This is a genomic window from Micromonospora sp. NPDC051006 (assembly GCF_044456245.1).
Lineage (GTDB): Bacteria > Actinomycetota > Actinomycetes > Mycobacteriales > Micromonosporaceae > Micromonospora.
Genome location: NZ_JBITFP010000007.1, coordinates 169513 through 225635, shown reverse-complemented (window position 1 = coordinate 225635; position 56123 = coordinate 169513). Strand labels below are relative to the sequence as shown.

Annotated in this window: 56 protein-coding genes (2 of these 56 only partly in view); 34 read left to right on the top strand and 22 right to left on the bottom strand. The window is 73.6% G+C overall.

The features are described 5' to 3' along the window. Positions 1 to 465: the 5' portion of a class I SAM-dependent methyltransferase gene (locus ACIBBA_RS14985; RefSeq protein ID WP_396697417.1), read on the bottom strand. 345 nt of this gene lie to the left of the window's left edge; 465 of the gene's 810 nt are visible here — the first part of the coding sequence; it begins with the start codon at positions 463 to 465; its stop codon lies beyond the left edge, outside the window. 49 nt (positions 466 to 514) lie between these two features. Here ACIBBA_RS14985 and ACIBBA_RS14980 point away from each other — a divergent pair, with 49 nt between their 5' ends. The 3 genes from ACIBBA_RS14980 to ACIBBA_RS14970 all read left to right on the top strand — a co-directional run bounded on the left by ACIBBA_RS14980 (position 515) and on the right by ACIBBA_RS14970 (position 2396). Beyond that, positions 515 to 721: a hypothetical protein gene (locus ACIBBA_RS14980; RefSeq protein ID WP_396697415.1), complete on the top strand. Its 207-nt coding sequence runs from the start codon at positions 515 to 517 to the stop codon at positions 719 to 721. A 154-nt stretch (positions 722 to 875) separates the two neighbouring features. Continuing rightward, on the top strand, positions 876 to 1619 hold the full coding sequence (locus tag ACIBBA_RS14975; RefSeq protein WP_396697413.1) for a neutral zinc metallopeptidase: 744 nt from the start codon (positions 876 to 878) through the stop codon (positions 1617 to 1619). 123 nt (positions 1620 to 1742) lie between these two features. Next, positions 1743 to 2396 carry an HAD family hydrolase gene (locus tag ACIBBA_RS14970; RefSeq protein WP_396697492.1) on the top strand — a complete coding sequence of 218 codons (654 nt, stop codon included), beginning with the start codon at positions 1743 to 1745 and terminating at the stop codon, positions 2394 to 2396. 51 nt (positions 2397 to 2447) lie between these two features. On the opposite strand, the gene ACIBBA_RS14965 is transcribed toward ACIBBA_RS14970, so the two are convergent. The 5 genes from ACIBBA_RS14965 to ACIBBA_RS14945 form a co-directional block, all read right to left on the bottom strand. Continuing rightward, complete coding sequence (locus ACIBBA_RS14965; protein ID WP_396697411.1) at positions 2448 to 5003, bottom strand: ABC transporter permease; 2556 nt, start codon at positions 5001 to 5003, stop codon at positions 2448 to 2450. Continuing rightward, positions 5003 to 5770 carry an ABC transporter ATP-binding protein gene (locus ACIBBA_RS14960; protein ID WP_396697409.1) on the bottom strand — a complete coding sequence of 256 codons (768 nt, stop codon included), beginning with the start codon at positions 5768 to 5770 and terminating at the stop codon, positions 5003 to 5005. Before ACIBBA_RS14960 ends, ACIBBA_RS14965 begins: the two co-directional genes overlap by 1 nt. 354 nt (positions 5771 to 6124) lie before the next feature. Then, complete coding sequence (locus ACIBBA_RS14955; RefSeq protein ID WP_396697407.1) at positions 6125 to 6805, bottom strand: response regulator; 681 nt, start codon at positions 6803 to 6805, stop codon at positions 6125 to 6127. Between the two features lie 25 nt (positions 6806 to 6830). Further along, the gene (locus ACIBBA_RS14950) at positions 6831 to 8024 is read right to left on the bottom strand and encodes a sensor histidine kinase (RefSeq protein WP_396697405.1); all 1194 of its coding nucleotides are present in this window, start codon (positions 8022 to 8024) and stop codon (positions 6831 to 6833) included. A gap of 76 nt (positions 8025 to 8100) precedes the next feature. Then, entirely contained in the window at positions 8101 to 9015 is a 915-nt protein-coding gene (locus ACIBBA_RS14945; RefSeq protein ID WP_396697403.1) for a RecB family exonuclease, read from the bottom strand. Positions 9016 to 9164: 149 nt separating this feature from the next. Here ACIBBA_RS14945 and ACIBBA_RS14940 point away from each other — a divergent pair, with 149 nt between their 5' ends. The 3 genes from ACIBBA_RS14940 (at position 9165) to ACIBBA_RS14930 (ending at position 11923) form a co-directional block, all read left to right on the top strand. After that, the gene (locus tag ACIBBA_RS14940; protein WP_396697491.1) at positions 9165 to 10256 is read left to right on the top strand and encodes a M50 family metallopeptidase; all 1092 of its coding nucleotides are present in this window, start codon (positions 9165 to 9167) and stop codon (positions 10254 to 10256) included. Then, positions 10253 to 11266, top strand: coding sequence for a tRNA (adenine-N1)-methyltransferase (locus ACIBBA_RS14935; RefSeq protein WP_396697401.1), 1014 nt, complete (start codon positions 10253 to 10255; stop codon positions 11264 to 11266). Before ACIBBA_RS14940 ends, ACIBBA_RS14935 begins: the two co-directional genes overlap by 4 nt. An 84-nt stretch (positions 11267 to 11350) precedes the next feature. Further along, positions 11351 to 11923: a hypothetical protein gene (locus ACIBBA_RS14930; protein WP_357058360.1), complete on the top strand. Its 573-nt coding sequence runs from the start codon at positions 11351 to 11353 to the stop codon at positions 11921 to 11923. A 67-nt stretch (positions 11924 to 11990) separates the two neighbouring features. Here ACIBBA_RS14930 and ACIBBA_RS14925 read toward each other — a convergent pair whose 3' ends face one another. Next, positions 11991 to 12287, bottom strand: coding sequence for a ferredoxin (locus ACIBBA_RS14925; protein WP_396697489.1), 297 nt, complete (start codon positions 12285 to 12287; stop codon positions 11991 to 11993). Between the two features lie 178 nt (positions 12288 to 12465). Here ACIBBA_RS14925 and arc point away from each other — a divergent pair, with 178 nt between their 5' ends. The 7 genes from arc (at position 12466) to prcA (ending at position 20577) form a co-directional block, all read left to right on the top strand. Further along, positions 12466 to 14247, top strand: coding sequence for a proteasome ATPase (gene arc / locus ACIBBA_RS14920; RefSeq protein ID WP_350874307.1), 1782 nt, complete (start codon positions 12466 to 12468; stop codon positions 14245 to 14247). Between the two features lie 256 nt (positions 14248 to 14503). After that, complete coding sequence (locus tag ACIBBA_RS14915) at positions 14504 to 16393, top strand: hypothetical protein (RefSeq protein WP_396697399.1); 1890 nt, start codon at positions 14504 to 14506, stop codon at positions 16391 to 16393. Between the two features lie 123 nt (positions 16394 to 16516). Then, positions 16517 to 18034, top strand: a complete 1518-nt coding sequence (dop, locus tag ACIBBA_RS14910) for a depupylase/deamidase Dop (RefSeq protein ID WP_396697397.1) — start codon at positions 16517 to 16519, stop codon at positions 18032 to 18034. A 105-nt stretch (positions 18035 to 18139) separates the two neighbouring features. Continuing rightward, on the top strand, positions 18140 to 18355 hold the full coding sequence (locus ACIBBA_RS14905) for a ubiquitin-like protein Pup (RefSeq protein WP_067366797.1): 216 nt from the start codon (positions 18140 to 18142) through the stop codon (positions 18353 to 18355). Further along, a complete protein-coding gene (locus tag ACIBBA_RS14900) occupies positions 18333 to 18935 on the top strand; it encodes an endonuclease VII domain-containing protein (protein ID WP_396697394.1) in 603 nt (200 codons plus the stop codon). The genes ACIBBA_RS14905 and ACIBBA_RS14900 overlap by 23 nt, the downstream gene beginning before the upstream one ends. Continuing rightward, complete coding sequence (gene prcB, locus ACIBBA_RS14895; protein ID WP_396697392.1) at positions 18854 to 19693, top strand: proteasome subunit beta; 840 nt, start codon at positions 18854 to 18856, stop codon at positions 19691 to 19693. The genes ACIBBA_RS14900 and prcB overlap by 82 nt, the downstream gene beginning before the upstream one ends. A gap of 56 nt (positions 19694 to 19749) precedes the next feature. Continuing rightward, complete coding sequence (gene prcA / locus ACIBBA_RS14890; protein WP_396697390.1) at positions 19750 to 20577, top strand: proteasome subunit alpha; 828 nt, start codon at positions 19750 to 19752, stop codon at positions 20575 to 20577. Between the two features lie 414 nt (positions 20578 to 20991). On the opposite strand, the gene ACIBBA_RS14885 is transcribed toward prcA, so the two are convergent. From ACIBBA_RS14885 to rfbB, 6 genes are read right to left on the bottom strand one after another with little or no spacing between them, the layout of a single operon-like run. After that, on the bottom strand, positions 20992 to 22020 hold the full coding sequence (locus tag ACIBBA_RS14885; protein ID WP_396697388.1) for a glycosyltransferase family 2 protein: 1029 nt from the start codon (positions 22018 to 22020) through the stop codon (positions 20992 to 20994). Continuing rightward, a complete protein-coding gene (locus tag ACIBBA_RS14880) occupies positions 22017 to 23324 on the bottom strand; it encodes a polysaccharide biosynthesis protein (RefSeq protein WP_396697386.1) in 1308 nt (435 codons plus the stop codon). The genes ACIBBA_RS14885 and ACIBBA_RS14880 overlap by 4 nt, the downstream gene beginning before the upstream one ends. Next, a complete protein-coding gene (locus tag ACIBBA_RS14875; RefSeq protein WP_350874314.1) occupies positions 23321 to 24022 on the bottom strand; it encodes a glycosyltransferase family 2 protein in 702 nt (233 codons plus the stop codon). Before ACIBBA_RS14875 ends, ACIBBA_RS14880 begins: the two co-directional genes overlap by 4 nt. Next, positions 24015 to 24386, bottom strand: coding sequence for a DUF2304 domain-containing protein (locus ACIBBA_RS14870; protein WP_357058375.1), 372 nt, complete (start codon positions 24384 to 24386; stop codon positions 24015 to 24017). The genes ACIBBA_RS14875 and ACIBBA_RS14870 overlap by 8 nt, the downstream gene beginning before the upstream one ends. After that, entirely contained in the window at positions 24383 to 25264 is an 882-nt protein-coding gene (rfbD, locus tag ACIBBA_RS14865; RefSeq protein WP_396697487.1) for a dTDP-4-dehydrorhamnose reductase, read from the bottom strand. Before rfbD ends, ACIBBA_RS14870 begins: the two co-directional genes overlap by 4 nt. After that, positions 25261 to 26262: a dTDP-glucose 4,6-dehydratase gene (gene rfbB / locus ACIBBA_RS14860; RefSeq protein WP_396697384.1), complete on the bottom strand. Its 1002-nt coding sequence runs from the start codon at positions 26260 to 26262 to the stop codon at positions 25261 to 25263. Before rfbB ends, rfbD begins: the two co-directional genes overlap by 4 nt. Positions 26263 to 26350: 88 nt before the next feature. Between rfbB and rfbA the strand changes: the two genes are divergently transcribed. The 5 genes from rfbA (at position 26351) to ACIBBA_RS14835 (ending at position 30912) form a co-directional block, all read left to right on the top strand. Next, positions 26351 to 27238: a glucose-1-phosphate thymidylyltransferase RfbA gene (rfbA, locus tag ACIBBA_RS14855; protein ID WP_350874318.1), complete on the top strand. Its 888-nt coding sequence runs from the start codon at positions 26351 to 26353 to the stop codon at positions 27236 to 27238. Next, positions 27235 to 27858 (top strand): dTDP-4-dehydrorhamnose 3,5-epimerase, encoded by a 624-nt coding sequence (gene rfbC, locus ACIBBA_RS14850; protein ID WP_357058381.1) that lies wholly within the window; start codon positions 27235 to 27237, stop codon positions 27856 to 27858. The genes rfbA and rfbC overlap by 4 nt, the downstream gene beginning before the upstream one ends. A 68-nt stretch (positions 27859 to 27926) precedes the next feature. After that, on the top strand, positions 27927 to 29285 hold the full coding sequence (gene pafA, locus ACIBBA_RS14845) for a Pup--protein ligase (RefSeq protein ID WP_350874320.1): 1359 nt from the start codon (positions 27927 to 27929) through the stop codon (positions 29283 to 29285). A 69-nt stretch (positions 29286 to 29354) separates the two neighbouring features. Next, positions 29355 to 29549 (top strand): hypothetical protein, encoded by a 195-nt coding sequence (locus ACIBBA_RS14840; protein WP_350874321.1) that lies wholly within the window; start codon positions 29355 to 29357, stop codon positions 29547 to 29549. A gap of 220 nt (positions 29550 to 29769) precedes the next feature. After that, positions 29770 to 30912 carry an oxalate decarboxylase family bicupin gene (locus ACIBBA_RS14835; RefSeq protein WP_396697380.1) on the top strand — a complete coding sequence of 381 codons (1143 nt, stop codon included), beginning with the start codon at positions 29770 to 29772 and terminating at the stop codon, positions 30910 to 30912. A 15-nt stretch (positions 30913 to 30927) separates the two neighbouring features. Here the strand turns inward: ACIBBA_RS14835 and ACIBBA_RS14830 are convergent, their stop codons facing one another. Both ACIBBA_RS14830 and ACIBBA_RS14825 read right to left on the bottom strand, forming a co-directional pair. Further along, positions 30928 to 32019, bottom strand: a complete 1092-nt coding sequence (locus ACIBBA_RS14830) for a DUF3866 family protein (protein WP_396697378.1) — start codon at positions 32017 to 32019, stop codon at positions 30928 to 30930. 59 nt (positions 32020 to 32078) lie between these two features. Further along, positions 32079 to 33080: a cation diffusion facilitator family transporter gene (locus ACIBBA_RS14825; protein ID WP_396697376.1), complete on the bottom strand. Its 1002-nt coding sequence runs from the start codon at positions 33078 to 33080 to the stop codon at positions 32079 to 32081. 144 nt (positions 33081 to 33224) lie between these two features. Here ACIBBA_RS14825 and ACIBBA_RS14820 point away from each other — a divergent pair, with 144 nt between their 5' ends. From ACIBBA_RS14820 to ACIBBA_RS14795, 6 genes are all read left to right on the top strand, one after another. Continuing rightward, the gene (locus ACIBBA_RS14820) at positions 33225 to 34223 is read left to right on the top strand and encodes a helix-turn-helix transcriptional regulator (protein WP_396697374.1); all 999 of its coding nucleotides are present in this window, start codon (positions 33225 to 33227) and stop codon (positions 34221 to 34223) included. Continuing rightward, positions 34220 to 35272, top strand: coding sequence for a helix-turn-helix transcriptional regulator (locus ACIBBA_RS14815; RefSeq protein WP_396697372.1), 1053 nt, complete (start codon positions 34220 to 34222; stop codon positions 35270 to 35272). The genes ACIBBA_RS14820 and ACIBBA_RS14815 overlap by 4 nt, the downstream gene beginning before the upstream one ends. Before the next feature lie 10 nt (positions 35273 to 35282). After that, a complete protein-coding gene (locus ACIBBA_RS14810) occupies positions 35283 to 35531 on the top strand; it encodes a hypothetical protein (protein WP_396697370.1) in 249 nt (82 codons plus the stop codon). Between the two features lie 240 nt (positions 35532 to 35771). Next, positions 35772 to 36068 (top strand): Sec-independent protein translocase subunit TatA, encoded by a 297-nt coding sequence (tatA, locus tag ACIBBA_RS14805; RefSeq protein ID WP_350874330.1) that lies wholly within the window; start codon positions 35772 to 35774, stop codon positions 36066 to 36068. A gap of 18 nt (positions 36069 to 36086) precedes the next feature. After that, complete coding sequence (gene tatC / locus ACIBBA_RS14800) at positions 36087 to 37043, top strand: twin-arginine translocase subunit TatC (RefSeq protein ID WP_396697367.1); 957 nt, start codon at positions 36087 to 36089, stop codon at positions 37041 to 37043. A 105-nt stretch (positions 37044 to 37148) separates the two neighbouring features. Next, positions 37149 to 38075, top strand: a complete 927-nt coding sequence (locus ACIBBA_RS14795; RefSeq protein WP_396697364.1) for a diacylglycerol kinase family protein — start codon at positions 37149 to 37151, stop codon at positions 38073 to 38075. Here the strand turns inward: ACIBBA_RS14795 and ACIBBA_RS14790 are convergent. Further along, complete coding sequence (locus tag ACIBBA_RS14790; RefSeq protein ID WP_396697361.1) at positions 38038 to 38949, bottom strand: EamA family transporter; 912 nt, start codon at positions 38947 to 38949, stop codon at positions 38038 to 38040. The two genes, ACIBBA_RS14795 and ACIBBA_RS14790, sit on opposite strands and share 38 nt — an antisense overlap. A 69-nt stretch (positions 38950 to 39018) precedes the next feature. Between ACIBBA_RS14790 and ACIBBA_RS14785 the strand changes: the two genes are divergently transcribed. Next, positions 39019 to 39873, top strand: coding sequence for a LysR family transcriptional regulator (locus tag ACIBBA_RS14785; protein ID WP_396697359.1), 855 nt, complete (start codon positions 39019 to 39021; stop codon positions 39871 to 39873). Between the two features lie 20 nt (positions 39874 to 39893). Here ACIBBA_RS14785 and ACIBBA_RS14780 read toward each other — a convergent pair whose 3' ends face one another. Continuing rightward, the gene (locus tag ACIBBA_RS14780) at positions 39894 to 40664 is read right to left on the bottom strand and encodes an HAD family hydrolase (protein WP_396697356.1); all 771 of its coding nucleotides are present in this window, start codon (positions 40662 to 40664) and stop codon (positions 39894 to 39896) included. An 86-nt stretch (positions 40665 to 40750) separates the two neighbouring features. Here ACIBBA_RS14780 and ACIBBA_RS14775 point away from each other — a divergent pair, with 86 nt between their 5' ends. Continuing rightward, positions 40751 to 43552, top strand: a complete 2802-nt coding sequence (locus tag ACIBBA_RS14775) for a DEAD/DEAH box helicase (RefSeq protein ID WP_396697354.1) — start codon at positions 40751 to 40753, stop codon at positions 43550 to 43552. A gap of 319 nt (positions 43553 to 43871) precedes the next feature. On the opposite strand, the gene ACIBBA_RS14770 is transcribed toward ACIBBA_RS14775, so the two are convergent. Further along, the gene (locus ACIBBA_RS14770) at positions 43872 to 44792 is read right to left on the bottom strand and encodes a 5'-3' exonuclease H3TH domain-containing protein (protein WP_396697352.1); all 921 of its coding nucleotides are present in this window, start codon (positions 44790 to 44792) and stop codon (positions 43872 to 43874) included. 169 nt (positions 44793 to 44961) lie between these two features. On the opposite strand from ACIBBA_RS14770, the gene ACIBBA_RS14765 reads away from it, so the two are divergent. Continuing rightward, on the top strand, positions 44962 to 46053 hold the full coding sequence (locus ACIBBA_RS14765) for a DUF4037 domain-containing protein (protein WP_396697350.1): 1092 nt from the start codon (positions 44962 to 44964) through the stop codon (positions 46051 to 46053). Positions 46054 to 46060: 7 nt separating this feature from the next. Here ACIBBA_RS14765 and ACIBBA_RS14760 read toward each other — a convergent pair whose 3' ends face one another. Then, entirely contained in the window at positions 46061 to 47323 is a 1263-nt protein-coding gene (locus ACIBBA_RS14760) for an MFS transporter (protein WP_396697348.1), read from the bottom strand. Between the two features lie 86 nt (positions 47324 to 47409). Between ACIBBA_RS14760 and ACIBBA_RS14755 the strand changes: the two genes are divergently transcribed. Then, complete coding sequence (locus ACIBBA_RS14755) at positions 47410 to 48318, top strand: winged helix-turn-helix transcriptional regulator (protein WP_396697346.1); 909 nt, start codon at positions 47410 to 47412, stop codon at positions 48316 to 48318. A 145-nt stretch (positions 48319 to 48463) separates the two neighbouring features. Beyond that, the gene (locus ACIBBA_RS14750; protein WP_396697344.1) at positions 48464 to 49939 is read left to right on the top strand and encodes a hypothetical protein; all 1476 of its coding nucleotides are present in this window, start codon (positions 48464 to 48466) and stop codon (positions 49937 to 49939) included. A 115-nt stretch (positions 49940 to 50054) separates the two neighbouring features. Here ACIBBA_RS14750 and ACIBBA_RS14745 read toward each other — a convergent pair whose 3' ends face one another. Then, positions 50055 to 51434 carry a glycosyl hydrolase family 18 protein gene (locus ACIBBA_RS14745; protein WP_396697342.1) on the bottom strand — a complete coding sequence of 460 codons (1380 nt, stop codon included), beginning with the start codon at positions 51432 to 51434 and terminating at the stop codon, positions 50055 to 50057. A gap of 231 nt (positions 51435 to 51665) precedes the next feature. Between ACIBBA_RS14745 and ACIBBA_RS14740 the strand changes: the two genes are divergently transcribed. The 3 genes from ACIBBA_RS14740 (at position 51666) to ACIBBA_RS14730 (ending at position 54534) form a co-directional block, all read left to right on the top strand. Beyond that, the gene (locus tag ACIBBA_RS14740; protein ID WP_396697340.1) at positions 51666 to 52781 is read left to right on the top strand and encodes a M24 family metallopeptidase; all 1116 of its coding nucleotides are present in this window, start codon (positions 51666 to 51668) and stop codon (positions 52779 to 52781) included. Next, positions 52778 to 53920 (top strand): acyl-CoA dehydrogenase family protein, encoded by a 1143-nt coding sequence (locus ACIBBA_RS14735; protein WP_396697338.1) that lies wholly within the window; start codon positions 52778 to 52780, stop codon positions 53918 to 53920. Before ACIBBA_RS14740 ends, ACIBBA_RS14735 begins: the two co-directional genes overlap by 4 nt. Before the next feature lie 110 nt (positions 53921 to 54030). Then, positions 54031 to 54534 (top strand): Lrp/AsnC family transcriptional regulator, encoded by a 504-nt coding sequence (locus ACIBBA_RS14730; protein WP_350874348.1) that lies wholly within the window; start codon positions 54031 to 54033, stop codon positions 54532 to 54534. Here the strand turns inward: ACIBBA_RS14730 and ACIBBA_RS14725 are convergent. Beyond that, complete coding sequence (locus ACIBBA_RS14725) at positions 54467 to 55075, bottom strand: histidine phosphatase family protein (RefSeq protein ID WP_396697336.1); 609 nt, start codon at positions 55073 to 55075, stop codon at positions 54467 to 54469. The genes ACIBBA_RS14730 and ACIBBA_RS14725 overlap by 68 nt on opposite strands. A 167-nt stretch (positions 55076 to 55242) precedes the next feature. Here ACIBBA_RS14725 and ACIBBA_RS14720 point away from each other — a divergent pair, with 167 nt between their 5' ends. Further along, complete coding sequence (locus ACIBBA_RS14720; protein WP_396697334.1) at positions 55243 to 55437, top strand: CsbD family protein; 195 nt, start codon at positions 55243 to 55245, stop codon at positions 55435 to 55437. Between the two features lie 205 nt (positions 55438 to 55642). After that, positions 55643 to 55984: a YnfA family protein gene (locus tag ACIBBA_RS14715; protein WP_396697332.1), complete on the top strand. Its 342-nt coding sequence runs from the start codon at positions 55643 to 55645 to the stop codon at positions 55982 to 55984. A gap of 109 nt (positions 55985 to 56093) precedes the next feature. Here ACIBBA_RS14715 and ACIBBA_RS14710 read toward each other — a convergent pair whose 3' ends face one another. Then, positions 56094 to 56123, bottom strand: the end of a protein-coding gene (locus tag ACIBBA_RS14710; protein WP_396697330.1) for a KamA family radical SAM protein. The gene runs 1377 nt beyond the window's last position; 30 of the gene's 1407 nt are visible here — the last part of the coding sequence; the start codon falls outside the window, past its right edge — the gene reads right to left on this strand; its stop codon occupies positions 56094 to 56096.

Below are 56123 nucleotides of genomic sequence, written 5' to 3'. Positions count from 1 at the left end.
GACCTGCCCCCAGAGCCGTTGCAGCGGCGGCTGCGGATGCGGCCAGACGGTGAACGCCACGAGCCCGCCCGGGCGTACCACCCGGCGCAGCTGCCGCACGGCGGCGGCCGGGTCGCCGACGTGGTTGAGCACGAAGTTCGCCACGGCCGCGTCGAAGGTGCCCGCGGGGAAGGGCAGGTGCGGCAGCGCGGCCCGGACGAAGCGCGCGCCGGAGGCGGAGCGCCGGGCCGAGGCGATCATGCTCTCCTCGGCGTCGACCGCGGTCACCGTCGCGCCCCGTCCGGCGGCGAGCCCCGCGACGGTGCCCGGCCCGGTGCCGACATCCAGCAGCCGGGTGCCGGCCCGCGCCCCGGCCGCGTCCAGCAGCGCGTCCGCCGGGTGGGCGCAGAGCCGCCCGAAACTGCGGGCGTACGCCTCGGCGCGGCCGACCCAGCGGTGGCGCTCGTGATCGTCGAAGCTGCTCATGGACGGCGAGCGTAGCGGCCGACGTGCTCGGCCCGCTTACCGTCGAGGCATGACCTCGTGGGTGGTACTCGGCACCATCGCACTGATCGCACTGATCATGGCCGGTTGCTTCGGCTACGTCGCCTGGCGGGATCGTCGCCGGGTCAGCTCGCCCGACGACGACGCGGCCGCCCGGGACGCCCAGCACTGGCACGAGACCGGAGGGCACTCGTCGCGCGAGGGGGCCTGGCTGCGCAACATCCGCGACCATCAATGAGGTCTGCGGCGCGGCCGGACTCCGCCCGGCGGGTGGGTCAATCCGGTCGTCGCCCTGTTGAACCGGCCGGGTTCGCCGGCCGTAGAGCACTCCGCATGCCGGACTGAGCGTCGGGGTACTGGCTGCGGCAGACACGGACGCCGGGGAGGCCACTGTGGGGACACGCCCAACACGTCATTCGCGCGGCCTGCTGGCCGGCTTCCTGGTCGCGCTGGTCGCCTCGGCCGGCTGCTTCGTCGGTGGTGTGTCCGACCCGCAGGGCCAGGAGCCGGGCGGTGCGGCCTCGGCAGGGCCGCCGGACCCGTCGGCCACCCGGGCCGACGGCACCACCAGTGTCGAGGAGTTCACCCAGGACGTCGCCGGCGCGCAGGCGGTGGCCGAACGCTACTGGACGGCCCAGTTCCGGACCTCGGGGGAGCGGTTCCAGCCGATCCGGCGGATCACCGCCTACCAGCGGGAGGGGCAGGTGTCCTGCGGCGGGCAACCGCTGCCGCGCAACAACGCCGTCTACTGCTCGCAGGGCGACTTCATCGCCTACGACGTGAACTGGTCCGTCGCCGCGTTCCGGCAGATCGGTGACGCGTTCGTCTTCTACCTGCTCGGCCACGAGTACGCGCACGGCGTCCAGGTGCGCCTGGGCATCCGCTACGACTTCACCATCCAGCAGGAGCTGCAGGCCGACTGCATGGCCGGCGCCTACCTCGGCGACTCGGTGCGCGCGAAGGCCCTCACCCTGGCCGAGGGCGACCTGGAGGAGTTCCGGGAGGGGCTGGCCGCGGTCGGCGACGACCCCGACCAGCCGTGGTTCGCCGAGGGCTCGCACGGCACCGCCGAGCAACGGACCGACTCCTTCTTCCGCGGCTACGAGCAGTCACTGAAGGCCTGTGGCCTGAGCTGAGCGGGTTTGGTGTTCGTCACCTCGGCCGATGCCGGCCCGACCTGCCCAACCGGGCCCTGAGAGGATCCGGGCATGTCGGTCACCACGCTTGAGGAAACGCTGAGCAGCCCGCACCCCGCCGCCGTGCTCTTCGACATGGACGGCACTCTGGTCGACAGCGAGAAGCTGTGGGACGTCGCGCTGCAGGAGTTGGCCGAGGAGTACGGCGGAACGCTCTCCGAGGCCGCCCGCCGGGCGATCATCGGCACCAGCATGGCCGCGTCGATGCAGATCGTGCACGACGACCTCGGTCAGCCCGAGCGGGATCCGGAGGCCAGCGCCGCGTGGATCAACGCGCGGATCCTGGAGCTGTTCCGCACCGGGCTGCGGTGGCGTCCCGGCGCGCTGGCGCTGTTGACGGCGGTCCGCGCGGCCGGCATCCCGACCGCCCTGGTCACCTCCAGCGGCCGGCCGCTGGTCGAGGTGGCCCTGGACACCCTCGGCCGGGACAGCTTCGACGCGGTGGTCTGCGGCGACGAGGTCGACGCGGCCAAACCGCACCCCGAGCCCTACCTGACCGCCGCCCGGTTGCTGGACGTGCCGATCGAGCGGTGCGTGGCGATCGAGGACTCCGCCACCGGCGTGGCGAGCGCGCTGGCCGCCGGCGCGGCCGTGCTGGCCGTACCCGCCGAGGTGCCGCTGCCCGCCACCGAGGGCGTCCACCAGTTGGCGAGCCTGACCGGCGTGGACCTGGAGCTGCTCGCCGCGCTGCTGGGGCAGCGACCCGCCCGGCGTTGACGCAACGAGGGGCCCCCGCCGACCGGCGGGGGCCCTTCGTCGTTGGACGGGTCAGTCGTGGGCGATGGCGCCCAGGACGTTGATCCGGGCGGCCCGGATCGCGGGGAGGACCGCCGCGACCACGCCGACGATCGCGGCGAGGCCGAGGAAGATCCCCATCTGCGACCAGGGCAGGATCAGGTCGGTGATCCCCTCGTCCTTGAGCGCCTCGACCACCGCGGCGCCGAGGCCGGTGCCGACGGCGACGCCGAGCAGCGCGCCGAACACCGAGATCACCACCGCCTCGACGGTGATCATGCGCATGGTCTGCGCTCGGCGCAGCCCGATCGCCCGCAGCAGGCCCAGCTCCCGGGTGCGCTCCAGCACCGACAGCGCCAGCGTGTTCACGATGCCCAGCACCGCGATCACGATGGCCAGCGCCAGCAGGATCTGGATCATCGTGAGCAGCCCGTCGAGCTGACCGGTCTGCTGATCGATGAACGCGTCCCGGTCGGCCACCGACACCTCGGGGGAGTCCGCGAGCAGCGACTCCACCTGCGGCTGCACGGACGAGACCGAGGTGCCCGGGGCCAGCTGCACGAAGCCCTGGATCGGCTGCGGGACGGTGAACTCCCGGGCCGCGTCGGCCGGCAGCGTCACCGGGTTCAGCAGCTGGGAGCTTTCGTAGATGCCGGTGACGGTGTACGTGCGCGGCTCACCCCGCTGCGCCTGCACGCTCGCCGTGGAACCGACCGACAGATTGCGCGACGTCGCGGTGTCGGAGCTGACCAGCATCTGCCCCGGCGCCAGGCGGCTGATGTCTCCCGCGGTGGCCTTCGCGGCGAAGATCTGCTGCAGCGCGGCCGGGTCGCTGCTCGCGCCCGCCCAGGTACTCTCACCGTTGATCTTCACCATGTCGCCGTACTCGCCGTCGACCAGCTGGACCCCGGGGATCGCCGCCGCCTTCTCCAGCACCGACGGGTCGAAGCTCGGCGGACGCGGCCCGCCCTGCACCCCGGCGATGACCAGCTCGGCCTTGATGTTGTCCTGGGCCAGCGCGCTGATGCTGCCCTTCGCCGAATCCAGGATCACCGTCACGCCGGTGACCAGCGCGATGCCGACCATCAGCGCGGCGGCGGTGATCGCGGTGCGGCGCGGGTTGCGCCCGGAGTTGAGCCGGCCCAGCTTGCCCGGCACCGACCAGGCGAAGATCGCGCCGAGCAGGCTCACCACCGGCCGGCTGATCAGCGGAGTCAGCAGCGCCACCCCGATGAAGGCGAAGAGCACCCCGCCGAGGATGGTGGGCAGGGTCTGCCCGCCGGCGTTACCGCTGAGCCCGAGGAAGAGCAGCACCGCGCCGACCGCGGTGACCAGCGCGCCGGCGACCGTGACCTTCGTCAGCGGCCGGTCCGGGGTGGCCACGTCCTGCATCGCCGCGATCGGCGGGATCCGGGACGCCCGCAGCGCGGGCAGCAGCGCCGCCACCACGGTGATCACCGTGCCGACGCTGAACGCGCCGATCACCGCGGCGGCCGGCACACCGAGCCCGGCCAGTGTGAGCCCGCCGGCCAGGTTGCCGAAGACCCACGCCAGCAGCGCGCCGATGCCGATGCCCGCGGCCAGGCCGAGCACCGAGGCGATGAGGCCGACCGCGATCGCCTCCAGCACCACCGAGCCGATGACCTGGCGGCGGCTCGCGCCGATGGCCCGCATCAGCGCCAGTTCCCGGGTGCGCTGCGCCACGATGATCGAGAAGGTGTTGAGGATCAGGAACGTCCCCACCAGCAGCGCCACCGCGGCGAAGCCGAGCAGGATCCGGTTGAAGAACTGCAGGCCCTCCTTCAGGCCGGCGGCCTGGTCGGCGGCGACCTGCTCACCGGTCTTGACGTCGAAATCCGCGCCGAGGGCGCCGGCGACGTCGTCGCGCAACGCCTCCGGGGTCACCCCGCCGGCGGCGGTGACGGTGATGCTGCTGAACGTGTCCGGGGTGCCGAGCATCAGCTTCTGCGCCACCGGGGTGGTGAACATGACCTCGTTCACCCCGCCGATCGAGTCCCGGTCACCGCTGTAGCCGAAGAGGCCGACCAGCGTGAAGTCCCGCCGCTTCGACTCGAACGCGGTGAGCACCCCGACCCGCTCGCCGACCTTGACCTTGGCCGCCTGGGCCAGCCCCGCGTTGATGACGATCTCGTCGTCGGCCTGCGGAGCGCGGCCCTCGCGCAGCCGGAGCAGCTCACTCTCGCCGGTCCAGTTCTCGCCCAACTGGGGCGGGCCGAACGAGGTGACGACCTTGCCGTTGCTGCCGATCAGCCGCGCGCCGTCGGCGTTGACGATGCCGACCGCGTCGGCCACCCCGGGCACCTGCTTCACCCGGTCGACGGTGGCGGCGGGCAGCGGCGCCGCCACCTGCTCGCCCTCCATCTCGTTGACCGCCACCTTCGGCTTCCCCGCGACGTTCACGTCGATCTCGGAGAAGCCGTCGGCGAAGACCGCGTCGAACGACCGGCCGAGGGTGTCGGTGAGCACGAACGCGCCGGAAACGAACATCACCCCGAGCACGACCGCCAGCCCGGAGAGGATCAGCCGGAGCTTGCGGGCCAGCAGGCTCTTCAGTGTCGCCCGGAACATCAGCCGCTCACCTCGGCCGGCGCGTCCAGCTTCTTCATGGTGTCCAGCACGGTGTCGGCGGTCGGCTCGATCAGCTCCGAGACGATCTGCCCGTCGGCGAGGAAGACCACCCGGTCGGCGTACGCGGCGGCGGTCGGGTCGTGGGTGACCATGACGATGGTCTGGCCGTGCTCGCGTACCGAGTTGCGCAGGAAGTTGAGCACCTCCGCGCCGGAGCGCGAGTCCAGGTTGCCGGTCGGCTCGTCGGCGAAGATCACCTCGGGTCGGGAGACCAGCGCGCGGGCACAGGCGACCCGCTGCTGCTGGCCGCCGGAGAGCTGCGCCGGGCGGTGGTCAAGCCGGTCCCGCAGGCCGACCGTGTCGATCACCGTGTCGTACCAGGCCGGGTCGGGTTTGCGCCCGGCGATCGACATCGGCAGCAGGATGTTCTCCTTGGCGGTCAGGGTGGGCAGCAGGTTGAACTGCTGGAAGATGAAGCCCACCTTGTCCCGGCGCAGCTTGGTCAGCCCGGCGTCACCGAGGCCGGTGACCGTGGTGTCGCCGATCGCCACCGCCCCCCGGGTCACCGTGTCCAAGCCGGCCAGGCAGTGCATCAGCGTCGACTTGCCGGAGCCCGACGGGCCCATGATCGCGGTGAACCGGCCCCGCTCGAACTCCGCGCTGACCCCCCGCAGCGCGATCACCTGAGCCTCGCCGCTGCCGTACACCTTCCACACGTCGTTCGCCCGGGCCGCGGCCTGCGCCTGGTGGCCTACCGTCGCGGTCACGTCATCTACCTCTTCCGTCTGCTCGGAATCCACGCCACCCCCGCTGGTCCGGCGTGGCCGTCCCCATCATCTGTGCTGCCCGGCCCGGTTCCGTCCGACTCCGGGCGGAGCCGGTGCGGATTTCCGCGCTGCGGGTGCCCCCCATCCCGGCTCAGGGTTGACCCTGATCCGCGCCGGGCGCGCCGCCCGCCCGTACGGGCGGGACGGCATCGGGCCCGACGCTAGGAGCTGACGCCACGTGAGGGTCAACCGCGTCTGGCCGTCTCCGGTCACGGTAGGTGACCGCGACAACCGGGCCATCGCACCGACGGGGGATCTTCGGGTACGCCGCAGGAGGTAGTCGACGCCGTGCCGCTACGCCCCGGGACGGACCAGCCCCGTCTCGTACGCCAGCACCACCGCCTGGACCCGGTCGCGCAGGCTCAACTTGGTCAGCACATGCCCGACGTGGGTCTTGATCGTGGTCTCGCTCACCGACAGCGCGGCGGCGATCTCGGCGTTGGAGAGCCCTCGGGCCACCTGGACCAGCACCTCCCGCTCCCGTTCGGTGAGCGCGCTCAGTGACCGCGGCGGTGCCGCGGCCGGATCGGGCAGCACGTCGGCGAAGCGGACCAGCAGTCGCTTCAGGATGCGCGGGGCCACCACCGCCTCGCCGGCGGCCACGGTACGGATCGCGGTGACCAGGTCCTCGGCCGGCACGTCCTTGGCCAGGAAGCCGCTGGCGCCGGCGCGCAACGCGCCCACCACGTACTCGTCGAGGTCGAAGGTGGTCAGGATCAGCACCCGCACCGGCAGCCGGGCGTCGACGATGGCCCGGGTGGCGGCCACCCCGTCCATCCGGGGCATCCGGATGTCCATCAGCACCACGTCGGGCAGCAGCCGGCGGGACAGGTCCACCGCCTCCACCCCGTCACCGGCCTCGGCGACGATGTCCAGGTCGTCCTCCGCCCCCAGCACCATCCGGAACCCGGTGCGCAGCAGCGGCTGGTCGTCGGCGAGCAGGACGCGCACCGGCCGTGCCGCCTGATCGGTCATCTCGTCTCCCCGTCCTGCCGTCCGGTCACGCCGCGAGCGGCCCGGGCTGCTCCACCGGGATTCTCGCGTACACCCGGAAGCCGCCGCCGGCCCGCGCGCCGGTCCGCAGAACACCACCGTAGAGGCCGACCCGCTCCCGCATGCCCACCAGGCCGTGCCCGATCCGGTCGGGCTCCGGTCGCGGGCCGCGCCCGGTGTCGGTCACCTCCACCTCCAGCGCGTCCGTGCCATAGCTGAGGCGCACCTGGGCGCTCGCCGCCCCGGCGTGCTTCAACGCGTTGGTCAACGACTCCTGCACGATCCGGTAGACGGCCAGCGCCACCCCCTCCTCCAGCGGCCCGGGGGTGCCCTCGACGCGCAGCGTCACCGGCAGGCCGGCCTCGCGCACCTGCTCGGTCAGCGCGTCGATGCCGGCCAGCCCCGGCTGCGGGGCGAGCTCGGCGACCGGCTCGGCGTCGGTTCGCAGCACGTCCAGCAGCCGGCGCAGCTCCCGCAGGGCCGCCCGGCCGGTCTCCTCGATGGTGCCGATCACCTCGTCGGCGGCGTCCGGGTCGCGGCGCAGCACCCGGCGGGCCCCGGTGGCCAGCACCCCCATCACGCTCACGTGGTGGGCCACCACGTCGTGCAGCTCCCGGGCGATGCGGCGGCGCTCGTCGGCGACCGCCTGCTCGGCCAGCGACCGCTGCCGCTCCTCGGCCACCCGGGCCCGCTCCCGCAGCGCCCGGGTGGCCGCCCGGCGGGCGTTCACCACCCGACCCACCGCGAACGACAGCAGCCCCAGCAGCAGGTTGTTCAGCACCAGGTAGGCCGGTCCGACGGCGAGCGCGACGCTGGGCGGGGCGAGCACGTTGGCCACCATCGCCGGCACCCAGAGCAGCGCCGCGGCCAGCGCCGCCGCGCGGGCCGGCCGCCGCGCCGCCATCGTGTACGTCAGCACGGCCAGGGCCACGCCCTGGGCGGTCGTGCCGTCACCGGTCAGCGCCGGCAGCGCCAGGGTGGCCACCGCCGCTCCGACGGCCGGCCACGGCGCCACCCGCCGCAGCGCCACCGGGGCCGCGCAGAGCACGCTCCAGCCGAGGGTGGCCGGCAGCGGGCGCGGCCAGTATTCGCGCGGGGTGAGCAGGGTGAACAGCAGCTCCAACGCCACCAGGCCGACGGCGAGCAGCGCGTCGGCGGCCAGCGGATGCCGGCGCAGCAGCGCCCTCGGACCCTCGCTCATACCGCGACGCTAGTCGCCGCCCGGCGAGGTTGATCGTCGCCGATGGTGAGCCCGTCCTCCTACCTGGGAAGGAGGCTCACTCGTCGGCGCCGGGGGTGGCCGGGCGGGAGCGGGCGTCGCGCAGCGGGTCGGCGCCGCCCACGCCGGCCGGGAACGGCGGCGGGGTGCCGCCGAAGCTCGGGCAGTGCGCCTGGTGGCTGCACCAGTCGCAGAGCCGGCTCGGCCGGGGCCGGAAATCCTGCCGCTCGGTGGCCTGCTCGATCGCCCGCCACAGCGCGACCACCGTGCGTTCGAAGCGCAGCAGCTCGTCGGCGTCGGGGGTGTAGTCGAGGACCTCGGCGTCGCGCAGGTAGAGCAGCCGCAGCACCCGCGGCACCACCCCGCGGGTGCGCCAGAGCACCAGGGCGTAGAACTTCAGCTGGAACAGCGCGCGCGCCTCGAACGCCTCGCGCGGCGCGCCGCCGGTCTTGTAGTCGACCACCCGCAGCGCGCCGTCCGGCGCGACGTCGAGCCGGTCGAGGTAGCCCCGGATGAGCAACTCGTCGTCGACCACCGCGGAGATCAGTGCCTCCCGCTCGGCCGGCTCCAGCCGGCTCGGATCCTCCACCGCGAAGTAGCCCTCGAGCAGCGCCGCGGCGGAGCGGAGGAACTCGGCCGCCGCGGCCGGGTCGCCGTCGGCGAAGATCCCGGCCAGTTCCGGCTGCTCGGTGACCAACCGGTCCCACTGGGGGGCGACCAGGTCACCGGCGGCGGCGGGGGTGCGCCCGCCGGCCGGCAGGTCGAACAGCCGCTCGAGCACGGCGTGCACCAACGTGCCCCGGGCCTGCTCGACGGTGGGCCGCTCGGGCAGCCGGTCGATGCTGCGGAATCGGTAGAGCAGCGGGCAGGTCTTGAAATCCGCCGCCCGGGACGGCGACAGCGACGCCCGCACCGTCGCCGGCACCTGCGCCGGGGTCGCGGGCTGCTGGGTTGTCACCGGTTCCGCCGTCATGTCCGGAAGGTTAGGGCACCGGTGTGACACCGCCCGCGCCCCGCCGCCCGCGCGCCGTCCCAACCGCGGTCCGTAGCATCGACCCGATGGAGCAGACCTCCCGGCCGCGACGCCGGCCCGGCCGTAGCCCCGGCGTGACCGTGGGACGGCTGTTCGGGGTGCCGGTGCACCTCAACGGCTCGATGCTCCTGCTGGCCGTGCTGGTGGCCGTGCTCTACGCCGAATTCGCCCGCCACCAGCTCGCCCTGTCCCAGCTCAGCGGTTACCTGATCGGCATCGGGTTCGTCGTGTCGCTGCTCGGCTCGGTGCTGCTGCACGAGCTGGGCCACGCCCTCACCGCCCGTCGCTACGGCATCGGTGTGCGCGGGATCACCCTCGAACTGCTCGGCGGTTACACCGAGATGGACCGCGACGCCCCGTCGCCCCGGGTCGACCTGCTGGTCTCGCTGGCCGGGCCGGCGGTCTCCGCGGTGCTCGGCGCGGTGGCGGTCGCCGCGACCCTGGCCCTGCCCGACCGCACGGTCGCCAACCAGCTCGCCTTCCAGCTCGCGGTGAGCAACGTCATCGTCGCGATCTTTAACGTCCTGCCCGGGCTGCCGCTCGACGGCGGCCGGGCGCTGCGCGCGGTGGTCTGGGCGGTGACCCGGGACCGGCACCGGGGCACCGTGGTGGCCGGCTGGGTGGGCCGTGCGGTCGCCGTCGGCACCGCGGCGCTGGTCGCGCTGCTCACCCTCAACCGGCAGCTCGCCCCGCTGGCGCTGCCGCTGATGCTGCTGGTCGCGTTCACCCTGTGGCGCGGCGCCGGCCAGTCGATCCGGTACGCCCGGGTCAGCCGTCGGTTCCCGCTGATCGACCTGTCCCGGCTGGCCCGGCCGGTCTGCCCGGTGCCGACCGGCACCCCGCTGGCCGAGGCGCAGCGCCGCCACGCCGAGTCCGGCCCGCCCGGCGCCGCGCTGCTGGTCACCGACGGTGCCGGCCGGCCGGTCGCGCTGGTCGACCCGGCCGCCGCCGCCGCGGTGCCCGTCGAACGCCGGCCCTGGCTGGCGGTGGACGCGGTGTCCCGGTCGCTGGCCACCCTGCCGACCCTGCCGGTCGGGCTGGACGGGGAACGGGTGATGGAGAGCGTGCAGACCCACCCGGGCGCGCAGTACGTGGTGACCGCAGGCGAAGATGTCGTCGGCGTTCTGCACATCGCGGATCTCGCCCAGCTCCTCGAACCCGACCGGAAGATGAACAAGTGACCGCAACTCCCTCCGCCGTGCCGGCCGACGCGGGCGCACCCGCCCCCACCGACCGACCGGGTCTGACACCCGTGCACCGGGGCCCGTTCCGGGTCGGCGACCGGGTGCAGCTGACCGACCCGAAGGGGCGGATGCACACGGTCACCCTGGAGCCCGGCAAGGCGTTCCACACCCACCGCGGCATCCTCGAGCACGACACCCTGATCGGGCTGCCCGACGGCAGCGTGGTCACCACCACCGGCGGCGGGACGGCGTTCCTCGCCCTGCGTCCGCTGCTGTCGGACTACGTGCTCTCCATGCCGCGCGGCGCGCAGGTCATCTACCCGAAGGACTCGGCGCAGATCGTCGCGATGGGCGACATCTTTCCCGGCGCGAAGGTGCTCGAGGCCGGCGCCGGCTCCGGCGCGCTCAGCTGCTCGCTGCTGCGCGCGGTCGGCACCGAGGGGGAGCTGCACTCGTTCGAGCTGCGCGAGGACTTCGCCCAGATCGCCCGGCGCAACGTGGAGTCCTTCTTCGCCGGGCCGCACCCGGCCTGGCACCTGCACGTCGGTGACGTCGCCCAGTGCCGGGAGACCGGCTTCGACCGGATCATCCTCGACATGCTCACCCCCTGGGAGACCCTCGACATGGTCGAGCGGGCGCTGGTGCCCGGCGGGGTGTTCATCGGCTACGTGGCCACCACCCCACAGCTCTCCGAGCTGGTTGAGGCGCTGCGCGAGCGGGGCGGCTGGACCGAGCCGCGGGCCTGGGAGTCGCTGGTGCGCGACTGGCACGCCGAGGGCCTCGCCGTGCGTCCGGACCACCGGATGATCGCGCACACCGCGTTCCTGGTCTCCGCCCGCAAGCTCGCCCCCGGGGTCACCGCGCCGCCACGGCGGCGCAAGCCGAGCAAGGGCACCGAGGCCTACGTGCAGCGCCGCCAGGTGCTGCGCGAGGCGGAGGCCCGGCAGGCGGCTGCCGCGCAGGCGGCCGGGGCGCCGGCGGAGCCGACGGAGGTGGACACGCCGTGACGCGCACGGGCGCCCGGGCATGAGCGGACGGGTCATCCGCGCGGATCGGATCCACGACAGCCTCGACCGGAGGGAATCGACGGCATGAGCAGCCCGGGCTACGGCGGTGGCGACCTGCCCGCGGTCTTCCCGGACTGGTCGCCGTACCAGGATCTCGAGTCGGCCGCGCGGGCCTACCTGCGGGACCCGGACATCGCCCTGGAGGCGCTCGGCGGGGTGCTGCGCGGCGCCTCGGTGCTCGGCTTCACCCTGGAGCGCTTCGTCAACGAGGTCAACGGGGTCTGGCAGGAGGTCGTGGTCTGCGACGGCAGCCGGCTGGTGCTCTGGCACGGCGAGGACGTGCCGCCGGGGGAGGGGCCGCCGGGGTCGATGACCTCGTCGCTGCGGGTGGTGCCGGTCTCCACGGTCACCGAGGTGGGCTGCCGGCGTCGGCTCACCCGCGCCGACAGCGGCGCGGTCCGGGTCGACAGCATCGACGTCTACCTGCTGCTCACCTCGCTGGACGAGGCGCCGCCGGCGGAGGAGATGGCCGGTGCGCCGCGGCACGACGCGCTGCGCTTCGGCAAGACCCTGGACGACGGTGGCGCCGGGCAGATCGCCCGGTTGGAGGAGTTCGCCCGGCTGGTCGCCTCGGTGGTGGGCCGCCCGCTGCTCTGAGCGGTCGGTCGCCGTACGCCCGTGGGCGCCGGCCCCGCGGCGTCGCGCGCCGACCGGGTGGGGGAGCTCAGTCCTGCTCGGCGTCCGGGCCGGCGACCGCGGCGCCGTCGCTGGCGCGCACCACGTGGATGCACTCGCCCGGGCACTCCTTGGCGGAGTCGATGACTTCCAGACGCAGGTGCTCGGGCACGTCGACCCGGCTGCCGGGGGCCAGGCGCAGCTCGCCGTCGGGGCCCTTGACGTAGGCCAGGCCGTCGACGTCGAACTCGAAGACCTCCGGCGCGTACTGCACGCAGAGCCCGTCGCCGGTGCAGAGATCCTGGTCCACCCAGACCTGAAGCTGGTCCGTCGCGACCTCCGCCACCGGAGCACCCCCCATGTTCTCGCGTCCCACGCCCCGACGGTACCTGAATGCCCGGACCGGCCCCGTCGGCCACCCTTGGCGATCAAGGTTCGGTGACGAGGGCGTTGCGCGGGACCGAATCGCGCTCATAGCGGCTAGTGTTAGGGCAGAACGTTCAAGCCCCCCGGGGAGGTGGGACGTGGCACGCAGCGACGACGCGGACTCGCGCGCCGCACGGTGGGAGAAGGAGGCCCACGATCTCTCCACGCAGGTCGCGTTCCTGCAAGAGGAACTCGCTCTGGTGCGGCGCAAGTTGACCGAAAGCCCCCGACACGTACGGCAGCTCGAAGAGCGGCTGGCGGCCACCCAGGCACAGTTGGCGCGGCTGACCGAGAACAACGACCGGCTCGTGAGCACCCTCAAGGAGGCTCGCGCGCAGATCGTGACGCTCAAGGAGGAGATCGACCGCCTCGCACAGCCACCGAGTGGCTACGGCGTCTTCCTCGCGCGGCACGACGACGGCACGGTGGACGTCTTCACCGGTGGGCGCAAGCTCCGGGTGGCCGTCTCGCCCTCGCTGGACGTCGCCGAGCTGCAGCGCGGGCAGGAGGTGCTGCTCAACGACGCGCTCAACATCGTCGACGCGTTCGGCTACGAGCGGGTCGGGGAGGTGGTGATGCTCAAGGAGATCCTCGCGGGTCCCGACGGCAGCCCGGGCGACCGGGCGCTGGTCGTCTCGCACTCCGACGAGGAGCGGATCGTGCACCTGGCCGAGACCCTGATCGGCTCGCCGATCCGGGCCGGCGACTCGCTCATGATCGAGCCCCGCTCGGCCTACGCCTACGAGCGGATCCCGAAGAGCGAGGTCGAGGAGCTGGTCCTCGAGGAGGTGCCCGACGTCGACTACGGCGACATCGGTGGCCTGCACTCGCAGATCGAGCAGATCCGCGACGCGGTGGAACTGCCGTTCCTGCACGCCGACCTGTTCCGGGAGCACCAGCTCCGTCCGCCCAAGGGCATTCTGCTCTACGGCCCGCCCGGCTGCGGCAAGACGCTGATCGCCAAGGCGGTGGCCAACTCGCTGGCCAAGAAGATCGCCGAACGGCGGGGCGAGGAGAAGCACACCAGCTTCTTCCTCAACATCAAGGGCCCTGAGCTGCTCAACAAGTACGTCGGCGAGACCGAGCGGCACATCCGGTTGATCTTCCAGCGTGCCCGGGAGAAGGCCGGCGAGGGCACCCCCGTGATCGTCTTCTTCGACGAGATGGACTCGGTCTTCCGCACCCGCGGCTCCGGCGTCTCCTCCGACGTGGAGAACACCATCGTTCCGCAGCTGCTCAGCGAGATCGACGGCGTGGAGGGGCTGGAGAACGTCATCGTCATCGGCGCCTCCAACCGGGAAGACATGATCGACCCGGCCATCCTGCGCCCGGGCCGGCTCGACGTGAAGATCAAGATCGAGCGGCCGGACGCCGAGGCGGCCAAGGACATCTTCTCGAAGTACATCCTCTCCGGGCTGCCGCTGCACCCGGACGACCTGGCCGAGCACGGCAGCGACCCGCAGGCCACCGTCGCTGCCATGATCGACGCGGTCGTGCTGCGGATGTACTCGGAGACCGAGGAGAACCGCTTCCTCGAGGTCACCTACGCCAACGGTGACAAGGAAGTGCTCTACTTCAAGGACTTCAACTCCGGCGCGATGATCCAGAACATCGTCGACCGGGGCAAGAAGATGGCCATCAAGGAGTTCCTCACCTCGGGCCGCAAGGGCCTGCGCCTGCAGCATCTCCTCGACGCCTGCGTCGACGAGTTCCGGGAGAACGAGGACCTGCCCAACACCACCAACCCGGACGACTGGGCCCGGATCTCCGGCAAGAAGGGCGAGCGGATCGTCTACATCCGCACGCTCGTCTCCGGCGGCAAGGGCACCGAGGCCGGCCGCTCCATCGAAACGGCGAGCAACACCGGCCAGTACCTCTGACGGTCCAGGCCAGCGGGGCCCGTGGCGCGACACGCGCCGCGGGCCCCGCGACCATGTCACCACCGGTTCACCCTGCCGGGTCCGCGCCTCGATGGGCGATATGCCGGGCCGCTCGGTAAGCTGCCTTCGCCGCTTCGTCGACCCGCCGAGGATCCGCGTGCCGTCCGAGCTCACTGTCATCAACCCGCCGGTCCCCCCGGCGGTCGCTGCACCACGGCCCTCATCTCCCGCCCGCCGCTGGCGCATTCCCGCGTTGGTGGCAGCGGCCCTGCTGGCGGCCTGGGTGGTGCCCGTCGCCGCGCATCTGCTGCACCGCCACTGGCTGCTGCCCCCGCTGGTCCTGCTCGCCACCGCCAGCCTGCTGCGCGGCGGCCGCACCCTGCTCGACCGGCTGATGCTGGCGACCATGCTCCTGCTGGGTGCCACCACCGGCGCCGGACTGCTCTTCGCGGTCTGGCCGTGGGGACTGCACCCGGTGCCGGTCGCCGGCACCGCGTTGACCGTGCTCGTCGGCGTCGCCCTCGCCACCCGCCGCCGCCCGAAGCTGCCCCGGCCCGGCTGGCCCGACCTGTTCTGCGTCCTCGGCACCGCCGCGATCGTCGGCTACCTCGCCCAGCCTCTGCTGCGCGCCGGTGACCTCGCCACCCAGCTGACCCTGCTGGGCCGCGGCGAGGACAACTACCGCCACCTCGCCCTCTTCGACGCCATCGGCCGAGCCGGCGGCTACCTCTTCGTCGACCCCGCCGCCGCCCGCGAACAGATCGTCTCCGCCCTCGTCTACTACCCGCAGGGCTGGCACCTGGTCACCGCCCTGCTCGACGGCCACCTCACCGGAATCGACGACGCCCCCGGCGGCACCCACGTCGCCGGACACTACCTGTGGTGGTGCATCGCCGGCTTCGGCCTGCTGGCACTGACCATGCAGTGGACCGCCCAACGGATACCCGGCCCGCTGCACCCGCTGCACCGCACGGTGCTCACCGTCGTCGTCGGCGCGCTCATCCTCGGCACCCAACTGCCCCGCCTGCTCATCGCCGGCTACCCCGCCGAGGTGCTGGGACTGGCGTTCACCGTCGCCCTGGCCGGCCTCGTCGCCCGACCGTTGGGCGGTACACGGGAGCAACTGGTGCTGCTGGGCGCCCTGCTGACCGGCATCGGCTTCACCTACTACCTGTTCCTCCCAGCCGCCGCCGTCCTGGCGCTCTGCTGGTTCGTCGGCCACTGGCGGGAGGCGCTGCGCGTCTGGCCGACCCTGCTGGTCGTCGCCCTCGCCACCGCCGCCCTCGCCTCGACCGCGCCCCTGCTGGGGGTGCTGCGCGCCGGCCAGACCGAGGCGCTCACCGCCCTGATCGGGCGGGACGTCACCCAGACCTGGCGCGCCCTGCTCTGGCTGGGCGGCGTCGTCGTGTTCGCCCTGGCCGTGCAGGTCCGGCGCGCCGACCGCGCCTGGCGCCGCACCCTGCTCGTGATGCTCGTCGGCATCCTGTTCGCCCTCGCCATCGCGCAGCTCAGCATCAACGCCGGCGGACAACCCGCGTACTACTTCAACAAGGCCGGCCACCTGGCCACCGTGCTGCTGATCGTCGGCACGGTCGGCCTGGTCCGGCTGCTGCCCGCCCCGCAGCGCGGCCGGGGCCCGCTCCGGCGGATCCTCACCACCGCCGCGGCCACCCTCACCGCGGTCGCGCTCGCCGTCACCGCCGTGGCCGTCTGCGGCGTCACCGGCTGGCACCGCAGCGTCCTGCTCACCGACAAGCAGAGCTGGGCCCAACGCTGGGTGCACCAGAAGCTCGACCAACCGGTCCGGGCCGCGGTGGTCTGCCAGGAGGCCAGCCGTCGCTACCCGCCGGTGCCCTGGGCCACCACGCTGGTGCTCGACCGCGGCCCCTACCGCTCCTACCTCGAAGGGCTCTGCGTCTCCGCCCTGCAGGGCACCACCGCGCAGACCGAGCACGGCGTCTACGTCATGGTGTTCTTCGAACCGGACCGGACCCGGGAGATGCTGCGCCGGGTGCCCGGCCCGGTCCGCTTCGTGGTGGCCGACCCCGGCTCTCGACGTCGCGTCGAGAAACTGCTCGAGGCCGAACCGGAGCTTCGCACCCGGGTCACCGTCGAGGTCATGATCATCACTGACCCGTACAGCTGAGCTGCCGAGCACCGCGCGACCGCGACACCGCGACCGACCGCACCGCCACGCCCCCATCCGCCGTGCGGCCGACTACGCTCGACGGGACGGGGGACCGGACGGGCGAGCGGGAGCGGGCAGTCGATGAGCGTTAGACGGATCATGGGCACCGAGGTCGAGTACGGCATCTCCGTGCCGGGCCAGGCCGGGGCCAACCCGATGGTCACCTCCTCGCAGGTGGTCAACGCCTACGGGGCGCGCCCGGAACTCAACCGCGGCGGCCGGGCCCGTTGGGACTACGAGGAGGAGTCGCCGCTGCGCGACGCCCGCGGCTTCACCTACTCCGGCGCCGCCTACGACCCGGCCGAGGCGCTCGCCGACGAGGATCTCGGGCTGGCCAACGTGATACTCACCAACGGCGCCCGCCTCTACGTCGACCACGCCCACCCGGAGTACTCCACTCCGGAGGTGACCAACCCGCTGGACGTGGTGCGCTGGGACAAGGCCGGCGAGCGGGTGATGGCCGAGGCGTCCCGCCGGGCCGCCACCATCCCCGGCACCCAGCCGATCCACCTCTACAAGAACAACACCGACAACAAGGGCGCCAGCTACGGCGCGCACGAGAACTACCTGATGCGGCGGCAGACCCCGTTCGCCGACATCGTGGCGTACCTGACCCCGTTCTTCGTCACCCGGCAGATTGTCTGCGGCGCCGGCCGGGTCGGCATCGGGCAGGACGGCGGCCAGAACGGCTTCCAGATCTCCCAGCGTGCCGACTTCTTCGAGGTCGAGGTGGGTCTGGAGACCACCCTCAAGCGACCGATCATCAACACCCGCGACGAGCCGCACGCGGACGCGGACAAGTACCGGCGGCTGCACGTCATCATCGGCGACGCCAACCTCTCGGAGATCTCCACCTACCTGAAGGTCGGCACCACCGCCCTGATCCTCAGCATGATCGAGGAGAAGGCGCTCGGCGCTGACCTGGGCATCGCCGATCCGGTCGGGGAGCTGCGGGCGGTCAGCCACGACCCGTCGCTGACCCACCTCATGCGGCTGCGCGACGGGCGGCGGCTGACCGCGCTGGACGTGCAGTGGGCGTACTTCGAACGGGTCCGCTCCTTTGTCGACGACCGGTACGGCACCGACGTGGACGCGCAGACCGCCGACGTGCTGGACCGGTGGGAGAGCGTGCTCGACCGGCTCGGCCGCGACGCGTTCCTCTGCGCCGACGAGCTGGACTGGGTGGCCAAGCTGCGGCTGCTGGAGGGATACCGGGAGCGCGAGCGGCTTGGTTGGGGCTCGCACAAGCTTCAGCTGGTCGACCTGCAGTACTCCGACGTCCGCCCGGAGAAGGGCCTCTACCACCGGTTGGTCACCCGCGGGGCGATGAAGACGCTGCTCAGCGACGAGGAGACGCGGGCCGCGATGACCGAGCCGCCGGAGGACACCCGGGCCTACTTCCGCGGTCGCTGCCTGGCTCAGTACGCCTCCGAGGTGGTGGCGGCGAGCTGGGACTCGGTCATCTTCGACGTCGGGCGCGAGTCGCTGGTCCGGGTGCCGATGATGGAGCCGGAGCGCGGCACCCGCAAGCACGTCGGCGCGCTCTTCGACCGGTGCCCGAGCGCGAAGGACCTGCTCGAGACGCTGACCGGGGGCTGACCCGCGCCGCGAGGGCCCGTCGTACGCCGACAACGGCGCGCGGCGGGCCCTTTCGTCACTCCCGCGAGGTAAGTTTCTCGCAAGAGATCGTGGAGGAGGCAGCAGATGGCCACTCGTGACAGCGGCGGTCAGTCGCAGTCGGGCAAGTCGCGCCAGGGCGAGGAGATCGAGGACGTCACCACCGAGGCGAACCCGGAGGTCGCCGAGCGGCACGCCGAGATCACCGAGGACGTCGACGACCTGCTCGACGAGATCGACTCCGTCCTGGAGGAGAACGCCGAGGAGTTCGTCCGGGGCTATGTGCAGAAGGGCGGTCAGTGAGGCATATGTCCGGCTCGTTGTGAACGCCGGACGAGATGTGCCCTCATGGCGGAAAGTCGCTCCCCGCGTCGGCCTTCCGCCGCAACACGCGTCGGGTCGACGGGCCCGCGCTCTACTGTTGAGATCTGTGCGGCGGCCCGCTCCGAGGCGAGCCGCCGCAAGCGCGGGGTGGCCCAGCCACGCCGGGCCGCCGACCGGATCGGGGAGGGTCTCAAGTGGTGCCCGGGCTGCCGGCAGACAGCGGCCGCACGGTGGCAGCCGCGAGGACCACCTGTGGGGGCGTCACGGCACCGGGCAGCGGGAGTTCGACGAGCTGCTGACCGGGCAGGGCGGGGTCTGCGCGGTCTGCGGCGACCCCGATCCGGAACAAGTGGACCACGATCATCGCACCGGATGGGTGCGCGGGATACTCTGCTTCAACTGCAACGGTGGTCTTGGCCAGTTCCGTGACAGTCCCACGAGGCTGGCCAGGGCGATCACGTACCTGAGAGGAACCACGTGGCAGCGGGCTTTGATCCATCCGGGCGTCTACCAGATGTGTTCACCAACGCGGGGACGTCCTCCTTCACCACGTTTCTGAGCAGAGTGGCTCCCGAGATGCTGCCCGGACGCCGGCCGCTGCCCCCGGGCATGGCCGCCGACCTGGCGCCGCACGCGACCACCATCGTGGCCATCGCCGCCGCCGACGGTGTGGTGATGGCGGGCGACCGGCGGGCCACCATGGGCAACCTGATCGCCCAGCGCGACATCGAGAAGGTGCACCCGGCCGACGCCTACTCGCTGGTGGGCATCGCGGGCACCGCCGGCATCGGCATCGAGCTGATGCGACTGTTCCAGGTGGAGCTGGAGCACTACGAGAAGATCGAGGGCGCGATGCTCTCGCTCGACGGCAAGGCCAACCGGCTCGCCTCGATGATCCGGGGCAACCTCGGCGCCGCGATGCAGGGCCTCGCGGTGATTCCGCTCTTCGCCGGCTTCGACCTGGCCGCCAGCGACCCTGCGCGGGCCGGCCGGATCTTCAGCTTCGACGTCACCGGCGGCCCCTACGAGGAGACCGGCTACGACGCGATCGGCTCCGGCTCGCTCTTCGCCAAGTCGGCGTTGAAGAAGCGGTTCCGGGCCGGGCTGTCGACCGACGAGGCCGCCCGACTGGCGGTCGACGCGCTCTACGACGCCGCCGACGACGACACCGCCACCGGTGGCCCCGACCTGACCCGCCGCATCTATCCGGTGGTGATGACCGCGACCGCGGAGGGCACCCACCGGCTCACCGACGCCGAGACGGCGGCGATCGCGGAGAGCGTGGTCTCCAGCCGGATGGAGAACCCGGGCGGCTGAGCCGCCGTTCGCACCGTCAGCAGTCGTCCGCACAGCGCTAAGGAGAACCAGCCGCCGTGGCCATGCAGTTCTACGCCTCGCCCGAGCAGATCATGCGCGACCGCTCCGAGCTGGCCCGCAAGGGCATCGCTCGGGGGCGCAGCGCGGTGGTCCTCAGCTACGAGGGCGGGGTGCTCTTCGTCGCCGAGAACCTCTCCAGCGCCCTGCACAAGGTCAGTGAGATCTACGACCGGATCGGGTTCGCCGCCGTCGGTCGCTACAACGAGTTCGAGAACCTGCGCCGCGCCGGCGTCCGGATGGCCGATCTGAACGGCCTCAGCTACGACCGGCGGGACGTCACCGGCCGGGGCCTGGCGAACGCGTTCGCGCAGACCCTGGGCGCGATCTTCACCGAGCAGTCGAAGCCGTTCGAGGTGGAGATCTGCGTGGCCGAGGTGGGCGCCACCGCCGACGCCGACGAGCTCTACCGGCTCACCTACGACGGCTCCGTCAACGACGAGCCGGGCCGGATGGCGATGGGCGGGCAGGCCGAGTCGATCACTAGCGTGCTCAAGTCCGAGCATCGCGCCGACATGTCGCTCGGCGAGGCGATTCGGGTGGCCGTACGGGCGCTGGGCAGCGTGGGCGGCGAGAACGGCGCCCGGACCATCGCCGCCCACCAGCTCGAGGTGGCCGTGCTCGACCGCCGCCGGGTGGGCCGGACGTTCCGCCGGATCACCGGGGCCGCGCTGACCGCGCTGCTGGACGGGGAGGCGGCGAAGGCCGAGGGCCCCGCCGCCGGCGGTCCGGAGACGCCGGCGACGCCGACCGAGGAGGCGCAGAAGCCGACCACCTCCGCGGCCTCCGCGGACCTGGAGGACAAGCCCGGCAACCAGGCCGAGTAATCCGTCGCACTGCCGCCGGGGTACGGGTCCGCCCGGGCCCCGGCGTTCGTGTCCTGGCACCGTGTCGCCCCGGCGCTACTGCCGAGCGGGGTGGGTGAGCGCCGGCCGGCCTCGACCAGCCCGCAGGGAGGGCCAGGAGGCTCCTTGCCGGCCCTCGGCCGGGCGGCGCCAGCCGAGCGGGCTGCGGAGGGGGTTCAGCGGCCTGCGGAAAGGCCCAGCGCGGCTCTGCGGGGCCCCGGCGCCGTCTGCGAGGCCCCCGCACGGTCTGCGAGAGCCCCAGAGCGGCCTGCCAGGGTCACACGGCGGCCGCGCGTCCGGGTGGCACCCCGGCGATCAGCGGGCGGCCTGCCGGGTCTGAGACGCCGGCAGGGGCGGCGCAGCGGGTGGCCCGGACCCGGGCCACCCGCGGACGAGTCAGCGGCGGCGCAGCAGCGGCTTGGCCACGGCCCAGTAGCCGGCAGCGACGGCGTTGAAGATGCCCATGCCGGGAGGCGAGTCGACGTTCGAGGGGGCAACCCGGGCGGTCATCAGCTCGGCGATCACGCCGTCCGGGACGGTGCGCTCGGTCTGCAGCTGCCGCCGGCGGGCCCGCAGCCAGCCCCGGTTGCTCCAGAGCCACCCCCACCCCCGGAACTTCTGCTTCGGCCAGCCACCGGCCAACGCGGCAGCCAGCATCGCGGCCTCGGTCAGCAGGAGCACCGGGGCGAGCACCACCAGGGTCCGCGTCTCGTACGCGGTGAGCAGGGTGACCAGCCGGTTCCGTTCCACCAGGTAGAGCTTGAGCTGGTTGCGGGAGAACTCGTAGTGGTGCCGGACGACGGCGTCGGGCACGTACTCCAGGCGCAGCCCGCGCTGCCAGAGCCGCAGGCTCAGCTCGGTGTCCTCGTGGTAGGCGAAGTACTCGGCGGCGAAGCCGTCGAGCTCCTGCCAGCGCTGCCGGCTGATCACGAAGCAGCAGCCGCTCAGCGACGGCACGCTGGTGCGCACCGCGTGCGCGGTGGCCGGCTCGCCGTTGCCGCCGGCCCAGGAGAGGCCGGTGAAGTGCAGCGGGTTGCCGGAGGTGTTGATCAGCTCCGGGGTGTCGGCGAGCCGGATGGAGGCCATCGCGGCGCCGACCCCCGGCTCGGCGGCGACCGCGACGGTCTTGGCCAGGGCGTCCGGCGCGACGATCGCGTCGGAGTTGACGAAGGCGAGCCAGTCGCCGGTCGCCTCGGCGGCACCGACCCGGCAGCCGCCGGAGTAGCCGGTGTTCTCCTCGGGCCGCAGCACCCGTACGCCGGGCAGGCCCTTGACGATGTCGATGCCGTCGCCGGTGCAGCCGTTGTCGACGACGATCAGCTCGACCTCGACGTCGGTGCTGGCCAGCACCGCCTGCGCGGCGTCGACCAGCCACGGCTCGGCGCCGTAGGCGAGCATGACCGCGCTGACCTGGGGTCGGTTCATCGGACGCCTCCGGAAACGCCGGTCGTGGCGGCCTCCCGGGTCGGGGGCGCCGTGGGGGTGGGTCGGGTGGCGCCGCGCAGCAGCAAGGCCATGGTGGCGGCCACCACGACGGAGCCGACGGTGTAGCCGAGCTCGACGCGCAGCGCGACCGACAGCGGGGCGAGGGTGGCCACGGCCAGGGCGGCCACGCCGACGGTCCAGGCGGCGGCCTGCGCGCGATGCCGGTTGAGGGCGAGCAGGGCCTGGCCGAGCACCATCGCCCAGAGGTAGGCCAGGGTGGCGACGGCCAGCCAGGCGAAGTCGCCGTGGCCGAGGACGTCGGGCGCGTCGAACAGCATGCCGACCAGCCACGGGCCGAGCAGCACCGCGCCGAGCGCGCCGAGCAGGCCCAGGGCCGTGACGACGCCCAGCGCCTTGCGCAGCAGGCTGTGGAAGGCGGCCTGGTCGCCGTTGGTGGCCGAAGTGGCCAGCCCGGGCAGCAGGGACGCCTGGAGCGAGGCGAAGACGAAGAGCGGGATGCGGACCAGCACCAGCGCGGAGAGCAACGCTCCGGCGGTCTCGACGTCGGACGGGTCGAGCAGCCGTACGTTGATCACGCCGACGTTGACCACGACCTGCGAGAGCAGGCTGGAGATGGTGAGCAGGCCGAGGCCCCGCAGCAGCAGGCCCCAGGCGACCGGCGCGCCGCCGCCGATGGCCCGCAGCACCGGCGGCAGGGTGAGCAGCACCCCGGCCAGCGGCGCGATCACCAGCACCAGCCCGTACCAGAGGGGGGAGGTGACGCCGGCGAGCCCGAGCAGGGCGACCATGACGATGCGCAGCCCGCCGTCGACGCCGAGCTGCCCGCCGTACCAGGGGAAGAGCTGCAGGCCGGAGAGGACGCCGCGGGTGGTGTAGGCGACCGCCATCGCGGCGAGCGCCCCGATCAGCACCAGCACCATGTCGCCGTCACCGGCGAAGAACCGGTCGGTGAGGACGCGGTAGCCGGCGACGACCACCAGCACCATCAGCGCGAGCACGCCCGCGGCGAGGGCGGCGCCCCGGGCCAGCACCGGTCCCGGCGGCAGCCCCTGGCTGTGCCGGGCGGCGACGATCCGGGCCACCTCCTGCTCGACCGGCATGAACACGCCGATGCCGAGGGTGAACACGATCGACCAGAGCACCGACAGGGACGAGTAGTCCGCCTTGTCGAGGCTGTGCCCGGCGACGGCCAGGTGGACGTAGGAGGCGAGCCCCAGCAGGCCCAGCCCGGCACCAACGGCGATGGTGCCGGGCGGGACGAGGTTCAGCAGGCGACGTATCACCGGCGGATGAGCGCCAGGGTGAGCACGGCGAAGGCCCGGCCGAGGTAGATCATCGCCTTGGCGGGGGAGTGGCTGGGCGTGCCGGCCATCCGCTTGCGCATGGCCACCGGCACCTGACGGATCCGGTAGCCGCGCCGGGCGGTGTGCACCAGCGTCTCGACCGTGTCGCCGAGGTACTCCACCGGGTACCAGGTGGCGAACATGTCGATGACCCGCCGGTTGGCGGCGCGGAAGCCCGAGGTGGTGTCGGTGAGCTTGGTCTTGGCGACCCGGGAGAGCACCGCGGAGAGCATCACCATGGCCCAGCGGCGGGGGCCGCGGACCGAGTAGTCGCCCTCGCCGGCGAACCGGGCGCCGATCACCAGGTCGTTCTCGTCGAGCAGGTCGACGAGCTTCGGCACGTAACGGGGGTCGTGCTGCCCGTCGGCGTCGATCTGGATGGCGACGTCGAAGTCGTGCTCCCGGGCGTACCGGTAGCCGAGCCGCATGGCCCCGCCCACCCCGAGGTTGTAGGGCAGCTGGGCGACGCGGGCGCCGGCGGCGGCCGCGACGGCCGCGGTGCGGTCGGTGGAGCCGTCGTCGACGACGAGCACCTCGACGCCGGGCAGCTCGCCGCGGACCTCGCCGACCACGTCGGCGATGGATCCGGACTCGTTGAGCGCCGGGATGATGATCAGGACGCGCTTGCCGTTAACCATCGTTGGACACCAGTTCGTTCCGGGCCGCCCGCTCGGCGTCGATCTCGGCGCGGAGCAGGGCGAAGTCTTCGGCCAGGGTGCGGGTCTCCTCCTCGAGGGCACTGACCTCCCAGCTCAGGTGCACGCACACCAGCAGCAGGAAGACGATGCCGAGGAAGAGCACGAGGCTGACGCCGGCGGCGACGCCGAGCAGCTCGGCGACGTTGTCCAGCAGTCGGGGGAAGAGCGACAGCGGGATCACGATCAGCAGGACGCCGAACCAGAGCATGCCGTACTTCTCGCGGAGCTGGCGGCGGCGCAGCAGCTCGACGATGGTTGCTAGCAATATCAGGCCGGTCAGACCGGTGACAAGGGTGAGCTTCATGTGACCTTCCACGGGGGAGCGGAGGGGGCAAAGGCGGCTGCCAGGGTGGCTTGCCAGTCCGGCATCGCTGACAGGCCCGCGGCGTTCCAGCGGCTGTGCCCTAGCACACTGTACGCCGGTCGGGGTGCGGGACGCGGAAACCGGTCGCTCGTGGTGGGGCGGATCCGCTCGGGATCGAGCCCGTGCAGGGTGAAAGCGGCCCGGGCCAGGCCGTACCAGGTGGTCTGGCCGGAGCAGGTGCCGTGGTAGACGCCGGGCGCGGCGCGGCCGGCGAGCGCCGCGTCGGCGAGCGCGACCAGCTGGGTGGCGAGGGCGTACGACCAGGTGGGCTGGCCGTGCTGGTCGTCGACCACGTCGAGGTGCTCGCGCTGCCGGGCCAGCCGCAGCATGGTGGCCACGAAGTTCGGCCCGTGGGCGCCGTAGAGCCAGGCGGTGCGCACCACGTAGCCGGCGTCGGGCAGCAGCCGGGTGACGCTCTGCTCGCCGACGAGCTTGCCGCGGCCGTACGCGTTCAACGGCGCGGTGGGCGCGTCCTCCGGGTAGGGCTGGTCGGCGTCGCCGGCGAAGACGTAGTCCGTGGAGACCTGGATGAGCCGCGCGCCGGTGTCCGCGCAGGACCGGGCGAGGTGGGTCACGGCGTGGCCGTTGACCGCGGTGGCGGCCTCCTCCTGCTGCTCGGCGCCGTCAACGTCGGTCCACGCCGCGCAGTTGATCACCACGTCGTGCCCGGTGACGGCGGCGCGGACCGCGTCGCCGTCGGTGATGTCGACCTCGGCCCGGGTGGCGGCGGTCACCTTCAGGTCGGGCCGGTCGCCGAGCACGTCGAGCAGGTCCCGGCCGAGCATGCCGCCCGCGCCGGTGACGAGCACCCGGGTCATGCGGCCGGGGCCGACTTCAGCGGCTCCCACCAGGCCCGGTTCTCCCGGTACCAGCGCACGGTCTCGGCGAGCCCGCGGTCCAGGTCGATGCTCGGGGCGTACCCCAGCTCGTCGCTGATCTTGGTGATGTCCAGCGAGTAGCGGCGGTCGTGGCCCTTGCGGTCGGCGACCGGAACGACCCGGTCCCAGCCGGCGCCGCAGGCCTCCAGCAGCAGGCCGGTGAGCTCCTTGTTGGTCAGCTCGGTGCCGCCGCCGATGTTGTAGACCTCACCGGCGCGGCCCTTCTGCTGGGCCAGCGCGATGCCCCGGCAGTGGTCGTGCACGTGCAGCCAATCCCGCACGTTCCCGCCGTCGCCGTAGAGCGGCACGGTGCCGCCGTCGAGCAGGTTGGTGACGAAGAGCGGGATGACCTTCTCCGGGAACTGGTACGGCCCGTAGTTGTTGGAGCAGCGGGTGACCACCACGTCCATCCCGTGGGTGCGGTGGTAGGCCAGGGCGAGCAGGTCCGAGCCGGCCTTCGACGCCGAGTAGGGCGAGTTCGGCGCCAGCGGCCAGGTCTCCGTCCAGGAGCCCTCGTCGATCGAGCCGTAGACCTCGTCGGTGGAGACGTGCACGAACCGGCCGGTGCCGTGGCGCAGCGCGGCGTCGAGCAGGGTCTGGGTGCCGAGCACGTTGGTGGTGACGAACGGCGCGGCGCCGGCGATCGAGCGGTCGACGTGCGATTCGGCGGCGAAGTGCACGATCACGTCGTGTCCGGCGACCGCCTCGTCGACCACCTGCGGGTCGCAGATGTCACCCTGCACGAAGCGGAACCGCGGGTCGTCGCGGACCGGGTTGAGGTTCGCCAGGTTGCCCGAGTAGGTCAACTTGTCGAGCACGGTGACGGTGGCTGGCTCGATCGTGGGTACGTCGGCGGCGCTGCCCAGGGGCTTGCCCAGCAGCAGGCGAACGTACTCCGACCCGATGAATCCGGCTCCGCCGGTGACGAGGATCCTCACGGGTCCGGAAGTGTACGCGAAGTGAACCGGCGGCCGGGGGACGGCGACCCCGGTGTCCGATTGTCGGCGTGGCCGGTAGGCTCCCCCGGTGCGCGGAATCCTACTCGCCGGCGGCACCGGATCTCGGCTCTGGCCGATCACCCGGGCAGTGTCCAAGCAGCTGATGCCGGTCTTCGACAAGCCGATGATCTACTACCCGCTCTCCACCCTGGTGATGTCCGGGGTCCGGGAGATCCTGGTGATCACCACGCCGGAGGACCAGGACCAGTTCCGCCGGCTGCTCGGCGACGGCAGCCAGTGGGGCCTGCGGCTGGAGTACGTCACCCAGGCCCGGCCGGAGGGCATCGCGCAGGCGTTCGTGCTCGGCGCGGACTTCATCGGCGACGAGGCGGTCGCGCTCGTCCTCGGTGACAACATCTTCCACGGGGTCGGTCTGGGCCGGCAGCTCACCGCGCACGGTGACCTGGTCGGTGGCCGGGTCTTCGCGTACCCGGTGGCCAACCCGGAGGCGTACGGCGTGGTCGACTTCGACGCCGACGGCCGGGTGCTCTCGATCGAGGAGAAGCCGGCCCGGCCGAAGTCCCGCTACGCGGTGCCGGGGCTCTACTTCTACGACAACCGGGTGGTCGACATCGCCCGCAAGCTCACCCCGAGCGCGCGGGGCGAGTTGGAGATCACCGCGGTCAACGAGGCCTACCGCGAGATGGGCGAGTTGTCGGTCACCGTGCTCGACCGGGGCACCGCCTGGCTGGACACCGGCACCTTCACCTCCATGATGCAGGCCGCCGAGTTCGTCCGGGTGATCGAGGAGCGGCAGGGCCTGAAGATCGGTTGTGTGGAGGAGGTGGCCTGGCGGGCCGGCCTGCTCGACGATGCGCAGCTGCGGTCGCTGGCCGAGCCGCTGACCAAGAGCGGCTACGGCGACTACCTGCTCGGCCTGCTCACCGAGAAGACCGAACAGGCGCTGATCAAGTGAAGATCGCACCGCTGAGCATCGAGGGCGCCTGGGAGATCACCCCTCAGCAGCACGGCGACCCGCGCGGGCTGTTCATGGAGTGGTACCGCTTCGACCGGCTGGCCGAGGCGGTCGGGCATCCGATGCGGCTGGCGCAGGCCAACCTGTCCGTCTCCGCCCGCGGCGTGGTCCGCGGCATCCACTTCGCCGACGTCCCGCCCGGTCAGGCCAAGTACGTCACCTGCGTGCGCGGGGCGGTGCTCGACGTGGTGGTCGACCTGCGGGTCGGCTCGCCCACCTTCGGCCGGTGGGAGGGCGTGCGGCTGGACGACGTGGAGCGCCGCGCGGTCTACCTCAGCGAGGGGCTCGGGCACGGCTTCTGCGCGTTGAGCGACGACGCCACCCTGAGCTACCTCTGCTCGGCCACCTACAACCCGACCGGCGAGCACGCGGTGCACCCGCTCGACGAGGAGCTGGGCATCGAGTGGCCGGCCGACGTCGCGCAGCTGTCCGCTCGGGACGCCGCGGCGCCCACGCTGGCCGAGGCGCGCGAGTCCGGCCTGCTGCCGGACTACCAGGCGTGCCGGGCGTTCGTGGCGTCGCTGGGCCCGGACGGTATGTCGCACTCGGACGGTATTTGACCGTAGCGCCGGCACGACCTGTGGTGTGACAGTGACGAACGGGGCCTCCGGGCGGCTAATGTCACACCATGGAGCGGCGAATCTTCGGCCTCGAGACCGAGTACGGCGTCACCTGTACCTATCGCGGACAGCGGCGGCTGTCCCCTGACGAAGTCGCCAGATACCTCTTCCGTCGAGTGGTGTCCTGGGGCCGGTCCAGCAACGTGTTCCTGCGCAACGGGGCCCGGCTCTACCTGGACGTCGGTTCCCACCCGGAGTACGCCACCCCCGAGTGCGACTCCGTGGTCGATCTGGTCGCCCACGACCGGGCCGGTGAGCGGATCCTGGAGGGGCTGCTCGTCGACGCGGAGAAGCGGCTGCACGACGAGGGCATCGCGGGCGAGATCTACCTGTTCAAGAACAACACCGACTCGGCCGGCAACTCGTACGGCTGCCACGAGAACTACCTGGTCTCCCGGCACGGCGAGTTCGGCCGGCTGGCCGACGTGCTGATCCCGTTCCTGGTCACCCGGCAGCTGATCTGCGGTGCCGGCAAGGTGCTGCAGACCCCGCGGGGGGCGGTCTACTGCCTCTCCCAGCGCGCCGAGCACATCTGGGAGGGCGTCTCGTCGGCGACCACCCGCAGCCGCCCGATCATCAACACCCGCGACGAGCCGCACGCCGACGCCGAGCGCTACCGGCGGCTGCACGTGATCGTCGGCGACTCCAACATGAACGAGGTCACCACCCTGCTCAAGGTGGGCACGGCCGACATCGTGCTGCGGATGATCGAGGCCGGGGTGGTGATGCGCGACCTGTCGCTGGAGAACCCGATCCGGGCGATCCGCGAGGTGTCGCACGACATCACCGGCCGGCGCAAGGTGCGCCTCGCCTCCGGCAAGGAGGTCAGCGCGCTGGAGATCCAGCAGGAATACCTGGCCAAGGCGACCGAGTTCGTCGAGCGCCGCGGCGGCGACCAGACCGCCAAGCGGGTCGTCGAGCTGTGGGGCCGGGTGTTGAACGCGGTGGAGTCCGGTGACCTGGAGCCGGTCTCCCGGGAGATCGACTGGGTGACCAAGCTGCGGCTGATCGAGCGCTACCAGCGCAAGCACGACCTGCCGCTGTCGCACCCCCGGGTCGCCCAGATGGACCTCGCCTACCACGACGTGCGCCGCGGTCGCGGCCTCTACGGGCTGCTGGAGCGCCGCGGCGAGGTGGACCGGGTGGCCACCGACCCGGAGATCTTCGAGGCCAAGGAGACCCCGCCGCAGACCACCCGAGCCCGGCTGCGGGGCGAGTTCATCCGGCACGCCCAGGAGAAGCGCCGCGACTTCACCGTCGACTGGGTGCACCTCAAGCTCAACGACCAGGCGCAGCGCACCGTGCTGTGCAAGGACCCGTTCCGGGCCTACGACGAGCGCGTCGAGCGGCTGATCGCCAGCATGTGAGCGGGCGGACCGGGCCGGCGGCGGTGGCGCCCGTCACCGGCCCGGCCGGCCCGGTAGGCTGGCCGGGCCATGACGACGTCTCCGAGCCCCGAGCCCACCGAGGGCGGCCGCCAGCGACAGAACTGGGTCGAACGCCGCCGCGAGAAGATCCGCGCCGAGATCGAGCGCAACCGGCGCGGTGAGTACACCGTGCCCACCTGGGTGCTGGCGCTCGCGCTGGTGCTGATCGTGGGCGCCTGGCTCGCCCTGATCTTCCTCGCCTGACCCCGCATCGCCGCCGGCCCTCGGCGGGCCGCTCGCGCCGCCTCCGCCTCCGCGGCCCTCGCCGCCCCACCCGAGCCGTCGGCCGGGGTGACCCGCGCGGGCCAGCGGTTGGCCCGGTCGGGTCGCCGCCGCGGGTACCCGCCCGGCGTCGCCGCTGCGGTTCAGCGTCCCGTGCACCCGCGTCGGCGGCCACCCGGGCGCGACGACGCGGGAGGCGATCATGGACGACGACACGAGGGTGCCGCAGCCGGTGCGCGGCGGCAAGGGCTGGCGTGACCCCGGGCCGCGGGACGTCATGCGGGACCGGGAGAACCCGGATCTGCTGGTCCCACCGGTCACCGACGCGGGCACGCTGCCCAACATGCGGTTCTCCTTCGCCGACGCGCACACCCGCATCGAGCAGGGCGGCTGGACCCGCGAGATCACCCAGCGGGAGCTGCCGATCGCCACCGAGCTCTCCGGGGTGGACATGGCCCTGGAGCCGGGGGCGTACCGGGAGCTGCACTGGCACAAGCAGTCCGAATGGGCGTACGTGCTCAGCGGTAGCTGCCGGATCAGCGCGGTCGACCAGGAGGGGCGCAACTTCGTCGACGACGTGCGGGCCGGGGACCTGTGGTTCTTTCCCCGGGGCGTGCCGCACCACATCCAGGCCCTCGACGAGGGGGTGGAGTTCCTGCTGGTCTTCGACGACGGCGCGTTCTCCGAGAACGGCACGTTCCTGATCAGCGACTGGTTCGCGCACACTCCCCGGGACGTGCTGGCGAAGAACTTCGGCTGGGCGCCCGAGCTGCTGGATCGGCTGCCCGAGCGGGAGAAGTACATCTTCGCCGGGCAGGTCCCACCGTCGCTGGACCAGGACCGGGTGATCAGCCCGACCGGCAACGTGCCCAGCGCCTTCAGCCACCGGATGCTGGCCCAACAGCCGCAGCGCTTTCCCGGCGGCACGGTCCGGATCGCCGACGTGGCGAACTTCGCCGCCGCGACCACCATCTGCGCCGCGCTGGTCGAGATCGACCCGGGCGGGCTGCGGGAGATGCACTGGCACCCCAACGACGACGAGTGGCAGTACTACATCTCCGGGCAGGGCCGGATGGGCGTCTTCGCCAGCACCGGGGTGGCGCGGACCTTCGACTTCCGCGCCGGCGACGTCGGGTACGTGCCGTTCGCCTACGGCCACTACATCGAGAACCTCGGCTCGGAGCCTCTGGTCTACCTGGAGATGTTCCGCAAGCCCCGGTTCGCCGACATCTCGCTGACCCAGTGGATGGCGAACACCCCGGCCGAGGTGGTGGCGGACACCCTCAACCTGCCCCGGGAGGTGATCGCCGGGCTGCCACGGGACAAGCGCCCGGTCGTCCGCTGACCGCCGCAGCGGGCGTCACTCCCCGCCGAACAGGGCGGCGGCGTGTCGACCGGCGGCCGCGGCGGCGAGGAAGTAGGCGTAATCGGCGTCCAGGCCGCGGCCCATGGTGGAGAGCGGCACGGCGCTGGCCCGCAGCGCGGCGTCCAGCCCGTCGGTGGGCACCCGGACGATCCGGTGCCGCGTCGCGAGCGGGACGAGCGCCGCGTCGACCTCGGCGTCCAGCGCCGGGTCGAGGCCGTCGGGCACCACCAGCTCCGCGGCGGCGAGCGCCACCCGGCCGTACGCGGTGAGGCTGTGGTGCGACACGCCCCGGTGCCGCGGCCGGGGGTCGGCGGCGGAGACGCGCAGCGAGCCGACCGGCCGCCCGCCCAGCGTGGCGACCGCGTTGACCGCCTCGCCGACCGCCACCCCGGAGAAGCCCCAGCGGGTGCCGGTGCCGAGGTTGCCCGGCCCCTGGGCGACGATCGCCACGTCGGCGGCCAGCACGTGCCGGGCGGCGAGCAGCCCGCTGTGCAGGGTGCTGGCCTCCAGGTCACCGCCGAAGGCCTGCCCGACGCTGATCGTGCCGGCCAGCTCGTCGCGCAGCCCGGCGAGGGTGCGGGAGAACCAGGCCGGCAGGGCGCCGCCGTCGGTGAGCAGGTACGCCACCCGGGCGTGCGGCGCGTCGGCGCGGATGCCGGCCAGGATCGCCGGCAGGGCCGAGTGCAGGTCGGCGGTGACCACCGGCAGCCCGGCGAGGTCCTCGGCGGTCTCCAGCACCGCCCGATGCGGCGAGGCTTCCTCGTCCACCCCGAGCAGGATCGGTTGCAGCGGCGTGTAGCGGGCCTTCACCAGGTGCCCGGCGTCGCGGCTGTCGCCGGACACGGGCGGGTCCGGCGGCAGCCGGTCGGGCAGCGCCACGACCAGCGCGTACCCGCCGGTGCCGAGCCCCATCAGCAGCGCGCCGGCGTTGAGCAGCACCCGGTCGCCGGGTTCCGGTCGGCCGACCAGCTCGGGGTAGGCCAGCGCCCGCATCCTCGAGCCGTCGGAAAGCGCCACGTCCAGCTCCACCGCCCCGGACCACTCCCGTCGCAGCGCCGTCACCGTCCCGGACCGCCATCGCACCATGACGGGCACGCTAGTCGGCGCGTCCACCACGGCCCGCGCCCGGGTCGGCCGCGATCGGCTCAGCGCGGGTCGATCCCGCTGGGCCCGTCGTCCGGTGCGGGCCGCTCGGTCGGCCGGGTCGGTGGGTCGGCCTCGGGCAGCGAACCGGTCGGGTCGAGGAAGAGGTAGCGGATCTCCGGGTAGCGGTCCCGCAGCCGCCGCTCCGCCTCGTCGGCGGTGGCCTCGATGGCCGCGCCGGTGGCCTGGTCGTTGAAGTCGACCTTGGCGGCCACCAGGATGTCCGTCGGGCCGAGCTGCATGGTGAGCAGCGTGCCGACCTGCCGCACCTCGGGCAGCCCGGCCAGCGAGTGCTCGATCTCGCGCCGCAGCCGGTCCGACACCCCCCGTCCGACCAGCAACGACAGGTTGCTGTACGCCAGGATCCCGGCGACCACCAGCAGCAGCAGGCCGATCAGCACGGAGGCGACGCCGTCCCAGAGCTCGTCGCCGGTGAGCTCGGAGAGGCCCACCCCCAGCCCGGCCAGCAGCAGCCCGATCAGCGCCGCGCTGTCCTCGAGGAAGACCGCCTTGACCGTGGTGTCGGCGGTCAGCCGCAGATACCGGCGCGGGGTGGTCCGCCAGCGCCGCGACTCGCGGCGGACCTGGCGTACCGCCCGGGCCAGCGAGATCGACTCGATCGCGAAGGAGACCGCCAGCACCAGGTACGAGATCAGGTAGTCCCCGCTGTGCTCGTGGACCAGGATGGTGGTCACACCGTGGGTGATCGCGAAGCCGGCGCCGGCGACGAAGGTGAACAGGGCCGCGAAGAAGGCCCAGATGTAGCTCTCCTTGCCGTAGCCGAACGGGTGCCGGGTGTCCGGGGGTCGGGCGCCGCGGCGCAGCGCCATGAAGAGCAGCACCTCGGTGGTGGTGTCGGCGACCGAGTGCGCGGCCTCGGAGAGCATCGACGCGGAACCGGAGATCAGGCCGGCGATCAGCTTGGCCACCGCGATGGCGAGGTTCGCCGTGCCGGCGACGATCACGGTGCCGACGCTCTCGCTCTTGACCTCCGGCTGGGACATGGGGCAACCCTATGGCCGCCCGTGGCCCCTCGCCGGTCGAGCCGGCGGGTACCGGGCGACGGGGGGACAGGACCGGTTCGACGTACCATCCGGCGCGCCCGCGTGGGTGCACGGCTACGGCGCGTCGGCTGCTAGCGTCTACCCGTGTCCCGGACCCGTACCGAACGCCTGGTCAACCTGGTGATCTGTCTGCTCTCCACGCGCCGGTTCCTGACCGCCGCGCAGATCGCCGCGACCGTGCCCGGTTACGAGCACGACCCGAACGACGCCCGCGACCACGAGGCCTTCCAGCGCAAGTTCGAGCGGGACAAGGCCGAGCTGCGCGAGCTGGGCGTCCCGCTGGAGACCGGCACGGCCAGCGTCTTCGACGCCGAGCCCGGCTACCGCATCGCCCCGCGCGAGTACGCCCTGCCGGACATCCCGCTGGAGCCGGACGAGGCGGCCGCGGTGGGCATCGCCGCCCGGCTCTGGCAGCACGCCGGGCTGGCCGCCGCCGCGTCCTCCGGGCTGGCCAAGCTGCGCGCCGCCGGGGTGGACGTCGACCCGCAGGCGACCCTCGGCCTGGAGCCGATGGTCACCGTCGACCCGGCCTTCGCGCCGCTCACCGCCGCCGCCCGGGACCGCCGGGAGGTCGGCTTCGACTACCGGGTGCCCGACCGGGACGCGCCGACCCGCCGCCGGCTGCAGCCGTGGGGCGTGGTCTGCTGGCGCGGCCGGTGGTACGTGGTCGGCCACGACCTGGACCGGGCCGCCACCCGCTGTTTCCGGCTCTCCCGAGTGGTCGGCGCGGTGCGGGTCACCGGCGATCCGGGCGGCTACCAGCCGCCGGCCGGTGTCGACCTGATCAGCCACGTCGCCCGCTGGTCGGGCCCGGTGGAGCGGACCGGGCGGGCGACCGTGCTGGCCGCCCCGGGCCGGGCCGCCGGGCTGCGCCGTTGGGCCGTCGACGTCGTCGCCGGGCCGGACGGCGACCGGCTCGTCCTGCCGTACGCCGACCCGGACTCGCTCGCCAGCCAGCTCGTCGGCTACGGCCCGGACGTGCGGGTGATCGACCCGCCGGAGGTGCGTGAGGCGGTCATCCAACGGCTGAAGGAGATCGCGGTGCGGCACGACGAGCTGGCGGTGGCCGGGGGCGCGCGGTGACCCGGCCCGCCGCCCGTGGCGGCTCCCGCGCCTCCGCCGACCGACTGGCCCGGCTGCTCAACCTGGTGCCCTACCTGCTGGCCCGCCCCGGCATCGAGATCGCCGAGGCGGCCGACGACCTCGGGATCACCGAGCGGCAGCTGCGTGAGGACCTGGAGCTGCTCTGGGTCTGCGGCCTGCCCGGCTACGGCCCGGGCGACCTGATCGACATGGCCTTCGACGGCGACCGGGTGACCATCACCTACGACGCCGGCATCGACCGGCCGCTGCGGCTCACCCCCGACGAGGCTCTCGCGCTGGTGGTGGCGTTGCGGATGCTCGCCGAGACGCCGGGGGTCACCAACCGGGAGGCGGTGGAGCGGGCCCTCGCCAAGATCGAGGACGCGGCCGGTGACCTGGTCGGCGCGCCGGTGGAGGTGCGGCTGCCGGCGGACACCCGCCGGGTGGAGGCGCTGCGGGCCGCCGTGGAGGGCGGCCGGGCGCTGCGGATCACCTACTACACCGCTGCCCGGGACGAGACCACCGAACGGACCATCGACCCGCTGCGGATGCTGATGGTCGGCGGCCGGGCGTACGTGGAGGCCTGGTGCCGCCGGGTCGAGGCGGTCCGGCTGTTCCGGGCCGACCGGATCGACGCGGTGACCGAGCTGGACGAGCCGGCCGTGGTCCCGCCGCAGGCGCGCCCGCACGACCTCACCGACGGGGTGTTCCGGCCCTCGCCGGACCTGCCGCTGATCACCCTGCGGGTCGGCCGGGGCGAGCGGTGGATCACCGAGTACTACCCCTGCGAGCGGGTGGAGGCCGGCGACGGAGACCACTGGCTGGTCTCGCTGCGGGTCACCGACCTGGCCTGGGCGCGCCGGTTCGTGCTGGGCCTCGGCCCGGACGTGACCGTGGTCGCCCCGGCCGAGCTGGCCGAGCAGGTCCGGGCGGCGGCGACGGCCGCGCTCGACGCGTACGCCAGTCCCGCGCCCGCCGCCCGACAGGGCGCACCGGACGCCGCCGCGCCGCCGGCCGCCGATCCGGCGGTCGCCGCCGGACCCCGGTAGGCTGACCGCTGTGGTGAAGTGGATCGTGCTCGCGGTGGTGCTGTTCGCCCTCCTCGTGCTGGCCCTGGCCGTCCGGGCGGTGCTGGCCCGGCTGCCCGGGCTGCGCCGGGCGGCGGTGGCGTTGCAGCGCCGGCAGGCCGAGGCGGAGGCCCTCGCGGGGTCGGCCGCGGCGCTCCAGGTGCGGGCCGACGCGGTCTCCCGGCAGCTCGCCGACGCGCAGCTCCGGGTGGAGCTGATCAGGGCCAATCGGGGCGACTGATCGACGGGCGTCGCGCCGTTGGCCGGTGCGCCGATCGGCCTTGATCGAATCCTGGCCCGAGCGGGTCCGGCATGGGCCGAAACCGACCGGCGACGCCGGTTGACGGAACATCCCAGGTTGGTCAAGACTTCACCGGCCGGGATCAACCATCACCGCCCCGGCGGGTGGCAACGGGCCGATACGCACGTACGATGGGCTCCGACACACCCCACGCTGTCTCACATTCGACTGGAGCTTCCCATGGGTGCCCTCAAGCCGTGGCACATCGCCATTCTCGTGGTCGTGCTGATCCTGCTCTTCGGCGCGAAGCGGCTCCCCGACGCGGCCCGCTCGCTGGGCCGCTCGCTGCGGATCATCAAGGCGGAGACCAAGAGCCTGCAGGACGACGACCGCGACCTGGCCGAGAAGGCCGACGCGCAGGCCGGCTACCAGCCGCTCCCGCCGTACGCGGGTCAGCAGCAGCCGCAGCAGGCCCCGTACCAGGCCCCGCCGCAGCAGCCGGTCGCCGACCCGGTGCAGCGCGTCCGCGACAACTGACCGAAGGGCCCGACGACCGTGGCCTTGGCACTGCGTAAGCGCGGCCCGAGCAAGTTCCAGCAGGCCGCCGACGGCTCGATGACGCTCATCGAGCACGTGCGCGACCTGCGCAACCGGCTGTTCCGCGCCTCCCTGGCGATCGTGGTCGGCTTCGGCGTCGGGATCACTTTGTTGGCCCAGCCCGTGCTGCACGTGTTGCAGCAGCCCTACTGCGACCTGCCCAACTCGCGGCTCGCCGACGGTCGGTGCAACTTCGTCCAGCTCGGCCCAGCCGACCTCTTCCTGCTCAATCTGAAGATCGGGCTCTGGATCGGGCTGATCGTCGCGGCGCCGATCTGGCTTTACCAGCTCTGGGCGTTCATCGCGCCGGGTCTGCACAAGCACGAGCGGCGCTACGCGTACATCTTCACCGGGCTCGCCGCGCCGCTCTTCGCGGCCGGCGCGGTACTGGCCTACTTTGTCACCTCCAAGGGCCTGGAGTTCCTGCTCAACGTCACCAACAGCGAAGAGATCACCACGACGCTGGACATCACCCGCTACATCTCGTTCGTCACCAACCTGATCCTGCTGTTCGGGGTGGCGTTCGAGTTCCCGCTGCTGGTGCTGATGCTCAACTTCGTCGGCATCGCCAGCGCGAAGCGGCTGCTGAGCTGGTGGCGGGTCGCGGTCTTCGTGTTCTTCGCCTTCTCCGCGGTCGTCACCCCCACCCCGGACCCGTTCGGCATGACCGCGCTGGCGATCTGCCTCTGCGCGCTCTACTTCGCCGCTGTCGGGGTCGCGTTCATCAACGACAAGCGGCGCGGGCGGGGCAAGGAGGTCTACGCCGGCATCGGCGACGACGAGGTGTCGCCGCTGGAGTTCGACCCGGAGCCGGTCGAGGCCGGGCAGCGGGTCGACGCGACCGCCCCGGTGGCCGCGCCGGACCCGATCGCCGCGCCGGCGCCGATCGACCGCCGCTACGACGACATGACCTGACGTACGGTAGCCACCGCCGTACCGGCCGAAGTGCCGGTCCGACACGCTGACGAGTGAACGCCGCCCGGCTCGGGCGGCGTTTCTCGTGCCGGTAGGTTCCTCGCCGTGACCGCAGAAGTTCACCCCTCCGTCACCCCCGACGGTCCCGTCGCGGTGCTGGCCAATCCCACCGCCGGCCGGGGCCGGCACCGGGGCCTGTTGGCGCCGCTGCTGTCCCGGCTCGCCACCGGCGGCCGGCCGGTCCGCCTGCTGGAGGCGCACACCGCCGACGAGGCCGAGGCCGTCTGCCGGGACGCGGTCGCCGACGGGGTCGCGGCCCTGGTCGCGGTCGGCGGCGACGGCACGGTGCACCGGGGGATCCAGGCGGTCGCCGGCACCACGATCCCGTTCGGGCCGGTACCGGCCGGCACCGGCAACGACTTCGCCGCCGACACCGGCTTCCCCACCGATCCGCTCGCCGCCGCGGAGGTGATCGCCGCCGCGCTGCGCGAGGGCCGCAGCAGCCCGGTGGACCTGGCCCGGATGACCGGCCCGACCGGCCCGCCCCGCTGGTACGGGGCGGTGCTCGCCGCCGGTTTCGACGCGATCGTCAACGAGCGGGCCAACCGGATGAGCTGGCCTCGCGGCCCGCGCCGCTACGACCTGGCGATCATGGTCGAGCTGGCCCGGCTGCGCCCGCGCCGGTACAAGCTGCGCCTCGACGGCGAGCCGCACGAGGTCGAGGCGGTGCTGGTGGCGGTGGGCAACTGCCCCAGCTACGGCGGCGGGATGCGGATCTGCCCGGACGCCGACCCGACCGACGGCATGCTCGACGTGGTGGTCGGCGGCAGGTTGGACCGGCGCACCCTGATCCGGGTCAAGCCGAGCATCTACCAGGGCACCCACCTGCGGCACCCGCTGGTGCACAGCTACCGGGTCCGCACGGTCGAGCTGGCCGCCGAGGGCATCACCACGTACGCCGACGGGGAGCGTTCGCTGGAGCTGCCGCTGACGGTCAGCGCCGTGCCGGGCGCCCTGCGGCTGCTGCGTTGACCCGGACCGCGCCGATGCTGGCCGCGATCACCAGGGCGATGGCCAGCACCTCCACGACGGTCAGCTGCTGCCCCAGCACCAGGTAGCCGGCGAGCGAGGCGATCGCCGGACCGAGGCTCATCATGACCGCGAAGGTGGCGGTCGGCAGCCGGCGCAGCGCCAACAGTTCGAGGGTGTAGGGCAGCCCCGAGGCGAGCACGGCGAGGGCGGTCCCGAGCGCCAGCACCGGCGGGTCCAGCAGCACCGTACCGGCGGTCGCCAGCCCGGGCGGCAGGGTCACCACGGCGGCGACGGCCAGCGCCAGGGCCAGCCCGTCGGCGCCCCGGAAGCGGGCACCGACGCGCGCGCTGAGCACGATGTACGCCGCCCAGAGCGCGCCCGCGGCCAGCGCCAGGCCGGCGCCGAGCGGGTCCAACCGGTCGAAGCCGCCCTGGCCGAGCAGGGCCACCCCGGCCAGCGCCACCGCGGCGCAGGCCCAGCTGGCCGCCCGGCGCGCGGCGAAGACCGACAGCGCCAGCGGGCCGAGCACCTCCAGGGTCACCGCCAGGCCGAGCGGGATCCGCTCGATGGCCTGGTAGAAGATCGAGTTCATGCCGGCCAGGACCAACCCGAACGCGCCGGCGGCCACCCAGTCGGCCCGGTCGTGCCCGCGCAGCCGCGGCCGGCAGACGACCAGCAGCAGCACCGCGGAGATGGCCAGCCGCAGGGTGACCGCGCCGAACACGCCGGTGCGGGGGAAGAGCAGGGCGGCCACCGCGGAGCCGAACTGCACCGACAACGCCCCGCCGAGCACCAGCCCGACCGCGCCCACCCCACCCTGCCGGGCCGGCGGGGTGCTGGCGGCGGGCCGGTCGAGCAGCAGGGTGTCGGTCACCCCTGCGACGCTATGAGCTGGCGCGCTGCCAGGGAAATGCCGGTTCGGCCGCGCTTATGCTTCCCGGTTATGACCGTCGAGCTGCGGCACCTGCGCGCCTTCCTCGCCATCGCCGAGGAGGGCGGCATCACCCGGGCCGCCGCCCGGCTGCGGGTCAGCCAGCCCGCGCTGTCGCGGACCCTGCGCCAGCTCGAGGACCACCTGGGCGTACGGCTGGTCGAGCGCTCCACCCACCACCTGGCGCTCACCGTGGCCGGCCGCTCGTTCCGCGACCGGGCCGCCGTGGCGGTCGCCGCTGTCGACGACGTGCTGACCCCCGGGCAGGGCGTCGGCTGGCCGCTGCGGCTCGGCCACGCCTGGTCGGCGCTCGGCGGGCACACCGTCACGCTGCTGCGTCGGTGGCGGCAGGCCTACCCGCAGACGCCGCTGGAGCTGCTGCGCATCGACGACCGGACGGCCGGGCTGGCCCGGGGCGCGGTGGACGTCGCGGTGCTGCGCCAGCCGGTCGAGCTGCCCGACGTGCGGACGGTGCGGCTGCTGGCCGAGGCGCGGTTGGCCACCGTGCCGGCGGACAGCCCGCTCGCCGGCCGGGCCGAGCTGATCCTGGCCGACCTGGTCGACCAGCCGATCGCGGTGAACAGCGAGACCGGCACCACCACCCTCGGGCTGTGGCCGAACGGCGCCGCCCCGGCCACCGTGGTGCCGGTGGCCAACACCGACGACTGGTTGGCCGCGATCAGCTCCGGCCGCGCCGTCGGGGTGACCACCACCGCCACGGCGGCCATGTATCCCAGCCCGGCGGTGGCGTACCGGCCGCTCGTGGACGCGCCCGCGGTGCCCGTGCTGCTCGCCTGGCGGCACCCGCCGAGTCACCCTGCCGTGCCCGACCTGGTGGCCCTGACCCGGGAGGTCGTGCGCGACTGACTCTCGCCGGAGTCGGTGGGTCAGGCCGGCAGGGCCAGGTCGAGGACCGCGCCGAGGCCGTTCTCCCGGCCCGGCTCGGCGGCCGGCAGCACCAGCACCGCGCAGCCGGCGGCGGCCGCGCCCGCGTCGGCCGGGGTGTCACCGACCATCAGGGTCTGCTCCGGGTCGACACCGAGCATCCCGCAGGCGCGCCAGAAGATCGCCGGATCGGGCTTGCAGCGGCCCACCTCGTAGGAGAGCACGAATGCGTCGACCAGCTCGGTGAGCTGCCACGCGTCGAACATCGGCCGCAGGTCGAAGCCGATGTTGCTGACCACCGCCACCCGTACGCCCGCGTCGCGCAGCGCGGCGAGCGTCGGGGCCGTGTCGGGGTAGGGGACCCAGCCCTCGGGGACCAGCACCCGGTCGTAGAGCGCGTCGGCGAACCCCTCGATGCCGGCGTCGACGGCCTCGGCCAGCCCGGTGTAGGCGGCGCGGTGCGCGTGCGGGTAGAGGTCGCGGGTGGACCACAGCTCGGCCAGCCGGGGCGGCACCCGGGCGGGCAGCGGCCCACCGGCCCGCCCGGCGGTGAGCAGCCGGTCGGCGAGCGCCGTCGCCCGGACCCGCTCCAGATCGACCCCGCACGCGGCCGCGGCCTGGAGCACCCACTCGCGCGGCTCCTCCACCTGGGCGAGGGTGCCGTGGAAGTCGAAGAGCACCGCCTTGACCTGCCGGCGCGACGGCCGCGACGGGCGGCCGGCGTCGGCGCGGCCCGGGACAGGAGGCTGGGTCGGTTCGGGTTGGTCCGGCACGTCGTGCACCCTACCGACCGCCTCCGACGGCTCTTCCGGTCGGCCTTGTCCGATGTCCGGTCCGGGTACGCATTAATCTTGGTGGCATGTCGAGCCCCGCCGAGCGGTACGCCGCGGCGCGCCGCCGGGCCGCGCAGGCCTCACAGTTCCCGGCGCTGGAAGAGTTCGCCCTTGACCTGGGGTTCGATCTCGACGACTTCCAGCGGGAAGCGTGTCAGGCGTTGGAGCGCGGCAGCGGCGTGCTCGTCTGCGCGCCCACCGGCGCCGGCAAGACGGTGGTCGGCGAGTTCGCCGTACACCTGGCGTTGACCGGTGGGGCGACGATGCCGGCCGACGGCGCGCAGCCCGCCCCCGGCGGCACCCGGCGCAAATGCTTCTACACCACGCCGATCAAGGCGCTCTCCAACCAGAAGTACCACGACCTGGTCAACCGCTACGGCGCCGAGCAGGTCGGGCTGCTCACCGGCGACAACGCGATCAACGGCGACGCGCCCGTGGTGGTGATGACCACCGAGGTGCTGCGCAACATGCTCTACGCCGGATCCAGCACTCTGGAGGGGCTGGCGTACGTGGTGATGGACGAGGTGCACTACCTCGCCGACCGGTTCCGGGGCGGCGTGTGGGAAGAGGTGATCATCCACCTGCCCGCCTCGGTCACCCTGGTCTCGCTCTCGGCGACCGTCTCCAACGCCGAGGAGTTCGCCGACTGGCTGGTCACCGTGCGCGGCGAGACCGCCGTGGTGGTCAGCGAGCACCGGCCGGTGCCGCTGTGGCAGCACATGCTGGTCGGCAAGCGGATGTTCGACCTCTTCCACGACGCCGACGCGGCCCGCAAACACGACGTGCACCCGGAGCTGCTGCGCTACACCCGGGACACGGCGCGCCGGCTGGAGCTGGGTGAGGGGCGCAGCGCCGGTCCGGGCGGCGGCCGGCGCGGGCCACGCTGGCGCGGCCCGCTGCGACCGGACATCGTCGAACGGCTGGACCGCGAGGGGCTGCTCCCGGCGATCCTGTTCATCTTCAGCCGGGCCGGCTGCGCCGCCGCGGTGCAGCAGTGCCTCGCCGCCGGCCTGCGGCTCACCTCGCCGGAGGAGCGGGCGGAGATCCGTCGGGTGGTCGAGTCCCGGGTCACCGCGATTCCCGGCGAGGACCTCACCGTGCTCGGCTACTGGGAGTGGCTCGACGGGCTGGAGCGCGGTCTCGCCGCCCACCACGCCGGCATGCTGCCGGTGTTCAAGGAGATCGTCGAGGAGCTCTTCGTCCGGGGCCTGGTCAAGGCGGTCTTCGCGACCGAGACGCTGGCCCTGGGGATCAACATGCCGGCCCGCTGCGTGGTGCTGGAGCGGCTGGTCAAGTACAACGGCGAGGCGCACGTCGACCTCACCCCGGGGGAGTACACCCAGCTCACCGGGCGGGCCGGGCGCCGGGGCATCGACGTCGAGGGGCACGCCGTGGTGGTGTGGTCCCCGGAGACCGACCCGCGGCACGTGGCGGGGCTGGCGTCCACCCGCACCTACCCGCTGCGGTCCAGCTTCCGGCCCTCGTACAACATGGCGGTGAACCTGGTCGGCACGGTCGGCGCCGATCCGGCCCGGGCGCTGCTGGAGTCCTCCTTCGCCCAGTTCCAGGCGGACCGCTCGGTGGTCGGCCTGGCCCGCCAGGTGCAGCGCAACACCGAGACCATCGAGGCGTACGGCGCGGAGGCAGCTTGCCACCACGGTGACTTCGACGAGTACTTCGCGCTGCGGGTGGCGATCGCCGATCGGGAGCGGGCGATCGCCCGGCAGGGGCAGAGCCAGCGCAAGGCGGCCGCCGTCGCGTCGCTGGAGCGGCTGCGGGTCGGTGACGTGATCCGGGTGCCCTCCGGGCGGCGGGCCGGCCTGGCGGTGGTGCTGGATCCGGCGACCGGCGGGTTCGGTGAGCCCCGGCCGTTGGTGCTCACCCAGGACCGGTGGGCCGGGCGGGTCAGCCCGGGCGACTTCACCACCCCGGCCGAGGTGCTCGCCCGGATCCGGGTGCCGAAGCACTTCAACCACCGCTCGCCGGCGGCCCGGCGCGACCTGGCCGCCGAGGTCAGCGGCACCGGCCTGGACCGGCACGCCGGGCGCCGGGGTGGTCGGTCCCGGCAGCAGGTGGGCGAGGATCACCGGCTCACCCAGCTCCGCTCGGAGCTGCGCCGGCATCCGTGCCACGCCTGCCCCGAGCGGGAGGAGCACGCCCGCTGGGCCGAGCGGCGGCGTCGGCTGGAGCGCGACACCGAGGAGCTGCGGGAGCGGGTGGCCGGGCGGACCGGTTCGCTGGCCCGTACCTTCGACCGGATCGTCGCGCTGCTCACCACCCGGGGTTACCTGACCTCCGACGGGACGGTCACCGACGCGGGTCGGATGCTCGGTCGGATCTGGACCGAGGCGGACCTGCTGGTCGCCGAGTGCCTGCGCCGGGGCGTCTGGGACGGGCTCTCGCCGGCGGAGCTGGCCGCCGCCGTGTCGGTGGTGGTCTTCGAGGCTCGCCGGGACGTCGACGAGCGGGCGTCGCTGCCGCGGGGCCCGGTCTCCGACGCGGTGGACGAGACGCTGAAGCTGTGGAGCGACATCGAGGCGGACGAGGCCGCCCGGGGGCTGGCGGTGACCCGGGAGCCGGATCTCGGCTTCGCCTGGCCGATCTACCGGTGGGCCCGGGGAGAGGCGTTGGCCAAGGTGCTCGCCAGCGGTCACGAGCTCGACGGGGAGATGCCGGCCGGCGACTTCGTCCGCTGGTCCCGCCAGGTGGTCGACCTGCTCGGTCAGCTGGCCGACTCCGGCGGGGCGTCGGCCGAGCTGCGATCCACCGCCCGGCAGGCGATCGGCGCGGTGAACCGCGGGGTGCTGGCCTACCACACCGCCGCCTGAGCGCCCGAGAACGGAAACGACCGGCCCCGGGGGGGGGGGCGCCGGGGGGGCGGGGGGGGGGGGGGGGGGCCCGCCGGGGGGGGGGGGGGGGGGGGGGGGGGGGGGGGGGGGGGGGCGGGCCGCCCCCCCCCCCCCCCCCCCCCCCCCCCCCCCCCCCCCCCCCCCCCCCCCCCCCCCCCCCCCCCCCCCCCCCCCCCCCCCCGGTCGAGGTCGGGACCATCCGGGGTCAGGTCTGGCCGGGTGCGGGTCGACCGGTCCGGGCTGGCCGGGTCAGGTCTGGCGGGGGCAGGGGTCGCCCGAGGTCAGCGGGTGCTCGGGGTCAGGGGTGCCCTGCGAGCGCGTCGACCAGCCGCCGGGTGGAGCCGGCCAGGTTCCACCGGCGGGCCAGCTCCAGCAGGCCGTCGGGGTCGACCGGGGCGCTGGGCAGCGCGGTCGGCAACTCGGGCAGCGGCACGTCGAGGGCGACGCGGACCACCTTCGGGGCCACCGCCAGGTAGTCGCCGGCTGCGGTGAGCTTGGCGCGCAGCCCCGGCGCGAAGCCGGACTTCGGATCGTCGAGCGCGGCGAGGATGCCGGCCAGGTCGCCGTAGCGCTCGATCAACCGGGCGGCGGTCTTCTCACCGACGCCCGGCACCCCGGGCAGCCCGTCGCTGGGGTCGCCGCGCAGCGCCGCGAAGTCGGCGTAGCTCGCGGCGGGCACGCCGTAGCGGGCCCGCACCGCGGCGTCGTCGCAGTCGTCCAGCTTCGCCACGCCCCGGCCGACGTAGAGCAGCCGCACCGGCCGGGCGTCGTCGACGAGCTGGAACAGGTCGCGGTCGCCGGAGACCACCTCGACCGGCGCCGGCTGGGTGACCGAGAGCGTGCCGAGCACGTCGTCGGCCTCGTAGCCCGTCGCGCCGACGGTGGTGATGCCGATGGCGGTGAGCACGTCGAGGATCACCGGCACCTGCGGGGTGAGCGTGTCGGGCACCACCTCGCCCCCCTCCGGCGCGAGCCGGTGCGCCTTGTAGGACGGCAGCAGCGCCACCCGCCAGTCGGGCCGCCAGTCGTAGTCCATCGCGCAGACCATCCGGTCGGGCCGGCGGGTGCGGATCAGGGTCGCCAACATGTCGAGGAAGCCGCGCACCGCGTTGACCGGGGTGCCGTCCTCGGCCCGGGCGGCCGACTCGGGGATGCCGAAGTAGGCCCGGAAGTAGAGGCTCGGGGAGTCGATCAGCAGGATCGGGGGTCGCTGTGCCACGCCGGACAGCCTGGCACAGCCCACCGACGAAACGACAGCGCGGCGCGGCGGAAGCGAGTCCGGCCCTTCGGCGACGGCACCGGCGGCGGTCCTCCATGATCGGGGTCGTCGCGGGTGGGACGCCGGAACCGGGCTGCGGCTCGCGCCGGGCGGGGGCAGACTGCCTGACGTGGCGTTTCTCCCCGGCCTGACGCTGGCCCGCCGGTACCACGACGAGGTGCTCGCGCCGATCCTGCGCCGGCGGTGCCCCGACCTGCGGTACGCGGCCGGGCGGCTCGACGGCGGCTCGGAGCTGCTCGGCCTGGACACCGTCCGCTCGACCGACCACGACTGGGGCCCGCGCGCGCAGCTCTTCGTCGCGGCGGGCGACGCCGGGCGGATCCCGGAGGTACGCGCCGTGCTGGAGGCCGAGCTTCCGGCGGAGTTCCTGGGCTGGCCGACCCGGTTCGCGGGCGACGACGCGCGGCTGGGCGTCGTGGACCCGGCGGGTGCCCGGCACGGGGTGAGCGTGGCCGAGCTGGGCGGCTGGTGGCGCGAGCGCCTCGGGTTCGACCCGGCGGCCGGGGTCGGTGTGGAGGACTGGCTGGCCACGCCGACGCAGCGGCTGGCCGAGGTCACCGGCGGCGCGGTCTTCCACGACGGCCTGGGCGGTGCGCTAACCGCCGGCCGCGCCGCGCTCGCCTGGTATCCGGACGACGTCTGGCGGCACGTGCTCGCCGCCGGGTGGACCCGGGTCGCCCAGGCCGAGCATCTGCCCGGCCGCTGCGCCGAGGTCGGCGACGAGCTGGGCAGCCGGGTGGTCACCGCCGGGCTGGCTCGGGATCTGATGCGGCTCGGTCTGCTGCTGCGCCGCCGCTGGCCGCCGTACGACAAGTGGCTCGGCACCACCTTCGCCCGGCTGCCGGACGCGGCGCCGGTGGTCGCCGCGCTGGCCGACGCGCTCGGCCCGGGCGACTGGGCGCGGCGGCAGCCGGGGCTGGTCGACGCGCTGGAGGCGTTGGCCGGGTGGACCGACGAGACTCACCTGGCCGCCCCGGTGCGCGCACGGGCCCGCACCTTCCACAGTCGCCCGTTCCTCGTGCTGGACGCCGGCCGGGTCGCCGCCGCCCTGCGCGCCGCGATCACCGACCCTGGGCTGCGGGAGCGTCCGCTGCTCGGTGCGGTGGACCAGTATCTGCACAACGTCGACGTGCTGACCGACGCCCGGCACGTCCGTCGGCTGGCCGGCGCTCTGCGTCCGCAGGAGCCCGGGGCGGGGTGAGCGGCGGTCAGCTGCCGACGGGCACCCGCGGCGGCGCGTCGCGCGGCGCGTCGTGGTCGGTGAGGTCGCGCAGCCCGCGCACCGGGGAGAGCAGCACCGCCAGCGGGGCGCAGACCAGCGTGGCCGCGAAGACCAGCAGGGTGGCCCGGGCGCCGATGAAACCGGCCAGCGCGCCGGCGATCAGGCCGCCCACCGGGATCGCGCCCCAGGAGACGAAGCGGACGGTGGCCATCACGCGGGAGAGCAGGTCGGGCGGACTGGCGATCTGCCGGTAGGTCCGGGTGGTCACGCTGAGCACCACCGTCCCGAGGGAGAAGACGACGTTGCCGACCGCGAAGGCCGCGTACGCCGGCCAGCCGGTCCCCAGCGGGATGAGGAACGCCCCGGCGACGGTGACCAGGCCGGAGACGATCAGCGCCCGGGCGGTGCCGATCCGGTCGGTGATCCGGGTGGTGAGCGCCGCCCCGACCAGCGCGCCGACGCCCTCGACGGCGAGCAGCACACCGACCAGGCCGGCCGGGGCGTGCAGCTCGCGGACCAGGTAGAGCGGGTAGAGCGCGAACTGTGCCCCGCAGACGAAGTTCATCGCGGTCGCGGCCCACATGCTGGGGCCGATCATCGGGTGGCGGGAGACGAAGCGCCACCCTTCGCGGATCAGCTCGGCCATCGGTGGCCAGCGGTCCGGCGCGTCGGTGCGGCGGGCCGGCAGGGTGCGCAGCAGCGCCGCGGAGAACAGGTAGCTGGCCGCGTCCACCAGCAGCGTCGGCACCGCGCCGAGCGCCTGCACGGCGAGCCCGCCGAGCGCGGGCCCACTGAGCTGGGTGGCGGCGTGGGTGGCCGAGGTGAGGCTGTTGCGCGACTGGAGCTGGTCCGCCTCGACGATGCTCGGCAGAAAGGTCGAGTTGGCCACGTCGAAGAGCACGTTGGCGAAGCTGACCACGAGCGCGGTGACCACCAGGTGGGCGACGGTGAGCTGGCCCCACCACCAGGCGAGCGGGACCGATGCGACAGCCGTCGCGCGGGCGAGGTCGGCGCCCACCTGCGCGCCGCGCAGCGGCAACCGCTGCACGATCACTCCGGCCGGCAGCCCGATGACGATCCACGCCAGGTAGCTCGCCGCGGCGATTAGGCCCATCTGGAAGGGCGTGGCGTCCAGGACGGTCAGCGCGGTCAACGGCAGCGCCACCGCACCGACCGCCGACCCGACCTGACTGGTCGTGCCGGCGGTCCACCAGCGCCAGAACACTCCGGCCCGCCCACCGACGTCCATGTCGTCCGCCCCCGTTCCGCGCGAGCCAGTTAGTTCCAATCTGAAACGGACTATAGTCGAGGCGGAGCGGACGGTGGAGGTGGGATGTGCGGCGGGGTGACCTCGGAGACGCGGACTGCGGCATCGCGCAGGCCCTCGGTGTGCTGGGCGACTGGTGGACCTTCCTGATCGTGCGCGACATCGCCGGCGGGACGACCCGCTTCGACGCCCTCCAGCGGGAGCTGGGCGTCAGCCGGCGGGCGTTGACCGAGCGGCTGGCCGCGCTGGTCGGGCACGGCGTGCTACGACGCCGGCCGTACTCGCAGCACCCGCCCCGCTACGACTACCTGCTCACGCCGAAGGGCGAGGGGTTGCTGCCGGTGCTCGTCGCGCTGCAGGACTGGGGCACCCGGCATCTGATGGGCGACGGCGAACTCACCGCGACCGCCGACGCGTCCTCGGCCGAGGCGCGGCGGACGCACGAACTTCTCGGCTGGCGGCTGCCCGACGTGCTCCTGCCCGGCTCCGACGGGCGAGCGGTGCCGCCGGCCGACGCGGACGGCTGGAGCGTCCTCTACTTCTTCCCCGGGGCGTACGCCCCGGACAGCGGCGGTTATCCGCCGGGCTGGGCGGAGATCCCCGGCGCCCGTGGCTGCACGTTGGAGTCGACCACCTACGCCGGGCGGCACGCGGACTTCCGGGCCGCCGGGGCGGAGGTCCGCGGCATCAGCACCCAGCGGCCCGACCAGCTCGCCGACTTCGTGGCGTACGCTCGGCTGCCGTTCCCGCTCCTGTCCGACCAGGACGGACGGCTCGGCGCGGGGTTGCTGCTGCCCACCTTCCGGGCCGGCGGGGTGGAGCGGTTCAAGCGGCTGACCCTGCTGGTGGGGCCGGGCGCGGTGATCCGCGCGGTGCAGTTCCCGGTGACCGACCCGGCCGGCTCGGTCGACGAGATGCTCGACCTGGTCCGGCGGCACGCCGGCGCGGCCCCGGCGGTACCGGCCCGCACCGACTGACCGGCGCGACCCGAGACAGGGGCGGGCCGGTGCCTCACCCGGGCCGGTGCCCCGACGCCCCGGGCTGCGGGCCCCACCGCGATGAGGCAGAGTGGCACCGCGCCGGGACCGCACCGGCACGAGCGTCAGCGGAGGGGCGGTGGCCGTGGAGGGTCCGACCGGGGTGGTGTTTCCCCGTACCGGTGAGGGACGCAGCACGAGCGCGCTGGGTCGGGCGGTCGTCGCGGACGCCCTGCGCGCGGTCGACCCGGTCGGGGCGCGGGCGGCGGAGCACGAGACCAACTGGCGGCACGGCTACCTTGGGCACTTCCGCCGGCTGGTCGAGGCGGGACTGCTCTCCCGCGACGCCGCGCTGACCATCGCCCGGGACGGGCTCGCCTCGCTGCACTCGCGGATCAGCGTGATCCACGCCGACGGTCGGGAGACCGGGTTGGCGCAGGTCTTCGACGCGCCCGCCGACGACGACGCCCTCGAGACGGCGACGGTCACCGGCACCGGCGAGGTCGACCGGGAGCTGTCCGTGCCCTACCGGGGGCGGCGGTTGCGCGGCGACGACCTGCGCCGCCAGCTCGACGCCTGGGTCAGCGCCGGGGTCGTCGAACCGTCCTGCGCCGAGGCGGTCGGCGCGGTGCTGGCGAACCCCGACTGGCTGGACCTGCGCGACCAGCGGGTGGTCGTGCTCGGGGCGGGCGCGGAGATGGGCCCGCTGCCGTCCCTGCTGCGCTGGGGTGGCGACGTGGTCGCGGTCGACCTGCCGCGCCCGGAGCTCTGGCGGCGGGTGCTGCAGACCGCGCACCGCCACGGCGGCCGCCTGCACCTGCCGGTGAGCGCCACCGCCGCCACCGCCGACGCGGCTGACGACCGCGCCCTGGCCGGGCGGGCCGGCGCGGACCTGCTGCACCGCCTGCCGCAGGTCGCCGCGTGGCTGACCGGCCTCGACGGCCGACTCGTGCTGGGCAACTACGTCTACGCCGACGGGGCGACCAACGTGCGGGTCGCGATGGCGGTGGACGCGCTCACCTGCCACCTGCAGCGCGAGCGCGACGACGTCGCGCTGGCCTTCCTCGCCACCCCCACCGACGTCTTCGCGGTGCCGGCTGAGGCGGTGCGGCACGCCGAGCGTGGCTACGCGGCCCGCGGGTTGGGGCGTAGGTCGCTGCGCCTGCTTTCCGGCGGCCGGCTGCTGCACCGCAACTATCCGCCGGACGCCGATCCCGGCATCAACGACAGCCTGGTTCCGCAGCAGGGGCCCAACTACGCCCTGGCCAAGCGGTTGCAGCGGTGGCGGGCCACGGCCGCCCGGGCCGCCGGGTCGACGGTGTCGTTCACCGTCGCGCCGCCCACCCGCACCCGCTCGGTGCTGCGCAACCGGGCGCTCGCCGCCGCGTACGCCGGGGCGCACCGGTTCGGCATCGAGGTCTTCGAGCCGGCGACCAGCAACACCCTGATGGCCGCGCTGCTCGTGCACGACCTGCGCACCGGTGGTGGCCCGGCGCTGGAGCACCCGTGGCAGGACGAGGCGTACGCGGCGGCGCACGGTGGGCTGTGGCGGGTGCCGTACGCACCGCGCAGCGCCCTGGGGTTGGCCGTCCTGCTCGGCCTCGGCGGCGCGCGGGCCTGACCGGCCCGGCCGGCGGACCTGGCGCGGCCCGGCGTGGCGCACGCCCCGGCGCGGAACGACAGAGCGGCCCCCGCCGCGCCGTACGGGCGCTGACGGGGGCCGTCGCTGTCCGAGCTCAGGCGGGCAGGCGCCAGACCTGGTTGGCGCCGCCGAAGCAGTCCCAGATCTGCAGCCTGGTGCCGTCGGCGGAGCTGTTGCCGGTGGCGTCCAGGCACTTGTTCGACGCCGGGTTGCGCAGCGTGCCGTTGGACTGGGCCTGCCAGACCTGGGCGCCGCTGCCGTTGCAGTCCCAGAGTTGGATCTTGGTGCCGTTGGCGGTGCCGGCGCTGGTCACGTCGGCGCACTTGCCCAGCGCCCGCAGGCTTCCGTCGCTGGCGACGGTCCAGTTCTGCGCGTTGGTGCCGTTGCAGGTGTAGAGCTGCACGGCGGTGCCGTTGGCGCTGCTGGCCGCGGCGACGTCCACGCACTTGCCGCCGATGCCGGTGATCGGGCCGGTCCGCCCGGTCGGCGGCGGGGTGGTGCCGCCCATGACGGTGTCGTAGATGGCGGTGACCAGCGAGGTCGAGCCGGTGGTGTCCTGGGTGAGTTCCCAGTTCATCATGCCGCCGGCGTTGGCCAGCGCCCACTGGGTCTTGCGCTTGACGGTCGGGATGCCGTTGTAGCACTCCTGCACGCCGTTGATCGTCGTGCAGTCCCGGTTGGCGTTGGCCGGGTCCCTGGCGACCAGCTGGGCGTAGGTCTGGTAGCCGGGGCGGCTGTAGAAGGGCACGCCGAGCACCGCCTTGCTGGCGGGCAGGCCGCGCGCCTTCCAGCCGTTCACGCTGGCGATCGACCAGTCGTAGTTGGCGTGCGGGGTGCCGCCGTCGTAGGCCATGATGTTGAGCCAGTCGACGTAGCCGAAGACCGCGGGCGGCACGCCCTGCAGGTAGTAGCCCTCGGAGACGACGGCGGCGGTGAGCAGCTTGCCCTGCGGGCGCAGCGCGTTGCTGAGCTGCTGCATGAGCGCCGAGTAGTTGTTGGCCGAGGTGCCGGGATCGGGGTACTCCCAGTCCATGTCGACGCCGTCGAGGCCGTACTGGTTGACGAAGCTGACCACGCTGTTGACGAACGTGGTGCGGGAGCCGGCGTTGGCGGCGAGCGCCTCGAACGCGGAGTCGTCGCCGTTGTTCCAGCCGCCGATCGCGATCGACACCTTGACGTTGTTGGCGTGCCCCTGCGAGACCAACGAGGAGAGCTTGCTCGGGTTCTCCACCGCGCGCAGGGTGCCGTTGCTGTTGGGCAGCACGAACGCGTAGTTGATGTGGGTCAGCTTGTTGTACTGGACCGTGTTGACGTTGCCGGTCCAGGACGGCATGTAGCCGACGCTCTTGAAGTTGTTGGGCAGCACGACGGCCTCGGCGGCGGTCGGGGTCAGGGCGAGGGTGGCGCCGGCGGTGGCCAGCGCGAGCAGGCCGGCGGCGAGTGCCGAGCGGCGGCGGGGGCGTGGTGAGGACATCGAGGGCCTTCCCGTGGGCGAGTTGCGGCGCCGTGCGGCCGCGACGACGGCTGGGTCGGCCAGCCGTCAAACCGGGCGTACGGGTGGGACAGGGGACGTACTTCCTCGAGGCAGCCAAATCTTAAAGAGTGTTAACTGTCCGCGTCAATGATGTCGTTCGATGAACGGGAGAGCGCTTCCCGCCCGCGCGGCCGGCTAGGTCGGTGCCCAAACGACCGTTAAGCTGACCGGGTGGGAATCGACGACCTCTACCCCCCGGAGCGGCTGGCCGCCGCCCGCCGCGCCACCGCCGCCGCCGGGCTGGACGCGCTGCTGCTCACCCCCGGCGCCGACCTGCGCTACCTGACCGGCTACGACGCGCACGTGGGGGAGCGACTGACCTGCCTGGTGCTGCCGGCTCAGGGAGAGCCGACGCTGATCGTCCCGACGCTGGAACGACCCGCCGCCCAGGCGTCCCCGGCCCCGGGCACCGGGGTGCGCATCGTCGACCACGCCGACGGCACCGACCCGTACCCGCTGGTGAGCGCCGCCCTCGGCGGGCCGGTGGCCGCGGTCGGGCTGGCCGACCGGATGTGGGCCGAGCAGGTCCTGGCGCTGCGCGCCGCGCTGCCCGGCACGGCGCAGCGACTGGCCGGGGAGGTGCTGCGCGAGCTGCGGATCCGCAAGTCCCCCGCCGAGGTCGCGGCGCTCGCCGAGGCCGGCGCGGCGATCGACGACGTGCACCGGCGGATGGGGCAGTGGTTGCGCCCCGGGCGTACCGAGGCCGAGGTGGCCGCCGACATCGCCGCGGCGATCCGGGCGGCCGGGCACGTCACGGTCGACTTCGTCATCGTGGCCGCCGGCCCGAACGGGGCCAGCCCGCACCACGGCACCTCGGACCGGCCGATCGGGGTTGGCGAGCCGGTGGTGGTGGACATCGGCGGCACCATGGCATCGGGCTACCGCTCCGACTGCACCCGCACCTACGTCGCCGGCGGGCCGGCGCCGGCCGAGTTCGTCGACTACTACACCGTGCTGCGCGACGCCCAGGCGGCCGCGGTGGCCGCGGTGCGCCCGGGGGTGAGCGCCGAGGCCGTCGACGCGGCCGCCCGTACACCCATCGCCGACGCCGGGTTCGGCGCCGAGTTCCTGCACCGCACCGGGCACGGCATCGGCCTGGACGGCCACGAGGAGCCGTACGTGGTGGCCGGCAACCCGCGCGCCTTGGAGCCGGGCATGGCGTTCTCCATCGAGCCCGGCATCTACCTGGCGGGTCGGCACGGCGCCCGCATCGAGGACATCGTCGTCTGCACCACGGACGGCGTGCAACGGCTCAACACCACCCCCACGGAGCTCATCGCGCTATGACTGTCGACCGGATCCTGCCCACCGACGAGGCCCGCGACCTGCTGGACCTCGCCACCGAACTCGCCGACCGGGAGCTCGCCCCGAGGGCCGCCGAGTTCGAGGAGCGCGCCGAGTTCCCCCGCGAGGTGCTGCGCACCCTGGGTCGTGCCGGCCTGCTCGGCCTGCCCTACCCGGAGGAGCACGGCGGGTCGGCCCAGCCGTACGAGGTCTACCTGCAGGTGCTGGAGATCCTCGCCAGCCGCTGGCTCGCGGTCGCCGAGGCGGTCAGCGTGCACACCCTCTCCTGCTACCCGATCGCCGCGTTCGGCACCGACGAGCAGCGCAAGCTGCTGCCCGACATGCTCGGCGGCGAGCAGTTGGGCGCGTACTGCCTCTCCGAGCCGCAGGGTGGTTCGGACGCCGCGTCGCTGACCACGAAGGCGGTGCGCGACGGCGACGCGTACGTCGTGTCGGGCACCAAGGCGTGGATCACCCACGCCCGGGTGGCGGACTTCTACAACGTCTTCTGCCGCACCGGCGGGCCCGGCCCGAAGGGCGTCTCGCTACTGCTCGCCGACGCCGGCACGGCCGGGATCATCCCGCAGGCCGTCGAGCGGACCATGGGCCTGCGGGCCTCGCCGGTGGCGCAGCTCGCGTTCGACGAGGCGCGGGTGCCGGCCGAGCGGCTGATCGGCGGGGAAGGTCGGGGCTTCACCATCGCGATGTCCGCGCTGGACTCCGGGCGGCTCGGCATCGCGGCGTGCGCGGTCGGGCTGGCCCAGGCCGCGCTGGACTACGCGGTCGACTACGCGAAGCAGCGTCGGCAGTTCGGCCGCTCCATCATCGACTTCCAGGGGCTCGGCTTCACCCTGGCCGACCACGCCACCCAGATCTCCGCGGCTCGGGCGTTGACCCTCGCCGCGGCCCGGCTGCGCGACGCGGGCCGGCCGTACGCGATCGAGGCGGCCAAGGCCAAGCTCTTCGCCACCGACGTGGCGATGCGGGTGAGTACCGACGCGGTGCAGGTGCTCGGCGGCGCGGGCTACGTCGCCGACCATCCGGTGGAGCGGTACATGCGCGAGGCGAAGGTGCTCCAGATCGTCGAGGGCACCAACCAGATCCAGCGAGTGGTGATCTCCCGGGCGCTGGCGAAGGGCTGACCGGACCGAGTGTCGTGGGCCCGGTGCGCTGCGTGCAGAGTCGCGCGCCGCCGGGCCCCGGGCACGTCACCTCGTCGCCGTGCGGCGTTTTTCCCGGTAGGTTGCACGCCGTGGAGGAGACCGACCGTGCCATCGTCGCCGCGTTGACCGCCGACGGCAGGCTGTCGTACACGGACCTGGCGGAGAAGGTGGGCCTGTCGGTCTCCGCCGTGCATCAGCGGGTGCGCCGGCTGGAGCAGCGAGGCGTGATCAAGGGGTACGGCGCGCGGGTCTCCTTCGAGGCGCTGGACCTGCCGCTGACCGCGTTCGTGGCGATCCGGCCGTTCGACCCGTCCCAGCCCGACGACGCGCCGGAGCGGCTGGCCCACCTTCCCGAGATCGACTCCTGCTACTCGGTGGCGGGGGAGGACTTCTACATGCTGCTGGTGCGGGTGGCCGGCCCGGCCGACCTGGAACGGGTGCTCCAGGAGATCCGTACCGCGGCGAACGTCACCACCCGCACCACGGTGGTGCTCTCCACGCCGTACGAGAACCGGCCGCCGAAGATCAGTACCGAGCCGTCGGGTCGACGGTCCCGGGCGCCGGAGGAGCGGGCTGGTTCCAGCGCAGGATGACCTGCCGCTGGTGTTCGTAGCCGAGCACGCTGACGGTGGCGGTGTCCAGCCGCAGCCGTCCGCCGGCCGAGGGTGGCAGGCCGATCCAGCGGGCGCCGAGCACCCGCAGGCTGTGCGCGTGACCGACCAGCCCGACGGTCCCCCGGTCGAGCAGGGGAGCGACCCGGCTGAGCACCCGGTCCAGCCGTTCGCCGACCTGGCCGGGTGACTCCCCGCCGGGGCAGCCGTCGGTCCAGATGTTCCAGTGCGGGTCGTCCTGGTGGATGTCCACGGTGGTGCGCCCCTCGTACTCGCCGTAGTTCCACTCGGCGAGGTCCTCGTCGACCGCGTCGACGGTGAGGCCGGCGAGCTGGGCGGTGCGCAGCGCCCGGGCCCGGGGACTCGCCAGCACCGTGACGAACCGCCGGCCGGCCAGGAACGCGGCGAGGGTGCGGGCCTGCCGCTCGCCGTCGGGGGTGAGCTCCAGGTCGGTGTACGAGGTGTGCCGGTGGCTGGCGCTCCAGGTGGTCTCGCCGTGCCGGATCAGCAGGAGCTCTCCCATGGGCCCAGTTAACCATCGCGCCGTGGTCCGGCTCCGCCGGGCTGCGAACCCCAGATCCTATCTTCCTAGGATGCCTTAGCGGGTGTGCCGGCCGGCACCCAAGCGCGTTTGGCACCCGGAGCACCGGGCAAGCGACCTGGACACTCGCCAGAGACGGAGGAGGCGGCATGAGCTTCGCCGACAAGACGAGGAACAAGATGGAAGAGATGACCGGTGTCGCCAAGGAGCGGATCGGCGACATGACGGACAACGAGCGGATGCGCGCCGAGGGCGCCACGCAGCAGAGCGAGGCACGCGCCAAGAAGGCCGGGGAGAGCGCCAAGGACGTCGGGCGCAACGCGCGCGACGCCTTCCGCGGCTGACCGGTTCGAGCCGTCGAGCGGGGGGGGGGGGGGGGGGGGGGCCCCCCCCCCCCCCGCGGGGGGGGGGGGGGGGGCCGGGGGGGGGGGCCGGGCCCCCCCCCCGCCCGGCCCCCCGCGCCGGGGGGCCGGGGGCCCGGCGGGGGGGGGGGGGGGGGGGGGGCCCCCCCCCCCCCCCCCCGCTTGGTGTCCGGTTAGGCTCGCGGGCGTGACCGTGCTCCGCTCGCTGCTGCTCTTCGTCCTGGCCGCGCTCGCCGAGATCGGTGGGGCGTGGCTGGTCTGGCAGGGTTGGCGGGAGCATCGCGGGCTGTGGTGGATCGCGGCCGGCGTGATCGCGTTGGGCCTCTACGGCTTCGTGGCGACGCTGCAGCCCGACGCGCACTTCGGCCGGATCCTCGCCGCGTACGGCGGGGTGTTCGTGGCCGGTTCACTGGCCTGGGCGATGGTGGTGGACGGGTTCCGCCCGGACCGGTGGGACCTGGCCGGCGCGGCCCTCTGTCTGCTCGGTGTCGCGGTCATCATGTACGCCCCGCGCGGCGCCGCGGCCTAGTCCTGCCGCCGTCGGGGGCCGAGACTCCCCGCGAGCTTGATGGCGCAGCGGTATCAATATGCCGCTGCGGCATCAAGCTCGTTGTCGACCGCCTGCCGCCCGGCGGGCCTCAGTCGTCGCGGTGCGCGGCCCACCAGCT

Coding starts and splice junctions, on each gene's coding strand:
- ACIBBA_RS14905 (WP_067366797.1), top strand. CDS start 18,140: ATGGCCACTCGTGACAGCGGCGGTCAGTCGCAGTCGGGCAAGTCGCGC.
- ACIBBA_RS14870 (WP_357058375.1), bottom strand. CDS start 24,386: ATGAAGCTCACCCTTGTCACCGGTCTGACCGGCCTGATATTGCTAGCA.
- ACIBBA_RS14955 (WP_396697407.1), bottom strand. CDS start 6,805: ATGACCGATCAGGCGGCACGGCCGGTGCGCGTCCTGCTCGCCGACGAC.
- ACIBBA_RS14745 (WP_396697342.1), bottom strand. CDS start 51,434: ATGTCCTCACCACGCCCCCGCCGCCGCTCGGCACTCGCCGCCGGCCTG.
- ACIBBA_RS14950 (WP_396697405.1), bottom strand. CDS start 8,024: ATGAGCGAGGGTCCGAGGGCGCTGCTGCGCCGGCATCCGCTGGCCGCC.
- ACIBBA_RS14980 (WP_396697415.1), top strand. CDS start 515: ATGACCTCGTGGGTGGTACTCGGCACCATCGCACTGATCGCACTGATC.
- ACIBBA_RS14965 (WP_396697411.1), bottom strand. CDS start 5,003: ATGTTCCGGGCGACACTGAAGAGCCTGCTGGCCCGCAAGCTCCGGCTG.
- ACIBBA_RS14930 (WP_357058360.1), top strand. CDS start 11,351: ATGAGCAGCCCGGGCTACGGCGGTGGCGACCTGCCCGCGGTCTTCCCG.
- ACIBBA_RS14840 (WP_350874321.1), top strand. CDS start 29,355: ATGACGACGTCTCCGAGCCCCGAGCCCACCGAGGGCGGCCGCCAGCGA.
- ACIBBA_RS14785 (WP_396697359.1), top strand. CDS start 39,019: ATGACCGTCGAGCTGCGGCACCTGCGCGCCTTCCTCGCCATCGCCGAG.
- ACIBBA_RS14760 (WP_396697348.1), bottom strand. CDS start 47,323: ATGGACGTCGGTGGGCGGGCCGGAGTGTTCTGGCGCTGGTGGACCGCC.
- ACIBBA_RS14945 (WP_396697403.1), bottom strand. CDS start 9,015: ATGACGGCGGAACCGGTGACAACCCAGCAGCCCGCGACCCCGGCGCAG.
- ACIBBA_RS14830 (WP_396697378.1), bottom strand. CDS start 32,019: ATGGTGCGATGGCGGTCCGGGACGGTGACGGCGCTGCGACGGGAGTGG.
- ACIBBA_RS14885 (WP_396697388.1), bottom strand. CDS start 22,020: ATGAACCGACCCCAGGTCAGCGCGGTCATGCTCGCCTACGGCGCCGAG.
- dop (WP_396697397.1), top strand. CDS start 16,517: ATGAGCGTTAGACGGATCATGGGCACCGAGGTCGAGTACGGCATCTCC.
- ACIBBA_RS14825 (WP_396697376.1), bottom strand. CDS start 33,080: ATGTCCCAGCCGGAGGTCAAGAGCGAGAGCGTCGGCACCGTGATCGTC.
- ACIBBA_RS14900 (WP_396697394.1), top strand. CDS start 18,333: ATGTGCAGAAGGGCGGTCAGTGAGGCATATGTCCGGCTCGTTGTGAAC.
- tatA (WP_350874330.1), top strand. CDS start 35,772: ATGGGTGCCCTCAAGCCGTGGCACATCGCCATTCTCGTGGTCGTGCTG.
- rfbD (WP_396697487.1), bottom strand. CDS start 25,264: ATGACCCGGGTGCTCGTCACCGGCGCGGGCGGCATGCTCGGCCGGGAC.
- ACIBBA_RS14735 (WP_396697338.1), top strand. CDS start 52,778: ATGACTGTCGACCGGATCCTGCCCACCGACGAGGCCCGCGACCTGCTG.
- ACIBBA_RS14725 (WP_396697336.1), bottom strand. CDS start 55,075: ATGGGAGAGCTCCTGCTGATCCGGCACGGCGAGACCACCTGGAGCGCC.
- ACIBBA_RS14720 (WP_396697334.1), top strand. CDS start 55,243: ATGAGCTTCGCCGACAAGACGAGGAACAAGATGGAAGAGATGACCGGT.
- pafA (WP_350874320.1), top strand. CDS start 27,927: ATGGAGCGGCGAATCTTCGGCCTCGAGACCGAGTACGGCGTCACCTGT.
- ACIBBA_RS14775 (WP_396697354.1), top strand. CDS start 40,751: ATGTCGAGCCCCGCCGAGCGGTACGCCGCGGCGCGCCGCCGGGCCGCG.
- ACIBBA_RS14835 (WP_396697380.1), top strand. CDS start 29,770: ATGGACGACGACACGAGGGTGCCGCAGCCGGTGCGCGGCGGCAAGGGC.
- ACIBBA_RS14875 (WP_350874314.1), bottom strand. CDS start 24,022: ATGGTTAACGGCAAGCGCGTCCTGATCATCATCCCGGCGCTCAACGAG.